A 57,671-nucleotide genomic window follows, 5' to 3' on the forward strand; every position below is an offset into this window, starting at 1 on the left:
TCCGGTGCTCGGTGAGTTTCTCACCGGCTGCGATCTCCCCGTTGACGATGCGGCGGCGCAGGGACTGGTACAGCGCGTCGGTGAGAGATGAAGGGGCGAGTGCGAAATTGGCCTGTCGGTTCACCTCATCCATGGTGCCACAGTCAAGTCTCTGACACATACATCTGTCTGACCAGTACACCCGTACTACAGCAGGTGGGAGGGTTTATCCCGGTTTTCCTGTGAGCACCGACACAGCCCCTGCCGCAGTGCCTGCCTCCGAAGGATCCGGGGGTTTCGCAAGCCCGGGGGCGTGGAGGTCCTGGCCGAGCACCAGGTGGAGAGCGGCCTACCCCGGACGCCCGCACGCGCTGGGGCGAAGAGTGTCGCGGGGTGCGGCGAACGTGGGCGCCACGAGGACGCTCCCTCCAGGACCCGCCGAGCGTGTACCGGCTGGCTCCAGCGATCGGGCGATGTCGGCGCCGACGCCCAGCGTCAGATCTCCGAAGGTCACGGTCGGCGGGGAGAGACGAGTCCGTTCGGTCTGATCGGCTGGAGCGGCGGCGACTTCGTTAGTGAAGGCGTCAACGACATCGGTGGGGGTGTCCAGCTGTTCGAGCAGGTCCCGGAGCGTCGAGTTCGACGGGATCGACGGTGGCACCGCACCGTGCTCGGCATCGATCACCACCCGCTGGCGCACCCCCGAACACGCAAAAGCCCCTGACCGTTGCGCGTTTCCGCTGGTCAGGGGCTTGAGCCTCTGGGGTGAGTGACGGGACTTGAATGCTGGTGGGGGAGCGGCCTGAACTGCGGTGATACGAGAAGTTGCAGGTAGTGGGGGAGGTGTTCCCTCGGTTGTGCTGCGTTGCCCCGCGTTGCGCTGGTGAGTGTGCACCCTCTGGGTGCACACCTTCGGTCTGACTCGTGCACCCTCACGGGTGTACGATCGGCCACGGTGTTCTTTTTATGGACCGTCCACAGGAGGTTCAGGGAAGGTCCCACCGGAGGATCGTTCTGTTCTCCCCCGAGGTCACAACACTCTCCCCGGTGGGCCCAAAGAGCAACGCCCCCGTTTCACCATCGGGCCCCGCCAGGGTGAGGACATGTGCGCCCGTCTGCACATTCCAGATGTGTACCTCGCTGCCCTCACCGTCGGAGGCCATCATGGTCCCATCCGAAGAGAAGGCGATGGATCCGACGGTTTCTCGGCCGATGAAATTCCTCCAGAGGGATTCCGGGTATGCGGTGAACTTGGAGAGAAGTTCCCCAGAGCCGGCGTCCCACAGATGGACAGTGCCGTCGGCGTCACCGGCTGCGATCGCGGAGCCGTCCGGGGAAAAGACCGGCGGCTCGAACCGCGTCGCGTCCCCGGAGGTCGTGGCGATCTCTTCGCCGGAATCGACATCCCAAATGAGCAGGCTTTCACTCCGCCGGACGACGAGGCGGGATCCGTCGGGGGAGAAGGGACCCACGAAAGCCAACCCGTCGTACTCGGGAAGGGTGGACAAGGGCTCGTCGGTCTCCATGCTCCACAGGTGGACACGGTCGTCGGAATCCTCTGTGGCATACACGGTCCTGTCCGCGCCGAAATTCACGGCCTCCAACCTGCCCTGTTCCTCGTCGAGTGTGAAGGTGATCTCTCCGGTCGAGATATTCCTCAGCCAGGTACTTTCACGATCCCTCTCAATGGCCAGCGGGGCTCCTTCGGGTGTGAAGACGACGCCGTTGAACAGGACGCTCTCCTCCGCCTTGCGCGTGGTGATGATCTTCCCGGTTCTGACGTCCAAGAGCCGGACGTACCTTGCATCGGTCATGGGGCGCAGGAAGCCAGGAGAGATGTAGAAATAGTCCTGTACGGCAAGGATGGTCCCGTCCGGGCTAAGCTCCATGGACACGATGCCCTGCTGTGCCTCCTCCTCGTCTTCGTGGGAGCTTGTGATTGTGTCCGCGACAAGGACGGGCTCAATCGTGGGAGGTGCTTCCTCCCGCCCGGAGAGGACGGGCCAGCAGGCCAAGCTTATGACGAGTACCGCGCAGGCTCCCAGGATGAGGAGACGGCGGGAGGTCTTTCTGCGGGATAAGTTGCTGATGGCGGCGGTGGTTTCCCTGCTACTCCTCCTCAGACTGGTCGTCTCCGGGGCATCAGGGGCTCCGGGGTGATCGTCCTTCCTTTCCTTCTTTGGTCCTCGCTCCTTGGCCCGGATGGTCCGGAGAAGGGTCGGGGCCAGAAAAGTACGGTCGGGCGGGTCTCCTGCTCCAACACGTACGGGATCCGACTCGCCTGCGGCAGGAAGCGGGCTGGGCGAGAAACGGCCGATGATGTCGCGCGGTCTGGGGCGCTTACTCGGATCGTGATCCCAACAGTCGAAGACGAGAGACCTCAGATCCACTGGGAGGGCAGACGGCGCCTGGGCGGGTGTGATGACCTTCAACACCACGGCCGCCAAGGTGTCGGCGGAGAAGGGGTTGTCTCCGGTCGCGGCGAAGGCGAGAACAGTGCCGAAGGAGAACACGTCACCGGCGGGTCCGACGGAAGAACCCCGTGCCTGCTCCGGGGACATGTAGGAGAGGGTGCCGATGACCGCGCCGGCCAGGGTCAAACCGGTATCGCCCAAGGGGCGGGCGATACCGAAGTCGATGATCCGTGGACCGTCGTCGGCCATGAGGATATTGGCCGGTTTGAGGTCACGATGCACGAGCCCACAGCCATGGATTGCCTCCAACCCTTCCGCGAGTCCGGTGGCCAGGCTTCTCATCTCGAAGGTGTCGAGGGGACCGTGCTCACGCACCCTGTGCTCGAGTGTTGGCGCGGGAATGTAGGCGGTGGCGATCCACGGACTGTCGGCATGAGGGTCGGCGTCCACGACCTGTGCCGTGTGGAATCCGCCCACGCGCCGGGCCGCTTCGACCTCACGGGCGAAGCGAGTACGGAATTCTGTGTCGTGAATGTGTTCGGGGAGAACGGTTTTGACCACCACGCGCCTACCACCGGGGGTGCGGGCCAGGTAGACCCGGCCCATGCCCCCGGTGCCCAAACGTGCTTCCAAGCGGTAAGAACCGATCGAAGAGGGGTCGTCGGGTTGTAAGGGTTTCAACCGCGGTTCTCTTCCTACAGGAGGGGTGGCGGTACACGTACTCCCAGGGCTTCGCCACAGCGTCTTCGTGGAGATCGAAGACCCTATCGGCGACACGGGGCAGGGCGGCAAGGACTGTCCCGTAAGTTACGCCCCGCTGGGTGCCCATTTCTGGCTGAGTGAGGCTATAGCTGATCTTCTCGTTCCATCGCCGCGGTAGCCCCCTTGATGCCGTCGACGACCGCATACTCGAGATCGTCGATGCCGATGCCGTCCTTCACCGCATCGAAGTGGATGCGGGCGGAGGCGATCTTGCCCTGTTCCGCAGGGCGAAGGAGGGCTTCCTCGCTGACGCCCTTGGTCTCGAACACGATGTAGCGGCTTCCGTCGGTACGTTCCACCGTCAACGCCCAGTCGGGGTTGTAGCGCCCCAGAGGAGTGGGAATCGTGAACGAGGCTGGAAGTTTGACGAACGCCTTGACCTCGGAGCGTTTGAGCAGCCCCAGCGCAAAGTCCTTCTCAACCTTCGAATCGACGACCAGGTATTGATAGACGGACTTCTTCCCGAAGGAGATGGCGTTACCGTCGGCATCGGAGACGATGTTGCCTCCAGCGCCGGTATAGCCAGCGATCTCGGCTTCGCTGAACAGAGCGAGCGAGTACCGGCGTTCGGAATCTGGCCGGGAGGCGTCCACCAGTTCATAACGCAGCCCCTCGACCAGGAAATTCTCCTTGGTGACATTGATGCGTCGGGTCACCTGATCGATGTAGGCCTGCGGATTGTAGCGGAACTGGGGAAGCGTACCGGACTCCGTGAGCACGTGGGCGAGAGTGGCCCGGGTCAGCTGAGTGCGATCTGAGAGAACGGACAGGATGTCGGGCAGGTTTTCACTGTCGGCGTAGGTGACGTCAGCGCGCCGTGTCTCGGAGGCCTCCGCGGCCAGCCCGCTCTGATCGATCCGTTCCACGCGGTGCGTGGTCCACTCACCCCGACGCTTGGGCACTGCGGGCATGCCGCGCAGCTCCTTGACCATCGAGGCACGTAGATCCGCTTCGTCGATTTCGACACGGTACTCCGTGCGGTGCCGAATGCGGTCCCACAGTTCCTGGAACTCGGGGCTCTCCAGCCGTTCCTTGACGAGAGGTACGGAGATGCGTTCCCCGGCCTTCTTGACGTCGACAGGACGGACCAGGCGTTTGATGAAACCGAGTACCGCCTTGACGGCGGCTGGGGAGTCCACAACACCACTCACGAGATTTTCGAGGTTGGAGTCTTCCGCCCGCACAGTGAGGCGCAGGCTCTCCTGAACCTTCCCCTTGCCATCGATATAGCCCTCATGCAGCAGCGCCTGGTACAGACCCTCTGCGGCGGCCGCGCCCACGGGCACGCTGCTCCCGTCCTCGGTTTTCACGGGCAGACGAGAGAGGCCCTCCATGCTGATGTACCCGAAACGGATACCCAGGTCTTCAGCCATCTCGTGCTGGAGGCGGTCGGCGAACTCCTCGTAGGACTCGTTCGCGATCACCGTGAGGCGGTTGACGTCGAAGCCCTGCACACGATTGCCGGAACCGTCCACGCACAGGCGTAGACCACGGCCGATGGACTGACGCCGCCATCGCTCGGTGCCCATGTTCCGCAGGACGCAGATCTGGAAGACGTTGGGGTTGTCCCACCCTTCCTGCAGCGCTGAGTGGCTGAAGATGAAACGAAGCGGGGTGCCCGGAGTGGTCAGACCGATTTTGTCTCGCATGATCTTCTCGTAAGCGCGCCCAGCCTGCTGGCGTCCCTTTTCCGAATTCTCCGAGTTCTCCTTGGTGTCCACCAGGACCTCGGCGCCACCCTTGCGGCGGTCCACGGAAAAATACCCTTCGTGCGATTTTCTCGCGATCGATTCGGCCGCGGATTCGCCCAGCAGAGTGTTGAACTCCGGTTCGGAGGCGATGCGCGTGTACTCCTCCTCGAAGATCCGCGCGTACTCGCCAGAAAGCGGCTCGTTATCGGGGCCGTATTCGCGATACTTGGCAACGGAGTCGACGAAGAAAAGGCTGAGGACCTTGATCTCGCGCCCGTGAAGAGCGAACTCCTGCTCCTTGCGCAAATGCTGCCGGATCGTCTGGGCGATCATCTGACGCGCGCGCTCTTCGACACTGACCTCGTCACCGAGGCTTTCGCCTGCCCTCAACGGATGAGAGACGGTGTCGAAGGAGATGCTCTGCTGCCCGGGGGCCGCGTTGATGGCGGTGACGGTCAGGTCCTTGTACAGGTCACGGCCGGTCACGTCCGCGAGATTGCTGCGTGTCCCGGTATCGACCGTGATGGTCTTGCGCTTGATCTCATTGCCCTGCTCGACGTCCGCTTGGACACGAGCCGTGAGGTTTCGCTTCACATCGAGCAGCTTGACGTAAGGGGTGGTTCCACTGGCGGAGGTCTCCAGGGAGTCGACCTCGATCTGTTTGACCAGCTGCTTCTCGTAGGCGGCGATGGCGTCCAGACGGTAGACGAGGTTGGCTTTGTCGTTCCGGGAGTGGGTCGCCGAGTAGCGCAATGTGGCCAGAGCGTTGAAACCCTCCAGCGCCTTCCGGCCCGCGCCACTCTTCTTTCCGCTTCCGCTATCGCCGTACACGCTCTGCGGCTCGTCCACGATGATGATCGGATTCGTGGCACGAATCAGATCAGCGGGAACCTCGAAGTCGAGATCCTCGGCCGGTTGGTGGATCTTGTTGCTCTGCTTGTTGATCGAGGCGATCGTGACGATCATGATCTCGATGCTCGGTGAGGTCGCGAACGAACGCACCCGGGACGGGTTGCCACCATCGAACTGGAAAGAGTTCATCGGGGGGTTGCCGTACAAGGTCGCGAAGTGATCTCGTAGCATCCGGATGGAGGTTTGGACACCCTCCTTGATGGCCACCGAGGGCACCACCACCATGAACTTGGTGAACCCGTAGAGCTGGTTGAGTTCGTAGATGGTGCGCAAATAGACGTACGTCTTACCGGTGCCGGTCTCCATCTCGATGGTGAAGTTCATCGAGTCCAGCGATGGTTCCGGTACGAGACCGGTACGGTTCTGCACGTCCCGCAAATTGGCCAGGATCGTCTCCGAGTCCAAGCGCAGCATGTTGCCGTGACCGTGCTCGGACATTCCCTCGATCCCCGTGCGAGCGGAGGGGTGGGCATGCACGGTGAACTGAGAGCTCAGGGACTCCTGGCCTTTGAACAGGCCGGTGACAGCGTCGATGGCCTGTCGCTGATAGTCGAGTTTGGCGTCGAAGGAAAACTTCATTCAGATGCTCCGCAGCGTGGTGAAACCGGCTTGCTCGAGAGCCGCGGCGAAGTTGAGCTTGGCGGCGGAGTCGACGAACCCCGTGTCACGCACGACGACCGTGGTGTCGAAGTCCGCAGGGTCCTCGTCACGCCAAGCGACCAAAGCCTGGGCGATTTCGTTGGCCCGGTCTACGTTCATCTCGGTGCCGAAGTAGGCGAACAAAACCCCTGAAAGGTTGTAGAGGGTGCTGCCCGCAACCTCACGGGTCTCCACCGGGGTGGTCAGATCGACACCTAGGCGCAGCATCATCTCGACAAGGAGGTCGTTGGTGGTGCGACCTTCGACAAGGTTGTCGACGGATGCAAGCAGGTTGAGCTGGTCTGGGGCGCCGTCCCAGGGCTTCACGTTGCTGGAGGCGAGGCGGTAGGAGCGGAAACCGGTGTCTACGTGCGCGGTGTCCAAGGTCAGCTTCGAAGCGATCTGAGCTCCGGCACGGCGCAGCCGTTCGCGGGTGATGTCCGCGATGGTGTCGTACCCGTCCTGGTCGACGGGTTCATCGAGCTGGACCAGGACGTAACGGCGGTTACCGCCATCGGTAGCGTTAAGGTCCATGACTGCGTGACCGGTTGAACCAGAACCTGCGAAAAAATCAAGAACCAGTGCATCCGATTTTGATTTTGTTACGAGGTTGATCCAGCGGCCGACCACCTCGGTGTCCTTCGGGAAGTCAAATGGGGAATCTCCTTCGAAGAGTTCCTTGATTCGACGTCCTGCATGTGTGCGCTGGCGTTCAAAGACAGAAAGTGCTACCTGTCCTTTAGTGTTCTCAAGTCTCTTTTTCAAAGCGATGGGCTTGGTGTGGTCCTCGCGAAAGATAACTTCGCCAGCTTCAATTGCTTCTTTCATGCGCTCTGGGGTTGAGTATCGCCACCCTGTTTCCGGGGTTGGGACGGGTTTTCCAGTTGTCGGGTGTGCCACATCATATTTCGGTCCCCCAGCACTCGGCCAAGAAATATCACTGTCGCGTGCTAGGTCGCCATTTGGAAGGAAGTATGTATAACGTCCCATTGCCTGAACTGGCGAATCTTTTGGCTGGGACTGGAACCATTTTTGCATGATCTTGCGTGCTGATCCTTCGTCATGCTTGGACTCTTCCCAGGCGCGAGCTCCCTCATCTAGTACTTCGTCGACAGCCTCTTTGGTTTCGCGCCAGCGAATATTATGTTCGCGGAGTGTTCCTTCGCTCTTTGCGTAGATCAGCATATAGTCATGGCCTACAGAAATATATCGAGAATCATTTTTTCGACCGCCTTGCCAAATAACGTTGGCAATGAAATTCTCAGCCCCGAAAACACGATCCATTAGTAGCTTGAGTCGCGCGTGCTCGGTGTCGTCGATGGCCGCGATGATGACACCTGTCTCCTTGAGGAGATGGTGGGCGACAAGCAGGCGCGGATACATCATCGACAACCACGCACTGTGCTTGGAGGCACCGGCCTTACGGTCCTCAGCGCGGTCGGATCCTACACCGGTCTGGAGGAGGCCCTCTTCGTCTCGCTGACCAGACATTGTCTCGTGCTCGACCTGGGTGGTGGTGCGCTTGTCGTCATAGACGAAGTCATTGCCCGTATTATAGGGCGGGTCGATGTAAATCACGTCGACCTTGTTCGTGTAGCCGCGGCGCAGCAGGCGCAGGACCTCGAGGTTGTCTCCCTCGATCACGATGTTTCGTGTGGTGTCCCAGTCCACAGACTCCGTGTCTTCTGGCTTCGGAAGAAGTGTTCCTGTAGCGGGGACCGTCGACAGGCGGCGGGCTTCGGACATCCCCGGCCAGCGCAGCCCGAATGCCTCGGTGCTGTGGGAAGAGGTGTCCTTGCCCAGCAAGTCTCGGAGTACGTCGAGGTCTACGGTGCCGTCGACCATCGCGTCAGGGAACAGGCGAGCCAAAAGGTCGAGGTTCGACTTGGCCTCTCCCGGGCCGGACAGATCACTGACCGGTTCGAATTCCAGAGTCACGAGGATGCCCTTCTTGTATTGATATGGGGTGAGGGAGGGTCCCTCAGGGGCGGCCATCGCTGTAGCCAGGACCGTAGAGGAGACCTCTGACACGATTGATCTTCGCTTGGATCTGCTTCGACTGAATTCTCAGATCGATGCGGTGTTGGGTGTTCTTCGCCTGACCTGCTTCACGCAGGAGCTTTACCAGCCCAGCCTCCAGCTCGGTCAGTTGTCTGCGTAATCCGATGGCCTCGTCGGCCTGCAAGGCCGCGCTCTCGGGGTGACCACCGGCTGCGGCCGTACGGGCGAGGTCACGGTACAGAGCCCACATGTTCGAACGGTCGAGCCGTTCCAGGTGGAGGGAGCCAGGGGCGATCTGATCGGTCGGCACGATGAGGTGTTCCTCGATGACAGAGGACGAACGAGTGGGATCGGTTCGGCTGACATGGCTGAGAGCGAGGGAGAGGATCTCTGTGCCGGCGGGTACGGAAACGAGTAACACCACGGGTCTAGCCATGCTGCGGTGGATCAGTTCGATCACACGGTTGCGTTTGCTGCCGGTGATCTTCTCGACCAGGGAGATGTCCAAGACCGGGATATCGGTGACAGCGCGCTCGTCATCTTCGTACGTCGACACTTGGATGGTCGTCGGGCGGAGCATGCCGGACACCCAGGCGGATTGAACAGCCTGGTTGATCAGACGTGCGTCAGCTGGGGAGTGCTCTTCGAACTGCGCAGCGAGCATCTTCTTGGTGACGCGCTGACGTTGACGTGCCGCATCCGGCAACCCTAGCAAGCTTGCAGCTCTGTGACCGGTGAAAACGTCACTCATGGGATCACCGCGACCCACGCGATCACGTCGACGGCCTCCAGTCCGGGTACAGCCTTCTCCGCCCCCAGTTGGGAGGGGCCCGCGGAGAAGAGAGAGGCGACCATGCTCTCTTCGGCTTTGCCGGAGGCTGCTCGGACTGCCGCGTCCAGCAGGTCGCGGTAGTGCTGCATGGATTTTCCGGACCTGGTGGCCTTGGTGAAGTCAGCGAGGACGGTGGTTTCAGGTTCGGTGCTGCCGTGACAGTGGCGGCGCAGTACGTCGAGGGCTACCTTCGGTTCTTCGATGGGGTGCGCGAGCTCGCCATCGTCAGTCACGTAGGCGAGCACATACGGTGCCAGCGGGTAGGCCCTGGAGAAGGTAAACGCGTTGTCGCGCACGTGCAGCAGAAATACCGCACCAGGGGAGAGACCGTCGTCTGTGAGGGTCTTGTCGAAGCGGGTGACGCCGAACAGCGCCTTGGGCCACTTCGCGATCTCCTGGACCTCCTTGCGTGGGCGTGCAGCCGCGTCCATCCGGAAGTCGGAGAGCGTGAGGTCGGTTATGCTCAGGCCTCCGGAGAGATCTTCCATGGTGGGGGCGGTGGTCTGCATCCGCTCGAGTTGCTTGCGCCGGTAGTCGAGGTCGTTCATATCGTCGGAGTTGACGTCCAGAAGGTTCTCTTCGCCGGTGGCGGAGACGTCGAGGAGTGTCATTCGACTGGATACGCGGGATTCGAGGTTGATGTAGGCGTCCAGATCGATGTTGGGCCAGAAGTTCACCAGCTGGACGCTGGTGTTCGTGGTGCCCAACCGGTCCACGCGCCCGAACCGCTGCACGATGCGGACAGGGTTCCAATGGATGTCGTAGTTGATCACCGTGTCGCAGTCCTGAAGGTTCTGGCCTTCGGAGATCGTGTCTGTGGCGATCACGATGTCGATCTGCGGGGAGTCCGGCTCACCGCCCTTGGAGCGAGGGGAGAACGCGGTAAGCAGGTCGATCATGTGCTTGCGCTTCATCGGGAGCGTGGTTCGGGAGGTCTGCCCGGTGATCAACCCCACGTGTACGCCCAGCTCGTCACGGGCCCAGCCGGCCACGTGCTGGTAGAGGTATTCGGCCGTGTCACTGAACGCGGTGAACACCAGGGCCTTGCGGTTGTCGCCGTTGGTGGGGTTCTCAACCTTGTCACGAAGGAACCGCTTGAGCTCGGCAAGCTTGGCATCGCGGGGAGACTCGACGGCCTGTACTTCGGTCAGCAGGGCTTCCACCGTCTTGCGGTCCTGTTCCAGCTCCTGCCGCCAGCGGATCCGGTCGATGTCGGCCAGGAACACCTTGACCTTGCCGCCTACGGTGTCCTCGAACTGGGGGTCATCGAGGTCGATCTGCTCCAAGTCGGCGAAACCGTCGATCGAGGTCCCCTCGACACCGGACGCCTCGAAGGTGTCAATGCCAGCGATCGCCCTGTCGATGGTGCCGAGGATCTTGCCGAGGGTCTCCCTCAGGGAGTTGACGGAGGATTCCAGGCGCTTGAGGAGTCCCACACGTAGCAGGTGCACCACGTTGTTCTCGCGGTCGGTCTGCTTCCATACACGCTGACCGCCCGTACGTACCCGCTGGTCGTATTTCTCCGCGTAACGCTGAACGTGTTTCGCGTTGACGTAGGAGATGGGCTTGTACGCTGCCAGGTTCAGGCGCAGGATCGACTGGTTGATCTCCTCCAGGGGGATCATCGCGTTGTGCGAATCGATCGACGGGCTGAGGTTGATCGGTGCCAGGCGCTCGGGGAACTTCCCCACGTCCTCGATCCCGTAGTACTTCTCGATGTGCTTGCGTGAACGAGCGATCGTGACCAGGTCCAGCAACCGGATGTAGTCCATGCCGAGTGTGTTGACCAGGGACTTCGTGCTCCGGGCTTGCGCGGGTGTGTTCTGCCATCCGTTGAAGTGCCGCTGGGCTTTGGACAGGGTCGAACCGATGCTTTTGATCCCATCAGCGGTCAACGCCTCGTCGTCGCCTTCCGTGACGAACAGGACCTGGTTCTTCAGGTCGGCCAGACGGGTGTTGACCGGTGTGGCGCTGAGCATCAGGACCTTGGTCTTGACACCAGCCTTGAAGACCTCGTCCATGAGGCGCGAATATCGCGTCTTGCGGTCTTTGACCTGCGGGTTATTGCGGAAGTTGTGGGACTCGTCGATCACGACGAGGTCGTAGTTGCCCCAGTTGATGTTGGCCAGGTCGATATCGCCTGACAGCCCGTGTACGCGGCTGAGGTCGGTGTGATTGAGCACGTCGTAGTGGAAACGATCCTTGCTCAAGGGGTTGCGCGAGTCGTTCGAGCGATAGATCGTCCAGTTCTCCCTGAGCCGCTTGGGCGCCAGAACGAGGACTCGGTTGTTCCGCAGCTCGTAGTACTTGATGACTGCGAGCGCCTCGAAGGTCTTCCCTAGTCCGACACTGTCGGCGATGATGCAGCCGTTGTGCCGTTCCAGTTTCTCGATCGCGCCGAGTACACCGTCACGCTGGAACTTGTAGAGCTTGTTCCAGACAGCGGAGTCATAGAAGCCCGTCTTGCCGCGTTCGATGGTCTCTTCACCGGACTCCTCGATGAAGTCCTTGAACAAGGCGATCAGGATGCGCAGGTAGACCGACTCTGGGGCTCGGTCCTCGAACAGGGCTCGGGCGGCGTCGAGGAACTCCTCCTGGACCGGCTGAGAGTTCGCGTCGTCGTGCCACATCCGATCGAAGTTGACGACGGTCTGCGCCACCTTGTCCTCGTCGGTGAAAGGGTGAAGGAAGTGCAGATCATCGGATGCCACGAGGCCGAGACTCTCAGCATCGAACCCGGCCTGTTCGACCGCGTAAGGGAACGGCCCCTCAATGCTGGTCCAAGCGTTGCGTGTCCGTCGGTTGAGCGTCCTGGCCTGGAGGTGTTCTTCGGCCCAGCCAACGAACGCTCGGGCAAGCCGGTGCTGATCGAGCCGAGCCCGCTTGAGGTTCTCCCTCTCAAAGCCGTTGAGGGTGAACCCCTCTTGGCTTTCTTGGTGCAGAAGCAGGCGCAGGTCGACCTGAGCCAGCTCGCTCTGTAGCGCTTCATACACGAAAAGGGAGAACGACTCTGACAGTGTGTCCAGGCGCGTGGCTCCGGTCAGGTGCTTGCGTAGCTGATCGATCGCGTTGCCAGCGCTGCTGGGGGCCATGGACGCTGAACCTCCGGGATATACCTGTGGGCGTGTGTTCTGAGGACTCGGGAGCACCACCGATGCTATCGATCCCGTGTGACCGCTGAAGGGTGACGATCAGTTCTTGAAGCTCTGTCACTCCAGTGGGCAGGTAGTCCGGGGCGCTGTTCAGACCTGTTACAGCCGCGGATCGCGCTAGGCTCTGTGGGGTGACTGACACCTCGATTCGCACCAGGTTCGCACCCTCCCCGACCGGCATGTTCCATGTGGGCAACGCCCGGTCGCTGCTGCTGAACTGGGTGGTCGCACGACAATCCGGCGGCGCCATGGTGCTGCGGATCGAGGACACCGACGCCGCCCGCTCCCGCCCCGAATGGACCGAGGGCATCCTGGCGGCGATGGCCTGGCTGGGTGTGGACTCCACCCAGTACGAGGGCCCCTACTCCCAGACCGACTACGCGGACAAGCACACCGAGGCCGCCCAACGCCTGCTGAAGGAAGGGCTGGCCTACTACTGCGACTGCAAGCGCGAGCAGGTCCAGGCCCGCCGGGACAATCCCAACCTGGGCTACGACGGGTTCTGCCGCGACCGTGGCCTGGAGGCCGGTCCGGGACGGGCTCTGCGCTTCCGCATTCCCGAAGACGGCCCGACCGTGGTCGAGGACAAGATCCGGGGCCGGGTGGAGTTTCCGCACGAGGCCCTGGAGGACTTCGTCATCGCCCGTGGTGACGGCACGGCCCTGTTCGTCCTGGCCAACGTGGTGGACGACGTCGAGATGGGTATCACGCACGTCATCCGGGGTGAGGAGCACCTGTCCAACACCCCCAAGCAGCAGTTGCTGTGGGAGGCGCTGGGGCACACGGCGCCGGTGTGGGCGCACGCCCCTGTACTGGTGAACGAGAAGCGCCAGAAGCTGTCCAAGCGGCGTGACAAGGTCGCGATGGAGTCCTACCAGGCCGAGGGCTTCCTGCCCGAGACCATGGTCAACTACCTGATGCTGCTGGGCTGGGCGCCGGGCGAGGACCGGGAGATCATGCCGATCGAGGAGATGATCCCGCTCTTCGACCTGGCCGACGTCAACTCCTCGCCGGCGTTCTTCGACGAGAAGAAACTGCGGGCCTTCAATGGCGACTACATCCGTGCTTTGGACGTGGATGAGTTCGTCAAGCGCTGCGCTCCCTACCTGGAGGGTGAGGAGTTGCCGTGGCGGACGGAAGATTTCGACGCGCACGTGTTCGCGCAGATCGCCCCGCTGGCGCAGAGCCGGGTGGCGGTGCTCAGTGAGATCGTGCCCAACGTCGACTTCCTGTTCCTGGACTCGCCTGTCTTCGACGAGAAGAGTTGGGCCAAGGCCATGAAGCCCGGGATCGGTGCGGAGATGCTCACCGCCGCGATCGCCACCTACTCGGACGAGTCCTTGACCTGGGAGGCCGAGGCCCTCAAGGGAGCCCTTGAGCAGGCAGGGGCCGCCCAAGGGCTCAAGCTCGGCAAGGCTCAGGCGCCGGTCCGTGTAGCGGTGACCGGCCGCACGGTCGGGCTGCCGCTCTTCGAATCGCTGGAACTGCTGGGCAGGGAGCGCACGCTGGAGCGCCTGCGCGCGGCGTTGGAGCGGCTCAACGCCTGACGAGCGCGGGCCAGGCGCGAAAGGCGGCGTGCAGCCGTCTAAGAGTCCGAGCGAGGGGCGTGTGCCCCAAGGCTCACGAGTACCTTTGTTGGACTGCTTCCTGCTCCCGCCATCCAGAAATTGTGATCGGTTGGAAGTAGATTCCAAAGCTCCCAGAGCGGGCCCTTTCCGGATCCACGACTTAGGAACTTCAGCGCATGCGTACCCTCGACGTAGTCAGCGCCGACGGCGTTTCCCTCGACACGGTTCTTCATCCCGCTAAAGCTGATCCGGTCGGAACCGTTGTTCAGGCGCACGGGATCACCGTTGACAAGGACGAGGGCGGCATGTTCGTCCGCCTGGCTGAAACCCTGTCCGACAGGGGCTTCAACGTCATCCGGTTCTCCTACCGCGGTCATGGCGAGAGTGGCGGGACGCCCCGGGGGGTGACCGTCACCGGCGAGATCATCGATCTCCAGTCGGTCGCCGAGCAGGCCCGGGACCAATGGCCTGGACCGCTCTCTGTCCTGGCAGCGAGCTTCGGGGCGGTTTCCTCCTCACTCCTGCTGCCGGTACTCGGAGACCGCATCGACTCCCTCGTCCTGTGGAACCCCGTGCTCGACCTGGGGCACACCTTTCTGAACCCGGAGCTGCCCTGGGGTGTGGAGAACTTCAGCCCCGAGCAGCAGCGGGAGTTGCACGCCAACGGTCGACTGTTGATCGATGGCGAGTTCCCCGTCAGCCCGGTCATGTGGCGCGAGTTCAGCTTGTACGACCCGCTCAGCGCCTACACCTCATCTCCGATTCCCTCGCTGGTGGTGCACGGGGACCAGGACACCTACGTCTCCTACGACATCGCCCGCGCTGCGGCCTTCTCCCGGAGTAACACGGACTTCCACACGGTCAAAGGATCTGATCACGGCTTCGACTCGACCGAACGGGAGGACGAAGCCATCCGGGTATCGGCGGATTGGCTCGAGGCGCGGATGAAGCGGATCTGATGGCACCGCAGAGCCTGCACGGGCCGGTCAAAGCGGCCGAGGACTGCCTCATCGGTGAGCAGTGCGCGATCGGTGTGCCCAAGGAGGATCGCCTGCGGGCCTTCCAGCGGGGAGAGGCAGTAGAGCCGGGATCAGCGGTCCAAGTCGGGAAACGCTGTCTGATCCTGAACCAGGTCGTGATCTACGAAGGCGTGTCCATCGCAGATGGTTGCATGCTCGAGGACCGCACCCGAGTCGGCTACGACACCCGTGTAGGCCCTGACAGCCGCCTCATCTACGGTGCCTACGTCTGCGACCGAGTGACGATCGGAGCACGCGGAAGGATCGCTGGCTTCGTGTGCGACGCCGTCGTCATCGGAGACGACTGCACGATGATGGGAGACCTCGTGCACGAGTACACCAGGCCACACGAAGGCTGGTGGGACGTGGACGAGCCGTCACCGCGCATCCACCAGGAGTCTGTGGTCGGGTACGGGGCGAAGGTCGTTGGGGGAGTGAGTGTCGGACCCAGGAGTTACGTCGCGGCCGGTGCGACAGTCACCCGAGACGTTCCGGCCGAGCACGTCGCCGTCGGCATGAACGACTTCACCCCGATCAGCGAATGGCCGGGGAAACGGCTGCGGAACCTCATCAGGCACTGGTCAAGTGTCCCTGGGCGCTGACCAGGTCGCGGCTTCCTCACCGAGGAAGGGCGACTCTTCCGTGTCGCTCCCGGCCTCGTCCTTCGGAAGCTGGGTCACCAGAGGCGGTTCGAAGGCGAGCGCGTTGAGACACCGGGGGAAGCGGGCCCGCACGTCGATACGCTCATGATCCGTGTAGAGCGCGGGAAGGAACTCGTCGACCGGGATCACGGCGTCACCCAATCGGGAAGCCAGCACGTGTTTGAGTCCGGAACGGCTCAGGACGTAACTGTAGGTGCAGTGGCTGTACCCGGGGACGACGAACCCGTCCACGCGGCTGGGGGTGTCCGGCCGTAGGGGGACCCGGCCCAGATAGAGAAGATCGAAGGGGAGTTCGGCGGCTTCCAGCCTTCGAAGCCCTTCCTGCAACCTGGCAAGGAAGTCCTCACCGAGTACGGCGTCGTCTTCGAGTACCAGCGTGTACGGTTCCGAGCCTGTCGCTTCGGCGTCCTCCCAGCACGCCAGGTGGGCGAGCGAACACCCCACCTCGCCGAGTTTCAAAGGCCGACTCCACCAAGGGTTCTCCGAGGCGATCTTCCAGGGGAAGACTCGGTGACCGAACCGGGCAATGTCTTGCGCCGTTAGGGAACAGCCGTCGAAGGGACCGTCCCAGTCAGAGCTGAAACGTGAGCGTAGCTGCTTCGGGAGGGTTTCTTCCATGCGTTTCCTCCGGTCGGTCCGTCGCCGAAGGTTCACCACATAGGTGAGCAGGAGGGGCTGGACTGTCACGTCATTCCTCATGAGCCCGCGATCACTCCCTCGTATCGCTGGCTGTTGTCGGCGAGTACGTCGAAGGGAGCGTTGTTGGCCCGTGTCATGAGCAGCAGCGGACCGGCGGTGGTGAGGTCGAGGGTGTCGGTGAGACCGCCGACCCGGCGGACCTCGGAGACGAGGACGAAGTCGTCCTGTCCGACCTCGCCAGCCATGTACTCGATGTTGCGTGCGCTCTGCGGGCCGTGCAGAAAGAGTTTGGCCGCTCCCAGAACTCCTAGCGTCAGACATCCTCCCAGCAGGTACACCACGGTGCCCTGGGCGAGAGTGAGCCGGGACATGACCGCGAGGTCCTCCAACAGGTCCCTCGCTGGGCTCCAAACCGGGCCCATGACCAACTGCCCCAGGTGGGGGATGACCAGGGGGTCATCCTCACCGAGGGCGTTCGGTTCGAAGTGGAAGGGCAACTGCGGGAGGAACTCCCGATACTTGGCGTTCCAGGGCGGGCCGCCAATGACGATGAGCGTGTCCGCGTTGGCGTCGTGGTACTCGGAAGGGGCGAAATCTCGAACGGTGGCGCCGGGTGAGACGCGAGCGAGGCCGGTCTTGACGTGGATCAGGGTGTCCAGGTCGGCGAACTTTGCGTATCGAAGGTAGTTCCGGTCCGAGGGCGAGGCGAAGTAGGGCCTCTCTTCCTCCGGGATCTCGGAACAGACGATGTCTATGCGGCTGCCCGGACGGGCGTTCCAGAACTTCTGGGCTCCACCTGCTGGATCGATCCGGTCCTTTGACACGTTCGAACGTCGGGAGTCCATAGTTCGCTCCGCAGCGAATGACGTTCCCGAAATGATCTGGACAGCGAGTGCCCGAAATGCTGACTCGGATTTCCTCCTGATCGTCTTCGCCGCGCACCCGAGATGCGCGGCCAGGGATTCCTGCCGATCGGTCAGTGTGGAGTGGCCATGCTCTGGGTCGAGATTCAGATCCACCTCCACGAACATCCTCAAACTGCCATCAAGTAGCTCGACAGAGGCGGAAATAGAGCGAACCAGAAGCATGATCTGATCCGCACTTGTCTCCTCTTCGAGAGGAACGGCTTCACCGAGAAGGTGGGATCGCAGGTCAAGTGAGATACCGGAGACGGCGGTCGGGTTTCCTAGTCCTGTGCCCCTTCGCAGGCTTTTCATTTCCTTCGCGACGGAATCCACGGTCAGGTTCGGGGGGTTGTCCAACACCTGTCCAGCCTATGTCCACCCGAGTGATCGGTGTCCAAGGATTGGACTGTGGATGGGATGGCTGGTTCTCCGCTGCTCAGAGAGCATTTCGAGGAACGCGACGGGGGTGAGTAGACACCTTCTTCGCAGTCCCGAACAGAGCAACGACCGATGCTGGAGAACTCGTGGACAAGATCGTCAGACAGAGCGCACGCGCGCTCCTGTTCGACAGTGAGAGACGATTGGTGTTCATCAAGCGCACCAAACCTGGACAGGAGCCTTACTGGGTCACCGTGGGTGGAGGGCTGGAACCCGAGGACACCGGCGCCGAGGCGGCACTGCACCGCGAGGTTTTCGAGGAACTCGGGGGAGAGGTCGACGGGGTGCGCCAGGTCTTCCTCATTACCGATGACCTCCGCGAAGGTGTCGGTCTGCAGCACGTATTCGTTGCTGGCCTGGTCTCTATGAACCCGAGCCGACGTACAGGGACCGAGCTCACCAGGCCCGGACGAGGCACCTACGAGGTGGTCACTGTTCCCGCCACCCGTGAAGGGCTCGCGAACATCCGACTCCTACCCCTCGAGCTCGCGGAGTTCGCGCGTGTGAACCTCAACGGTCTTCAGGCATTGGCGGAGATCACGAAAACGCGAGCTTCGCTGACCGGGGAGCCGCTGTGGAAACGATGAGAACTGAACCAGGCAGGCCTTCGACCTCGTTCGCTTCATTCTTGCCGACACACATCGAGACTGACACGACGTTGCGGGTCAAGATCCTCGACGCCTGCGGCATGACCTGCACCTTCTGCCACAACGAGGGAACACCCGTCGTGGTCGACAACCGTAACCGCGGGCTCATCCCCTTCCAGGCCAACGGAAGCTCCGGACGGACGTCGATCTACGCCGCCACCAACGGCTCCAACTTTCTACCGAGCACCATCCCTCCCGATGAGGGCTTCTCGCACGCCCTACGTCGCCTCGATGAGAACATGGGATTCACCGAACTCCACCTCACCGGTGGCGAGCCCACCCTCCACCCGCGTCTGCCCGAACTGGTGAGCCTCGCTACGGAACAGGGCTACCGGGTGTGTATGACCTCCAACGGTGAGAACGGGGCTCGTCAGATCCCCGCCTGCGCCGAAGCCGGACTCGACCGGGTCAACTTCTCCGTCTTCGGTACGACCCCCGAGGAACTCGCTCAAGTCCAGCACGAGCGCTTTCGCGACCGGGCCAAGGCCGCCGCCAAGATCGAAGCCCTGCGCGCGTCTATCCAAGCCTGCGTTGAGCACCGGGTCCGAGCCAGTGCCAACATCGTCGTGCTCGACCACACCCACATCGAACGTGTCCACCGGCTCCTGGACAGCTACGCACCGCAGCTTTCCGTGCGCCTGCTCAACTCCCTTGACCACGGCCAGGAGTCCGTCGACGCCATCAACGAGGTTCTGCGACAACGCGGTGCGGTAGCCGAGGCCAGACGATTGACGGCCGGAGCCTCTGGAGCACGGACCGCTTACCTCATCGACGGCGGAGCACGACGTATCCACGTCAAATGGATCCGGCCTGTGCGGCTGCCCACCTCATGCCAGGGGTGCCGGTTCAACAACGACACCGACTGCCAGGAGGGCTTCTACGGACTCCGCCTGTACCGGGACCGTGCAGGGCGGTATCTGGTCGGTGTGTGCCTGCAGCGCATGGACCTGTGCCGGCCGATCGACGATTTCCTCAGCGGACCTGTGAGCACCGAGATCCTCCGATTCCGCCAGGCGGATCGTGGCAGGCTGGAAGCTGACCACCGCGACTCCACGACTTCTCCACTGACCGCGCACAGCAAAGAAGGGAACCCAACGACGTGAGCGTGATCGAATACGAGGCCAAGGTCTTGGATATCGACTCCGAAAAGGTGGCCGGACTCATTCTCGACAAGGGTGGTGCTGACCTGGGTGAGGTGCTTCAGCGGCGCTACGTGTACGACATCGAGCCCGGGGACGTGTCGCGGTGGGTGCGTCTGCGCGACACCGGGAGCCGGGTCACGCTCACGGTGAAGGAGATCGACTCCGACGCCATCGGCGGCACCCGGGAGACCGAGACGGAGGTCGGTGACTTCGAGACCGCCAACGCGTTGTTGGGCAAACTCGGTTACACGCCCAAGGCCTACCAGGAGAACCGACGGCACAGCTTCACGCTGGACGGGGCCCAGTTGGAGATCGACTCCTGGCCGCGGATCCCCGCGTATCTGGAGATCGAAGCGGACAGCCGCGCCGAGGTGGTACGGGTGGCCGCGCTGCTCGGATTCGACGAGTCGTCTCTGACGGGTGAGAACACTACGAAGGTCTACGGCCGCTACGGCATCGACCTGTCCGGAATTTCGGATCTGCGCTTCGGCGCCTGAGGAGGGTTGATCGCCGCCCTCGGCTTTCGTTCCGACGTCTGTTGGGCCGGGGAGGTGGTTAGTGTCTGGGCATGGCCTCTGACTCCGTTGAATCCTTCGCCCGCCCCCGGGTGGCTGCCGGTGCCCTGTTCTTCGATGAACAGGGACGAGTGATGATGGTGGTCCCGACCTACAAGGACTACCTGGAGATCCCCGGCGGGTACATCGAGTGCGGGGAGACCCCGACTCAGGCCGTGGCGCGTGAGGTGAAAGAAGAGTTGGGGGATCACCCCGCCGATCGGGCGGTTGCTGGTCGTGGACTGGGCGCCCAACCCCTCTGAAGGAGACAAACAGCTGTTTGTCTTCGACGGGGGCGTGCTCGACCAGTACTGGCTGGACCGGATCGTCCTCGACCAGGGCGAGCTGGCCGGGTGCGGATTCCATGAGGTGGCCGGGATTGGGACGGTAACGATCCCCCGGCTGGCTCGAAGGATCGCTCAAGGGGACCGTGCACGTCGTGAGGGGGTCACGCTCTACCTGGAGAGCGGCGAGGTCGTCGCTTAAGGATTACCGCCGGCTGTGCAGGGTGGTCTCGACGAAGGATCGCCACTCCGTGCGGGTGAAGGACAGGTGGCCCAATTCTCTGTTCTGGGTGTCCCGCACGTCGGCTCCGCCTTGGTGCTCCCGGGCCTCGACGCACTCGTTCGAACCGCCGCTGTAGCTGCTCTTGTGCCAGTCACTCATCGTCGATCTTCCTCATCTCGTCGTGGATGGCCTCCAGGGTCTCCTGCGGGTCGCGGGCGGCCCCCTGGAGAGAGGTGAACAGCAACCGGCTTCGAAAGATACCAGCGGAGTCAGTGATGATTCGGCCCTCTTCAGCGGATTCCATGTAGACCACCTCGGGTTCGTCCGCCGTGGTGATGATGCGACGGGGGCCTGAGTTTCCCGCGTGGCGAGGGGAGTTCGTGGGGATCATCTGCACGGTGAGGCGTTCGCTGTTGACCAGGTCGGCAACGCGGGTGAGTTGGGCTCGTTGGATTGCCGGGGAACCGTAGCGCCGCGCCAGCACACTTTGGTCGATGATCAGCCACAGGGAGGGAGCCTCGGCCTGGGCCATGCGACCGGCACGTTCGCACCTCTCTTTGGCCAGCACCGCGACCTCCTTGCTGGACAGCCATGGTGAACCGTAACGAATCAGTGCGTGCGCGTACTGCTCTGTCTGCAGATACGACGGGAACACCAGGGGCTGGTACTCCAAGATGGCGTCAGCAGCATGGGTGCGTTTGATGACCTCGTGCAGCCACACCTGGCGACCGGACCCCGTGAGCTCCTCCCAGAGCTTGTCGAGCCTGCCGTCGCTCTCCAGGACCTCGTCCAGGAACTTCCTCAACCAGGGCCGCGCCATGGCTCGGCCGTTCTCGACGTCGGACAGGTGTGAATCGCTGATGGTCGTGCCGCGCTGGCTGATCCTTCGCGCCAGGGCCTGCTGAGTCAGCTCTGCTTCCACGCGCAACCTGCGTAGCTCCCGCCCGAATGCCTTCAGATCCCGTTCGTCCGTGTGCATGTAGCCATAGGAACACAGGGGGCGATGGCTCGTGGGGGATTCCAGAGAATTCCAAGCGTCTGTGGAAGATTCGTGAGCTCTCCGAGCAGCCTTCACACGCCATTGCCCCAGGCCACATCCTTGCTGTCGCGGGCCCGCAGCCATCAGCGCGACGACGAAAGGAACCGGTGGATTCCATGACTGCCACTCGGTCGCCCCTCGACCTGCCGCGGCGGATCCGCTGCACGGACCCGGACCAGGGGACTCTGGAGTGCGGGCACCAGCTCTGGCACCTCAAGGCCGCCCGCAGCTGGGCCACCCACGTGGCCCGCACCACTCCCGCTTGCGCGGACCCGCTGCTGGTCTCACTCTCCGAGCTGCACACCAACGCGTTGAAGCACAGCGCTTCGGGGTTGCCCCGTGGGCGGGTGCGTATCGAGATCGAGCGGCGACGGCGGCTGTTCCTGCTCCGTGTTACCGACGACGGACCCCGCCCCGGACAGGAGGTGACTGTGCCCGAGGCGCGCCCGGTGCTGGGGGAGTGCGGGGCTGAGGGGTTGCTCGTCGAGGGCGGATACGGCCTGGCCCTGGTGGACGCGATGGCCCTGTACTGGGACTTCACCCGCGAGCCCGACGGCGGGTTGACGGTCCGGGCCGCTTTCGACCGATCCGGGCGAACCCGGATGGCCGCCTGAAAACCCGCCACCGGGTTGTGGCCGACAGGGGTTGAAGCACCTCGCTCACCCAAGCGAACATCGACCACCCCTCGCGGGAACGGCGTTTCCAGCGGGGGATCCAGGGCCGTATGCCCTGTGCGGCGTGGACGGGAAGCGCAGCCCCGGGAAGTGTGTGGCCTCGGGGCCATAGACACCCGCCCATGCCGAGCAACGAAGAAGGACCCAGAAGTGGAGGCGCCCCGACGCGGTGCGGCGAACACCGGGCCGGGGCTGAAATCCCCACCTGAATGAGCAGGAGGAGATCCGTGGAGAAGCCTACTGGTAGGCACCGCAAACCCGTGCGGGGCTGGGGACAGCGCGTGCGGTGGCTGTTCGGCGCGGTCCTGGCCGCCGTGCTGTGCAGCCCGCTCGAAGTCCCACCGAGCCGCAACACCGACCGCCCCAGGCACCAAGGGCGGTTGGGGCTGGAGCGCCGCGCGACCCCCAAGGCCCTGACTGCCTCCTCTCCCGTGACGCGGAGCAGGACGGTGGCCGAACTCGCCACCCGGGAGGGCGAACCCAAACCTGAGCCGGGGCCGGTGCGAGTGCCGCGACCCCGACGGCCACACCCCTCGGAGCAGGGGTGGTGCGTGGACGACGACGGGGTGCGCGGGGTGCGCCCGTATCTGTTCCACGACGCGGAGCGGTCTCGACCCGGCAAGGAGCACTCCTCGGTGGTGCAAGCGTCGGGGGAGTTCAATGATCTGGCCGCCGCGGTGCGCACCTGGTTGAGCCTGGCTACCTGAGCGCACACTCTCGCCTCGGGGCGGTGCCGTGGTCGGCGCCGCCCCGTTTGCTTTGCATGGCGGGGGTTGTGAGGTCGGCCCACGCCGGGGGCGAGTCAGGCGTGAGCCACTTCTGAGCAGGGCCTGAAGGCGAGGCGAGCCGTTCACGGAGCCTTGTTCCTGCTCCGGGCCCGGGTGTGTTCGGTTCGGGGAATTCTCGCGTGGGGTGTCGAATCCGGGGGTGGGGGCGCGCTTCTTACTCAGTGAAGGGCAAAAACAGCCGTCACTTGGGAAGGTGCCCGTGAACGAGTACGAACAGACCCTGGTCCGCCTGCTTCCCCGGATCACCGGCCGGGACAAGCGCATCCTCTACGGGTTGTGGGAGCACCGGGTGCTGACCACGCACCACCTGCACCAGATCTTCTTCCCCGACGCGGGTGCGCGGCGGGCCCGCAGCCGGATGCTGAGCCTGTACCGGTATGGGGTAGTCAACCGCTTCCGCCGCCACGCCCACGACCGCAACGCTCCCGACCACTGGATCCTGTCTCCGACCGGTGCGGTCTTGGTCGCGTTGGATCAGGGCAAGGAGCTGGACGCGCTCAACTTCCGGGGCGACCGGGCTCTGGCGGTGGCCTTCTCCGCGAAGTTGGACCACATCCTGGGGCTGGCCCAGACACGGGTGGCGTTTCTCCAGGGTGCTCCGCAGGTGGGCGCCAAGGTGGGCGAATGGAAGGGCGAGCGCACCTGCGAACGGGACTACAGCAACTATTGCCGCCCCGATGGGCTGCTGTCGTGGAGCCAGAGCGGCAAGAAGCTGTGGGCGTTCGTGGAGTACGACACCGGCTCGGAGTCGCTGAGCCAGCTCCAAACGAAGATGTACGGGTACGCGCGTCTGGCCGAGACGAGCAGGCTGCCCTCGGTGGTGCTGTTCCTGGTGCACTCCGAAGAGCGTGAGGCCAACGCCGCCAAGAAGCTGGCCCAGCACTGTTCCAAGCAGGTGGGGGTGTACCTGAGCACCCACCATCGGATGGCGTCGTTGGGAGCCGGTCGTAAGGTGTGGCGTTCGGCCACCGATCCCCGTCCGCTGAGTCTGCTCGATATCTGCTTCATCCACCCGTGGCGCAAGGCGGAGGAGGAAGACTGATGGGCGCGGATCGGGCAGTGAACCAGTGGGCCAATGGGAGGTCCGCTCCGTTGTCCCGCCGTTGCTCCGACCGGTGGGCCGGGTGGGGGACCCGCCTTGGGTGGACCACCCCTGAGTCTGGACTCACGGCAGGTCAGACGGGCTTTGGGGTGGTCCAGCGGCCGCCCCGGCTATCTACCCCAGTAGGCGGTTTCCATCACGTAGGGCGGGCGGCGGCCCGGGTGTGCGGGGGCGCGAACGCCCCCGCACACCCTCACCCGGCAGGCCTCTCAGCCTGCCGGAAACCCTCCCCGCCAACCCAGCCGTCATCAGATCAGCCTTGCTCTACTTCTGCTCTGACGACCATGACTGCGCCGATGGCCAGGCCGGCCGGGCTGCGCGAAGCGAGGTCAGCGATACCCGAGCCCGGCCGCGCGAAAGGCGGTGTCCATGGATGACGAATCCACACACGGGGCGGACGGGCCCCGCGCGCCGCGCTCGGGCGGTCCGGGCCCGGTGCGCGACGTGGCGGCCCGGGAATCGGCGCCGCGCCCACCGGGCGCGGGCGGGCCGTCAGGGGCCCACCGGCGCGCTGGCGGCCCCACGGAGCCCGATGGCGGGGCGGCCGGGGGCTGGTGGGGGTATGCGGCCTGTCGGGGCCGGGATCCGGATCTGTGGTTCCCGGCCCAGGGCGGTTCGGTGCGTGCGGCCAAACGGGTGTGCCGAGTGTGCCTGGTGCAGCTCAACTGTCTGGCCGAGGCGATGCGCCTGGACGAGCAGTACGGGGTGTGGGGTGGTGCTTCGGAGGAGGAGCGCCGCCGCTACCGGGTCGCGGTGCGGGGAGAGCGCGAAGGGGGAGCGCGTGGGCGAAACCGGGCAGCGTGATGAGGAAACCAAAGATGCCCAGCCGGAGCGGTTGCTGACGATCCCCGAGGCAGCGCGGGTGTTGGCGGTGCCCGAGTCCTGGCTGCGGGAGCGGGTGCGGTTGCGCAGGGTCGCGCACCGCAGGCTCGGCAAGCACGTGCGCTTCAGCGCGAGCGACCTGGAGGCGATCGTGGACGGGGCGGCCCAGCACGCCCTCACCTCCAGGCGAATGGCCCACCAGTGGAGGCGACAGGGGTAGGGAGGGAGCCGACAACGGGGCCGGTGGTGCGGGTGCTGACCCGCGCCACCGGCCCCGCGCGTTCCTGCCCCTGGGCTTTAGGAGATCAGGCGCAGGCGCTGCTCACCGCCGGGGTCGGTGCGCGGGGCCGGGGGAGTGGGCGGGCCGTCGATGGCCTCGATCATGGTGTCGTCGATGTCGGTGACCAGGTGCCCGTAGCGGTCCATGGTGGTGGTGATCGAGGTGTGCCCCAGGCGGCGCTGGATCTTGAACACGTGCACGTCCTTCTCGATCAGCCACGCCACGTGGGTGTGGCGCAGGTCGTGGATGCGCGGCTTCTTGCCCAGCCCGCGCCGTTGGGCCTCCTTGACGCCGGGTGCCCAGCGGCGGCCGTAGAAGGAGGAGTGCCGCCACCAGGACCCCTGGTCGGTGGTGAAGACGAACTCCTCGGGCTTCTTGCCCTCCAACCTGGGGCGTAGCAGGTCGATGGTGCGGGGTGAGAGCGGCAGGCGCCGCCGGGAGCTGCGGGTCTTGGGTGCTCCCAGATGGAAGGTGTTGCTCGGTCCGCGCTTCCAGGCCCGGCGTACGTCCAGGTGCCCGCGCACCTGCTGCTGTCCGTCGTGGTCGATGGTCGGGGTGAAGCTGACGTCGCGGACTTGCAGGGCGATGAGTTCGCTGTAGCGCATGCCGGTGCGTACGAACACCTCGACCATGTCGCGTACGTCGGGGTGCATCGAGTCCCGGAGCAGGGTGAACTCCTCGCGGGTCAAAAAACACATCTCGGTGTCGGCCTCGTGGTCGGCGCGGGGCAGCCGGGTGCGGGCGGCGGGGTTGGAGGGCCGGATGGGCGGGTCCTCGCGCACGGCGGCCTCGCAGATGGAGAAGAGCAGCCCGTGCAGGTTGTGGATGAACTTGGCCGCCAGGGGTTTGCGCAACCACCCGGGTTCCTTCCTGCGGCCCCGGCTGGGGTTGGGAGTGCGGTAGGTGGCCTTGGGGTCGGGGGTTCCGGTGCGTAGCTGGTTGACCCAGGCGCGCACGTCCTTGGGTTTGAGCTGTGTGACGTCGCGCAGGTTGACCTGTCCGAAGTGCGGGATCAGGTGGAGTTCGAGTTCGCGATGGTAGTCGGCGCGGGTGCGTTCCTCGATGCCGGTCATGGAGTCGATGAGCTCGCGGGCGAAGTCGGCGAAGATGACGGGTTCGGCCTCGGGCTCGTCGTCTTGCGAGGTGTTGATCCAGCCGTGGCCGGGGACCCATCCCTCGGCCCAGCCCTGGCGGGGGATCCAGTTCTCGGGCCAGTGGTGTCCGGCCGCTTCGACGTGGAGTTTGAAGGTGTGGGCGTCGGCGCGGGTGTCGAAGGGTTCGGACTGGGGCGCTCCGCCACGGGTGCCGCCGAGCCGCCATTTGACCCAGTAGCGGGTGCGTCCGTCGGCCAGGGTGCGCTGGTTGATGGTTGCCATGGGTGGACCATCGCTTGGGTGCGGGCCGAAGCGAAGGGAATCCGCGAAGGTCCTCGAAGATCTTTGCGCAGGCCAGGACGGGTGCCCGACTGATCTACCGATGCCCGTATGCGTCGGGTCTGTGCGGTTTCGGGGCGGGTCCCGTTCGGGGGTGCACGGGCGTGCACCCCCGCCACATCGGTGAGTGACGGGATGGGCGGTGCGCACTCACCGGCCCGGGTTGTGGGTCCCGTGCACCCTCTGGTGCACCCCCGGCAACGCAAAAGCCCCTGACCTTGCGACGTTGTCGCTGGTCAGGGGCTTGAGCCTCTGGGGTGAGTGACGGGACTTGAACCCGCGACTTCTTGGACCACAACCAAGTGCTCTACCGGCTGAGCTACACCCACCACGTGCGCCTGGCCTCTCGGCCCTGCGTACGTATGAAAGCTTAGCGGACTCCGGGGAGTGCTTCGATCAGTTTTCGGGCTTGGGGTCCCGGAGAGCCGCGTCACGTGCCTTCAGGCCGGTGCCGTCGGCGACGACCTCGGCGGCGATGGCGCGGGCCGTGGCCGAGTTCGGGCCGGGCTCCGGGACGAAGGCCGCCGCGCGGAAGTACCGCAGCTCGCGGATGCTCTCGGTGATGTCGGCGAGGGCGCGGTGGCCGCCGTTCTTCTCCGGGCTCGCGTAGTACACGCGGGGGTACCAGCGGCGCAGGAGCTCCTTGATGGAGGAGACGTCCACCATCCGGTAGTGCAGGAAGTCGTCGATCCGGCGCATGTCCCGGGCGATGAACGTGCGGTCGGTGGCGATCGAGTTGCCGCACAGGGGAGCCTTGCGGGGCTCGGTGACGTACTGGCGGATGTGCTCCAGCACGCGGTCCTCCGCCTCCTGGAGCGTCACACCCTTGTCCAGCTCGTCGAGGAGCCCCGACGTGGTGTGCATGTTCCGGACGAAGTCGCCCATCCGGTCCAGGGCCTCCTGCGGGGGCTTGATCACGACGTCCACACCCTCGTCGAGGATGTTCAGCTCACCGTCGGTGATCAGACAGGCCACCTCGATCAGCGCGTCGTTCTCGAAGTCGAGGCCGGTCATCTCGCAGTCGATCCACACCAAACTGTCATTCATACCGGTCAGCTTAGGGGTTGTGGACGCCGATGGGGGCGGTGGGCCACTGGCCCACCGCCCCCATCGGACGTCAGTCCCAGACGAACGGGTCGGATCCGCCCTGGGGCAGACCCACGTCGAAGATGTCGTACATCCAGTCCCACACGCCCCAGAACTGGAGGTAGAGCATGAACAGCACGATCAGGGTGATGAGGATGAAGAAGAAGCAGCCGCAGCCGCAGCCGCCCTTCTTCCTGGGGGGCTTGGGCGGCGGAGGCGGCGGGCCGTACGCGTTGGGCGGGCCGCCGTAGGGGTTGCCACCGCGCGGACCACCTGGGGGCTGGCCCCACGGGGCACCACCGTGAGGCGGGCCGCCAGGGCCGGGAGGGCCTGCCATGGGGCCACGCGGACCGCCGGGCGGCGGACCGAACTGCTGGGGCGGCGGGCCCGGCGCAGGCATGGGGGGCCGGTTCTGCGGCGGGTACCCGCCGGGCGGACCGAACTGCTGCTGGGGCGGGGGGAAGCCCTGCTGCGGGCCGGACGCCGGGTAGCCCTGCTGCGGCCCGGACGGGGGGAACCCCTGCTGGGCACCGGACGGCGGCTGGTGCGGCCCCGGCTGTTGGGGGCCGGTCGGCGGCCGTTGTCCGGCGAAGGCGCCGGGTTGCGGGCCGGAGGGAGGCTGGGCGCCGAAGCCCGGCTGGGGGCCCGACTGGGGCTGCGGCTGGCCCGGGTTCTGCGGGGTCCAGCCGACCGGCGGTACAGCGGCGGACTGGGGGTCGGCGGGGGGAGCGGCGGGCGCGTTCCTGGCGGCCTCCTCGGCTCGCTTGCGTTCCTCCTCAGCCTGTTTCTCGGCCTCGGCCTCGCGCAGGACCCGCTCCTCCTCGCGTTTCTTGGCGGCCTCCTCCTCGGCGCTGCGTCGCTGCTCCTTGCGCTCCTCGGAGAGGTCGGCCCATCCCTCCTTGAGGTTGCCGAGGAACCCCTTGAACTTGCCGCCCTTGGGGTCGTCGTCCCCGGCGGTGCCGGAGAACATCGGGTCGTTCGGGTCGAAGACGGCGGTCCCGCCGGGGGAGCCGTCGCCGCCGGGTGTGAACACGGCGGTGCGGGGGGCGTCTCCGCCGGAGCCGGGGTCGAAGACCGCTGTGCGGGGCGTGTCACTGTTGCCCGTGAGGTCGGCCGTGGGGATCTCGTCGTTGGTGAGGTCCGCGGTGGGCAGCTCGTCCTCGGAACCGGGCAGGTCGGAGGGGTTCACCCGCATGGTGGCGCCGCCCATGTCGGCGGTCGCCTCGTCGTCGATCGAGGGCGCCGCGGGGGACTGGTGCGCCCAGGAGGGGTCGATGCGCATGGTGCTGGGCTCGTCGCCGACCGGGGTGGGGGAGGGCGGCGACGGCTGCTGCTGGGGGGAGGCCCCCTGTTGCCAGGAGGGGGTGATCCGTACGGTGCTGGGGTCCTCGGCGGCCGGGGGCTGGGGCGCGGGTTCGGGGGTGTGCTGCTGGGCCCACGAGGGGTCGATCCGCATGGTGCTCGGATCGTCGTCGATCGGCGTCGGGGCGCTCGTCCCCAGCCGGACCGTTCCCTCGTCGTCGTCGGACAGGGACGAACCCCCGTCCTGGCCCAGGTTGGTGGTGGCTTCCTCGTCGGAGCCGTCGGCGGCGCCCTGGAGTTCGCTGAGTGAACGGGTATGCCGCGTCCACTCGTCACCGTTCCACCATCTGAGCGTCTGCGCGTCGCCCTGCGGGTCGGCGTACCAACCCGGCTCGATAGATCCACCCATGGGCGACAGACTAAGGGGTTTTGGAGCTGTACTTGACCAGTGGTATCCGATTCTCCGGAGTGGTGGGGTTTTGGTGTTTTCGGGACTCCGTTTGTGTGCCTATGTGGTCACGGACGGTTGCGATTCGAGGGTGGGGTGGGCGCCCGGGGTCAGCACGTGCTCGGGGTTCACCCGGCCCGGCGCGGTGGACAGCGAGCCCGGGACCTGGTCGTGGCCGAAGTGCCCTCCCCTCGACCACACCCGGGTCCGATCCTCGGGGCTGCTCCACAGGCCGGGCGGACCGGCGGGCCAGGTCCTGGGCACACCCCACGACTCCAGCCACTCCAGGATCGGCTCCAGGCCGAGCAGCGGTCCGTCGGTGAACGGCTCCCGTTCCAGGGACACCACGGCGACCACGATGCAGACCCGCCCCTCGTCGCCGTGGTCCAGGAACCGGTCGAAGCGCGCGGTCCGGCCCAGGGGGAGCGGACTCCGCCGGGTGGCGGCCAGGGCCTGGGCCACCCCTCCGTCACGCGGGTTCCACACCAGGTGGGCGGCCCTGTCCTCGCGGACGAGTCGGAGCGCCTCCTCGCGCGCCGACCACACGTCGGGGTCCGTTCCGGTCACCGTCCAGACGGCACGGGGAGCACCGATCCCCGCGGCCGTCCGTGCTGCCGCGCCGTCGATCCTCTCGGCACTGGCCATCCACGCCTTCGCCATGGCACTCCCCCATCCGACCGCGGTGGGTCCTCGACCCGTCGATTCGGGTGCAGGATCGGCGGGTCCCCGAATCCGGGCCCTTCCCGTGGTACGCCACCGGAAGTGAGAAGTCCATAGCCCGCCGTTGGTGGACAGGTTCATGTCACCTTCCGTTCCGGACCCCTACTCCTCCTCGGTCACGATGCGCAGGGAGAAGGCCTGGAGGAAGATGTCCCCGATCTCGGTCGGGTCCTCGGTCATGTACGCGGCGCCCCCGGTGGCGGCGGCGATCCGCTGGAGCGGCTCCAGGTTCTGCACGTCCGGGCCGAAGGCGATCGTGATGATCGGGATGGGGCGCGAGGGGCTGGACATGGACTCGAGCTGGGACATCAGCTCGTCGAGCTCCATGCCCCCGGGGTTGTCGTTGTCCCCGTCGGTGAGCATGAGGATCACGTTGGTGCGGTCGGGGCGGTAGGTGCGCGACATCTCCTGGTACGCGGCCAGGTAGGTCTCGTACAGAGCGGTGTCGCCCTCGGGGAGCGGCTGCATGGCCTGGAGGGCGGCGCCCAGCACGTCCCGGTGCTCGTTCCCGGAGTCGTCGGTGGCCTGGAGCTCCCGGATCGGGGCGACCTCCTGGTAGTGGAGGTTGTTGTTGACGTTGGTGGAGAACTCCCACAGGCCCAGCTCGGAGGTCTCGGAGAACATCTGGAGGCCCTCGGCGGAGGCGGCCCCGGCCACCTGCATGCGGGTCAGTCCGGTGCCGGGCACCTCGGCCAGCATCGATCCGGAGACGTCGACGATGGTCAGCACGCGGGAGTCCATCTTCAGCTGGTTCCAGAAGCGGGTCAGCTCGGTGATGGAGCCCTCGGAGGGAGCGGGCAGTTCGGTGGGCTGCTCCGCGCGGAACCCGGCGTCCTCGGTCAGGACCCCGCCGTCGAGCTCCCCCTCGGGTCCGCGGAACCCCTCGTCGAGGAGGCGCTCGGCCGCCGCCTCGGAGCGCACCGAGGCGCGGAACACCTCGGCGGCGCGGGTGATCTCGCTGTCCTCGCTGCGTACGATGTAGGGGTAGTCGAGGAAGTAGGTGCCGTCCTCCAGGTAGCTGGGCTGTGCGGCGGCGTCGGTGTGGGCCGTGTTGTAGCGCCACACGGCCTGTTCGGACATCACCATCACGGGCGGGGCCTCGGCGTTGCCTCCGCTCAGGGCCAGGAAGGCGGAGTCCTCGTCCGCGGAGGTGCCTCGATGCAGGGCCTGGAGCGCGGCGGTCATCTGCGCGTTGAAGGTGTCGGCGTCGGGACTGGCCTCCTCCAGGGCGCCGTTCAGCAGGTAGAGGGTGGCCAGACCACTGGAGCTGCGGGTCGGGTCGACCACGCGGACGACCCGGTCGGCCTCCTCACCGGGGGCGCCGGTGGGGACCACGTCCGTCCAGGTGGTCCCCTCCTGGTCGTCGGCGTACTCGGCGAGTTCGGCCACGACCAGGGGACTGCGGGCGACGGAGGTGCCGGTCTCGGTGATGACGGCGTCCCCGGCCTGGCTCTGCACCAGGCGCGGCCACACGGAGGAGTCCGGGATCCACACGTGGGAGTCGGTGTCGCCGGTGGTGGCGCCGGAGCCGGTGATCTGGAAGGCGACGTCGGCCGAGTCGGCCTCGCGCACGCTGGCCCGCACACAGTGGTTGTCGACGGTGTGCTCTTCATCGTTGAAGTCGCCGGCGAGGTCGGCCAGAGCGGGCGCCAGCTCCGGGCTGACCGCCACGTTCAGTTCGATGTCGGAGCTGCCGCAGCCGTCGCCCTGCCCGAACATGTACACGCCCGCCACGGCGAGACCGACCACGATCACCATCGCGGCGGCGAGGGCGGCGACGGCGCCGCCGCGCCCCCGGTGCCGTCTGCTCCGGTCGGAGGGTTCTTCTGCGTACTTTCCGCGGTGACGTCCCACAGCTTTCCTCACGAGGTGGTGTACGGACGAGGTGTTCGTACAGGGGGGCTGAGTCGTACAGGGGTGTCGGGCGCCCGTCGTTCGCGAAGCGGGCGAATCATTGTGTACCGGCCGGATTCCTGCGTCGGGCGACCTTCCGTGTGTTACCTGTGGGAACGTTACTCAACGCCCCGAACCACGCGGACGGGGCCCGGGGCGGGGCTCAGTTGTCGCAGTTGGGGACGCACAGGCGCCGGGAGATCGAGCTGAGGAAGATGTCGCCGATCTCGTCCGGGTCCTCGGTCACGAAGGACGATCCGCTGGTCGCGCGCGCGATCTGCGCCAGCTCCGGGCCGTCCGCCTGCTCGCCGAAGGCGATGACGAACATCGTGACCGGCCGCTGGGGGTCGAACCGGTCCTGGAGGGCGGCGACCAACTCCTGGTGGGAGAGGTCGCTGGACCCCTCGTCCTGGCCGGCGGTCAGCAGGATCACGCTGTTGATCTTGTCCTCGTGATAGTTGTCCTGCACCTCGTCGTAGGCGGCCAGGATGTTGTCGTACAGCCGGGACCCGCCGCCCTCCACCTCCAGCTCCTCGGCGACCTTCACCATCTCCTGGCGGCGGGTGACGCCGCTGTCGTCGCCAGCGCCCAGCGGGTGCATGTCCGCGGCCCGGTCGCGGCCGTCGCCACCGAACTCCTCGGACATCAGCCACAGGCCCATGTCCGTCTCGTCGGGGAACAGGCCCAGCCCCATCAGCGCCGCCTGCTTGGCGACCTCGATCCGCTGCGGCCCGCCGTTGAGGTCGTCCGCCATGTTCTGGGAGGCGTCGGCCAGAACCAGCGTCCGGGACGGCATGGAGAGCCTGTTCCAGTCGGTGACCGAGGCCAGCAGGGCGTCGCCGGTCAGGTCGTCTCCGGCGGGCGGCTGCTCCGCGATGATCCCGGACCGCTCGGCCAGCGCGGGTGCGGCCTCCCCGCCCGGGTCGCGGAAGCCCAGCTCGCGCAGGCGCTCCCGGTACTCGCTGCCCCGGACCACCTCGTACAGGTCCGCGGCGGCCGCCTGGAGCTCCGCGTCCTCGGTGGTGGTCACGTACGGGTAGTCCAGGTTGACCGTGCCGTCGCTGACATAGTGCGCCTGGAGCGAGGGGGCCGAGTCCGATCGGCGGTCGTTGTAGGCCACCACGGCCTGTTCGGGAACGGCGATCACCGGGTCCACCCTGTCGTTGGAGGCGGCGGAACCGGTGAAGACGTTGGTCAGGTCGATCTCGCCGAAGGCACTGTCCAGCTGGACGTCGCGCACGAAGTCGGTCATGGCGGTGTCGGCGGCGTCCCCGGAGCCCAGGTGCTCGCGGACCGCACGCATCACCGTCATGCCGTCGGCACCCCGGTTGGGGTCGACCATCACCACGGGGCGGTCCGGGTCGCGTTCGTCGGGCAGCAGCATGGTCCAGCTGGCGTCGTCCTGTTCCGGCATGCCCTCGGTGCCCGGGGGAGCGGCGAGCACGACGGGCGAGCTGGCCAGCGAGGGCGGGTCGGTCTCGATGCCGTGGGCGCCGCCGTCGGAGACCCTGGCCAGCTCGACCCAGGCGGAGGACTCGGGGACCCACACGTGCGGGGCGATGGTGGAGTCACCGGCCTGGCCGCCGGTCAGCGCCGCCATGATCCGGTGCGGCGCGATCTCGTCGACCTGCGCGAACACGCACTCGCCCCCGTAGCTGGGCCGGTCCGCGTTGAACTCCGTCGCCGCCGCGCGCATCACCGGGGCGACGCTCTGGGTGGTCGAGACGCGCAGGTAGCGGGTCTCGCCGCAGCCCAGGGCGTTCATGGTGACCGGCACGGCGATCGCCGCGAGGGCGATGAGGGCGACGACGATCGCGGTGACCCCCAACGGCGACCGCACGACCCTGCGGGTGTTGGCGGCGGTCGGGGAGGGGTGACGATGGCGTCCACTGGACACGGGCACTCCGGGGGTGTGGCTGTCTCCGGTCCCGGGTCGGGAGCCTCCCGGGGCCGGTCTTCAGGGGGGTGGTCGCGGGGTCGGCGCCAGCACCCGCGGTGGGATCTGTGAGAACCAACGCGGGGCGGAGGGCGTCACACAGTGTGGATGTGATCGACCGACCGGTGGCACACGAACGATTCCTCCCAGGACCTTACTCGTTGGTAATGCGCGAGTGGAAGGGGAGGGGTGGTCCGGCTCACAGCGGGCCCCGTACGCAGCTCCCCCGTGCGCGTGGTGACCGCTTTGTTACGGGCGCCGGTCGGGTTCCAGTGCTCACTCCCGGCTACCATTGCCCGGTATTCGCTTGACCGATACTTGGCGTCCGTTTGGCCGACGTCCCCGGAAACGGGGCTTCGCGCGTGGCGGTCGTCCCCCGTGACCAACCGACCCCCGAGGGTTATGGCATGTCCCATTCGCACAGTGACCGTCGGAACCGAGGCAGCCTCGGCACCGTGCTGCTCGCCGGAGCGTGCTGCGCCGGAGCGGTGGCCTACGCAGTGCTGGTCGCCCCCTCGATGCTGCCGCCGCAGGACGTGGAGACCACGAACGTCGCCACCCCGGAGGTGCTCGGGAGCGTCATCGAACCCGAGGAGGAGTCGACCGACCTCGACGGTCCCGTCGGCCACCTGCGTATCAACGTCAGCGACCGGGGCCTGGCCTGGGTGCAGACCCTGAACTGCACCGGCGACCTGGCCGTCGACCCCGAGCCCTGCGCCGTGATGGCCGAGGCCTCCGCCGAGTTCGCCGGGGACCCGGCGGCCGGCGGGTCCGAGTCCGAGACGGATGAGGAGGGGGCCGACGAGGGGGCCACCGGGGAGCAGCTGTTCACCGAGGTCCGCTCGGGCACCGTCTGCACCGACAAGGTGTACGGCCCACAGGAAGCGGCGATCGAGGGCACCTGGGAGGGCGAGGAGATCGACACCACACTCTCCCGCAAGGGCTCCTGTGAGGAGGCCCGCTGGCAGCGCCTGCGCGCCGTCACCGAGCAGATCGGCTGACCCACCCGGAGCCGCACGGGATAATCGCTGACCATGGATGTCATCAGGGTCAGTGACCCCGCCGACCCGCGTCTGGCCGACTACACACGGTTGCGCGACGTCAACCTGCGCCGCCACCTGGAGACCGAGCACGGCCTGTTCATGGCCGAGGGCGACAAGGTGATCCGCCGCGCCGCCACCGCCGGGTTCGTCCCCCGCAGCTTCCTGCTCACCGAGCGGCGGGCCGCCGCCCTGGACGACGTGGTCTGCGGCTCCGGCGCTCCCCTGTACGTGGTGAGTGAGGAGACCGCCGAGCGGCTGGTCGGCTTCGACCTGCACCGGGGTGCCCTGGCCGCCTACCACCGCGCGCCCCTGCCCGCGCTCGACGAGGTCCTGGCCGGGGCCCGCAGCATCGTGGTGCTGGAGGACCTGGTGGACCACACCAACGTCGGCGCGATCTTCCGCAGCGCCGCCGGTCTGGGTGTGGACGCCGTGGTGCTGGCTCCCCGCTGCGCGGACCCGCTCTACCGCAGGTCCGTGAAGGTGTCGATGGGTGCCGTCTTCACCCTGCCCTACACCCGCCTCGACGACTGGTACGGCGGTCTGGACACCCTGCGCGAGGCCGGTTTCGACCTGATGGCCCTCACCCCCGGAGAGGGCTCCCTGCCGCTCTGTGAGGCCATGGACGCCCTGGCGCCCGACGCCAGGGTGGGGCTGCTGCTCGGCACCGAGGGCGACGGTCTGTCCGCCCGTTGGCTGGAGCGGGCCACCTCGCGCGTGCACATCCCGATGGCCGACCGCGACGTCGACTCCCTCAACGTCACCGCCGCGGCCGCGGTCGCCTGCTACGAGCTCTCCCGCTTCGGTTCCGTGGCCGCACGGGACCACCGGGCCTGACCGGGGCCGGACCGGGGACCCACCCTCGTTCCATCGCAGGGGCGAGCCCCTAGGGTGTCGGGTGACACGGACCGAGCCGAAGGAGGGCGCGACATGGGCGGCCGAGCACTGGTGCAGTGGGAGCAGAACCGGGACAACGCACCCCGATCGCTCCACGTCGACCTCTACACCGGGGGTCCGGCCCCCGACGAGGGACTGGAGGACGTCACCTTCTACCAGGTGCCGTACGCGCCCTCCACGCAGGGCGTGGACGAACGGCTGGACATGATCGGGCGGATGCCCGAACTCAGGGTGGTGCAGCTGGTGTCGGCGGGGTACGAGCAGGTCCTCGACCTCCTGCCCGACCACGTCACCCTGTGCAACGGGCGGGGACTGCACGACGCCAGCACCGCCGAGCACACGCTCGCGCTCATCCTCGCCTCACAGCGCGACCTTCCCCGATGGGCGATCGACCAGCGCGAGCACCGCTGGGGTTCGGTCCCGCAGCGTTCCCTGGCCGACTCCCGGGTGGTGATCGTCGGGTACGGCAGCATCGGCCAGGCGATCGAGCAGCGGCTGCTGCCCTTCGAGACCGAGGTGGTGCGGGTGGCCAGCCGGGCCCGTCCCGACGAGGACGTGCACGGGGTGGACGAGCTGCCCGCCCTGCTGCCCGAGGCGGACGTGGTCGTCATCGTCACCCCGCTCACCGAGCGGACGAGGGGCCTGTTCGGCGCGGACGAGTTCGCGCTGCTGCGTGACGACGCCCTGGTGGTCAACGTGGGTCGGGGCGCCGTGATGGACACGGACGCCCTGCTCGCCCAGAACGGCCGGGTCCGCGCGGCCCTGGACGTCACCGACCCCGAACCGCTCCCGGTCGACCACCCGCTGTGGGACGCCCCCGGTGTGTACCTGACCCCGCACGTGGCGGGTGGTTCCGCGGCCTTCTACCCGCGCGCCCGCGCCTTCATGGACGCGCAGCTGGCCCGTTGGTCTGCCGGGGAACCCCTGGACAACGTGGTGCGCCCCGGCAGCTAGCGGCCGCGCCCCCGGTGCCCCGTGCGGCGGCCCGCCGATTGTCGGTCTCCGGGGGGACACTGGGCACATGCGGATCGCGGTGGTCGCCGACGGCGAGGGCGGTGGGTGGCTGCGGGAGCTCGGGGAGGGCGCGGCCGCTCCGCCGCGCCGCGTGCACGACCTCGCTGCCGCCGTGCGCTCGGTCGAGGAGAGCCGTTCCGCGGGGGACCGTGCCGAGGAGGGTCGCACCGAGCGGGACGGCACGGAGCGCGACGGTGCCTGGGAGACCGGTTCCGGGGAGGGCGGGGGAGACCGCGCCGGGGCCGAACCCGTCCGGTGGGTCTGGGCGGACACCGGTGACGTCTACCCCGACCTGGTCCGTGCCGGGGTGCGCGTGGCCCGGTGCCACGACGTCGGGCTGACCGAGGCCCTCCTGCTCGGCCACGAGGCCCGCCACTCCGAACCCCACTCCCTTGGCGCCGCCTGGGCCCGCCTGCACGACCTGGCGGTCCCCGACGACCCGGTACGGCCGCTGGGAGAGGGAACCGCCGCGCAGCCCGCGCTGTTCGAGGCCGACCGCTCCACGCTCCCGCCCGGGACCGACCGGCTCGCCGCTCTCGCGGAGGTCCACGACGACCAGCGCAGACGCGTCGCGGCGCTGCCCGAACCGGGGCGGATGGCGCTGCTGGTCGCGGTGGAGTCCGCGGGTGCCCTGGCGGCGGTGGAGATGAGCCACGACGGCCTGCCCTGGCGCCCGGACCTCCACGACCGGGTGCTGACCGAGACACTCGGTCCCCGTCCGCGCACGGGTGAGCGTCCGGCGGTCCTCGCGGACCTGGTCACCCGGATCGGGGAGGTCGTCGGCCACGAGGTCAACCCGGACTCGCCCGCCCAGGTCCTCAAGGCGATGGCGTGGGTCGGACACCCCGTGGAGTCCACCCGCTCCTGGGTCCTGGAGGGGGTGGACCACCCGCTCGTGCCACTGCTGCTGCGCTACAAGGAACTCGCCCGTCTGTACTCCGCCAACGGCTGGTCGTGGCTGGAGACCTGGGTGCGCGAACTGCCCCGCGAGGGCGGGGACGGCCCCCGGCTGGGCCGCTTCCAGCCCGACTACGTGGTGGGCGGTGTGGTCTCCGGGCGGTGGGCCTCCCGGGGCGGTGGCGCCCTCCAGATCCCCAAGTCGGTCCGCCGGGCCGTGCGGGCCGACCCCGGCTGGGTCCTGGTCCGCGCCGACGCCGGACAGCTCGAACCCCGCGTGCTCGCCGCCGTGTCCGGGGACACCGCCCTCGCGGCCGCCGCGGCCGAGGAGGACCTGTACGCCCGGCTGGCCGTCCACGTGGGCGACGACCGCGAACGCGCGAAGATCGGCCTGCTCGCCGCCATGTACGGCCAGACGTCCGGCGACGCGGCGCCGCTCCTGGCCACCATGCGACGCCTCTACCCGCGCGCCCTGGAGTACGTGGACGCCGCGGCCCGCACGGGGGAGGGCGGCGGGATCGTCCGTTCGTGGCTGGGCCGCACGTCGCCCGCCCCGCACGACTGGTCGGCCACCCTGGCCGCCACGGACGGTGACCGAAGACGCCGCGCCCACGGCCGGTTCACCCGCAACTTCGTCGTCCAGGCCACCGCCGCCGAGTGGGCGCTGGTCCTGCTCGCCGCGCTCCGCCAGGAACTGCCAGCGGCTCCCGACGGTGGCGGGATCGTCTTCTTCGTCCATGACGAGGTCGTCCTGCACGTCCCCGAGGGCCTCGCGGGCGAGACGGTCCGCGCGATCGACCGCGCCCAGGTCCGGACCCGCGAGATCCTCTTCGGAGACACCCCGGTCCGCTTCCCCCTCACCGTGTCGGTTACGGACTGTTATGCGGACCTGTGACGACCCGCCGTAAGACGCGATATCCCCAGGGATCGGACAAGCGGCTGATAGGTGGACGTCCGGTATCGGACGGCGTGGGCGTCTTGCAAACGCGACCAGGTACACCCATTCTTGGACCGGACCATGTCATCTAAGGCCGTGCGCCGCAGCGCTTCCCCCGCCCGCCGCGGTCACAGAAAGGGTGATCGACCCCCGTGCGGAACCGTCTCAGAACATGTGCGGGTACCACGGCCGCCTTCGCGGTCGCCTTCACGGCCTTCGGGGCCAGCCCCGCGATGGCCGACCCCGTCGTCCAGGACCGGCCTCCCCTCGCCGAACAGCTCTCCCCCGAGAACGCCGTCCCCAGCGGCTCCGCGCCCCGCGCGGCCGATCCCCAGACCGAAACCCATCCCCGTCCCGACGTCGCGGACGTCGCCGAACTCAGGCGCGACACCTACGTGGCGCCCTTCCGCGAGGCGCGTTCCGTCGAGTACTTCGCGGTCGCCCCCGAGAAGCTCCCCCGCGAGGTCGTCGACGCGGTCCGCGACATCGACGGTGTGAAGAACGTCCTGACCGTCGACGCCGCGCGGGTGGAGGTCGACGGCCAACCCACCTCCGTGCTGGGAGTCAACCCCTCCAGCTTCCGCAACCACGCCCCCCGGCCCTCCGCCGAGTCCGACGAGATCTGGCAGGGGGTCGCCGAGGGCCACGTCGCACTGTCCAAGGACGTGGGCACCGAACGCGAACTCGACGTCGGCGGTGAGATCACCCTCGCGGGCGGCAACGGCGAGGTCCCCCTGGAGGTGTGGACCCACGCCACCTCCGGCATCGCCGGGATCGACGCCCTCGTCTCCCGGGAGCTCGCCCGCGAACTGGGCATGCCCGAGGGCAACGCCCTCGTCGTCTCCGCCCCCGACGCCGACCTGTGGGAGCTGCACGAGGAGCTGGAGGAGATCCTCGGTGAGGACGCCTCCCTCCAGTTGGTCGCCGACGCCCCCGAACCCCTGGTCGACGGCGACGCCGTACCCTCCTCGGTGATCGAGCAGGTCATCGCGAACGCCGAGACCCAGCTGGGCGTCCCCTACGTGTGGGGCGGCACCACCCCCGACGTCGGCTTCGACTGCTCCGGCCTGCTCCAGTGGGCGTTCCGGGAGGAGGGTGTGTCCATCCCGCGCGTCACCCACGACCAGTGGAACGCGGGAGAGCGCGTGGAGTGGGACGACCTCGAACGCGGCGACCTGCTGTTCTGGCGCTCGGACCCCACCGCGCCCGACTACATCTCGCATGTGGCGATCTACCTCGGCGACGGCCAGATGCTGGAAGCTCCTCGTACCGGTCTGGACGTGCGTGTCACACCGGTACGGACCGCCAACTACGCGGGCGCGGTGCGTGTGAGCACCTGACCGCCTCCAGCCCGGTCCCGGATACGGGAAAGGGCCGTGGCGCCACCGGGGCGGTGGCACCACGGCCCTTCCTTCTCCATGTCCGAAAAACCGCCGGGAGGGGAAGGCAGGCCTCGGTTAGGAGGGGGGACAGGGCCGCCGCTGAGGGAGGGGGAGACAGCGGTGGTCGGCCCTTGGGGTGGTATGGAGTTGTGGCGGGAGTCCACGGTCTCGCAGGCCGGGTGTCCCGCCGCACAGGTCTACATAAGCAGTGACCGACCGATTTGGCAAGAGCCGGTCAAGCCATGCCACTACCCCCAGCCCGCGACAAAGCCCCCTCCTGTTCAGCAGGAGGGGGCTTCCGTGCGTTTTCGTCTGTCCCGGGTCAGCGCCCCGCGGCGTACCCCTGCGCGCCCCGGGGGTCGGCGGCGGCGCGTAGTTCGCCGCTCTCCGGGTCGCGGGCGACCGCCGCCAGACGGCCCAGGGACCACTCCTGGGCCACCTGGACCCGGTGCCCGCGACGCCGCAGCTCGTCGACGACCCCGTCGCCCACCCCCGGCTCCACGACGAGGTCGCCGGGCACGGTCTCACGGGGGTGGAAGGAGCTGGGGAACGCGTTGGTGTGGAACATGGGGGTGTCCAGGGCCTCTTGGAGGTCGTCCACGCCGTTGAGCACCCGCAGCAGCGCGGTGGTGGTCCACTGGTCCTGCTGGTCACCGCCGGGGGTGCCGATGGCCAGCACCGCCTCACCGTCCTCGCGGGTCACCAGGGTGGGGGAGAGGGTGGTGCGGGGGCGGCGGCGCGGTGAGAGCGCGTTGGGCGAGGCCGGGTCGAGCCAGAACATCTGCGCCCGGGTGCCGAGCGGGAACCCGAGTTCCGGGATGAGCGGCGAACTGCTGAACCAGCCGCCGCTGGGCGTCGCGGAGACCATGTTGCCGTCGGCGTCCACCACGTCCACGTGGCAGGTGTCGCCGCGCAGGTCGGCGGGGGTCTGTCCGGCGGCGTCGCGCACGGTGGGCTCCCCGGTGGTGCGGTCGCCCGGGGTCTGCCCGGGCAGGTACACCGGCGCCTCGAAGGGGGTGCGGCCACCGGGGCCTCCGGGGCGCGGCTCCAGGTTGGCGTGCTCCCCGTCGACCCCCCGCACGCGTTCGGCGGCGTAGCCGGAGCTGAGGAGCTCCTTGAGGGGGACGTCGGTGAAGTCCGGGTCGCCGTACCAGCCCTCACGGTCGGCGAAGGCGAGTTTGGCGATCTCGGTGCTCCGGTGCACGAAGTCCGCGCTCACGCCCTGGCGCGCGTCGGTGCCGACCCCTCCGGCCTCGGCCATGCGCAGCTGCTGGAGCATGACGGGCCCCTGCCCCCAGGGCCCGGTCTTGTGCACGGTGTGGGCGCCGTAGGAGGTGCTGACGGTGTCCTCGTAGGCGGCGCTCCAGTCGGCCATGTCCTGTGAGGTCAGCAGGGCCCGCTCGGGCTCGCCGTGACTGTTGGGGACCGGTCTGGCGAGGAAGGCGCCGATCGCCTCCGCGACGAAGCCCTGGTACCAGGAGCGGCGCGCCGCCTCGATCTGGGTCTCGCGGTCGCCGCCCGTGGCCTCGGCCTCGGCGACCACGCGCCGGTAGGTGGCGGCGAGCGCCGGGTTGCGCAGCCGTGTTCCGGCGGCCGGGGCGGTGCCGTGCGGCAGGTAGACGGAGGCCGAGCCCGCCCAGTGCCGGGAGAACACCGGGGTGAGCGCTTCGAGGGCGGCGGAGATCCGGCCCAGGACGGGGTAGCCGCGCTCGGCCAGGCCGATGGCGTGGTCCAGGACCTCGCGGACGGACATGGTGCCGTGGTCGCGCAGCAGTTGCATCCAGGCGTCGAAGGCGCCGGGGACGGTGGCGGCGAGGACGCCGCTGCCGGGGACGCGGTCCATGCCCAGGCCCTCGAAGGCCCCGATGGTGGCGGCGGCGGGGGAGACGCCCTGGCCGCACAGCACGCGCGGGGACCCGCCGCGGGCCTGGAAGATGACGGGAACCTCGCCGCCGGGGCCGTTCAGGTGGGGTTCGACGACCTGGAGGGTGAAGCCCGCCGCGACCGCCGCGTCGAAGGCGTTGCCACCGCGCTCCAGGACGGACATGCCGGTGGCACTGGCCAGCCAGTGGGTGGAGGCGACCATGCCGAAGTCGCCGCGGAGCTGGGGTCGGGTGGTGAATCCGGACATGTGCGCGGTCCTCCTGCGGACGGGGGAGGGCGGGTTCGCCGCCCGTCTGGGGGTGTCGCTCCGGGGTGGAGGACGGGGTGCCGGCCGGTTCTCGGTGGAACCGGCCGAACGTGGGTGACGGTACAGCATGGGTTGAACCGGGATGTCGGGTGATCAGGGGTTCGGGACCTTGGTTGTCGGTCGCCGCCGGGAGGGTGTGGGAAACCCGGGTCCGGGCATGGGGGAAGCCCGGCCGCGATCACGTTCGGTGTCGCGACCGAGCTTCGGTCATCGCAGTTCAGGCAGTGAGGTTCAGGAATTCTCCACCGGAATGGACCACGGCAGGGAGTCCCACAGCTCGGCCCATTCCTCGGCGCCCACCGGGTCCGTCACCGGCTGGGCCCCGGCGGCCTCACCGCTGGTCCTGCGGACCTCGTCCATCGAGCTGACCACGCTCTCGTCGGCCTCCCGGACGAGCTCGGCGATGATCCCGGAGACCTCCGTGACGACGTCCTCGACCTCGCTGCGCTCCAGCCCGTACCGGCTGGCGCAGTCGTTGGTGGCGGCCACCTTGTCGTCCTCGTGGCCGTAATACCAGACCGTGGCCAGCAGACGGTCGCGCTCGGCGTCGCCGAGTTCGGCGCCGGACAGCGCCCGTTCGACGAACTCGCTGCTGGTCCGGGTCATCCTCGCCGGGTCGATCTCGGACTCGCCGGAGGCGAAGTCGACGAAGTGCCCGGTCAGGCAGGTCTTGACCTCACGCGAGGAGGCGTTCTCGGGGAGGGTCTGGTCCGGGGACGCGTCCTCCTGGGTCGGGGCGGCCCCGTCGACGACCTCGTTCTCCGTGGCGGGAGCCTGCTCGGTGGGGGCCTCCTCCTGAACCGGAGCCTCTTCTGCCTGCGCGGGGGCTTCCTCAACGGGGGTGAGCTCGTCGAGTCCGGACCCGTCGACCACCTCCTCGTCCACGGGAGCCTCCTCGGCCGGGGCCTCCTCAACCGGTACCTGGTCGGCCGGGACCTCCGCGACGGCCTCCTCCACCGGAGCCTCCTCGGCCGGGGCCTCTTCAGTCGGGGCCTCCTCAGCGGGGGCCTCCTCGACCGGCTCGGCGGGCGCTGCCCCGGCCGTCTCGTCGGCGGCGCCCTCCGCGGGGGTGCTCTCCTCGACCGCGACCACGCTGGTGTCCTCGGCCGTCGGCTCCTCGGTCCCGCCCTCCTGGGGCGCCGTCTCCTCGATGACGGCCTCAGCCAGCTTCACCAGCTCCGCGCGCTCCCAGCGTTCCGGCTGGAGGTGGGTGGCGACCGCCACGCCCGGCCTCTCCACCCAGAACAGGTCACCGGTCTCCTCGGACAGGTACGCGCCGTGCTCGAAGGCCTCGCCGGGCGCCACCTCCTCCAGGGAGCCCTGGGAAAGGTGGCTGTAACGGCTCTCGCGCAGGTCCTCGAGGTCCTGGAGGCGGTCGGAGCGCAGTACCGCGACCCGGCCGTACAGCTGGTCCGGGCCCTGCACCCACGAGATCTGGGACTGACGGTTGCCCACGCGGTCCGTCGTGGACGTGGCGTTGATGCCGTACCGCTCCAGACCGGCGGGCAGGTAGGTGATCTCGAACCCGTCGATGCTGTACGTGGACACCCCCTGTCTCACCACCGGCCAGCTGAGCGCGGGCGCGTCCGCGTCGTTCGCGGCCGCGGGTCCGGAGAGGCCGACGAGCCCCGTCGTCGAGATCGCGGCGGCACTGAAGAGCGCGACCCACCTCGTGTGGTGCTTGCGCATGAAGGTTCCTTCCCATCGACTACTACTCGTGATGTTCTCAGGACTCTGGGTGATTGCCGAGGGGGCTTACAGTCAAAAATCGGACATGAAGCGATCAATTGCCTACATAGGGTGAGATTGATGAGTGGGGTTCCGCGTTGCCCGAGGGGCGCGCCGCCACCAGAAGATGGGCGTCGGATCACCGGCTGCTCTGCGTATGGTCACCGTCCGGTCACCAAGCGCACTCACCCTGAGGTAGCAGTCGGCCAGTCCACGCGTACTTGGGAGGCCCGGTGCACCAGCGCATCGGATTCGTAGTCGGAGCCGTATCACTCATGTTGGCCATGGGATCGAGCCCAGCGCTCGCCGTCCCCGTGGTCGCGACCGCCGAGGCGGTCACGGTCACCAAGGCCGCGACGGCGCAGAGGGTGAGCCCCGGCGCCAGTGTTCTTCCGTCCCAGCCGTCACAGTCCCGCCCCCTCATCGCCGTTGCCCACCGGGGCGCTTCCGGACACGCGCCCGAGAACACCATCGCTGCGATCGACGCGGCCCACCGTCTCGGTGCGGAGACCGTGGAGGTGGACGTCCAGCTCACGTCCGACGATCAGCTGGTCCTCATGCACGACACCCGCCTCGACCGCACCACCAACGTGGCCGAGGTCTTCCCTAACCGTGCGCCCTACGACGTCGGCGACTTCACGCTCGCGGAGATCCGGCGCCTCGACGCCGGCTCGTCCTTCGGCGACTCGTTCGCCGGAGAGCGGGTTCCGCTCCTCAGCCAGGCCCTGAACCGCCTGGAGAGGCACGGCATGAACCTGCTCCTGGAGGTCAAGGAGCCAGCCCTGTACCCGGGCATCGAGAACCGGATCTCCGACGAACTCGCACGCCACCCGCACTGGCTGCTGCCCAACGCGCCCGACCAGCCGTCCCGGATCGTGGTGCAGAGCTTCGACTGGGAGTTCACGGAGCGCTCGAAGAAGCTCCTGCCCTCGCTGCCGCACGCGCTGCTCGGCAAGGTCCCGGAGTCGCGGATCGCCGAGTTCGACTGGGCGCACATGATCAACCCGAACCACACCACCATCGACGCGGCCTACGTCCGGCGCGTGCACGACGCGGGCCTGGAGATCATGCCCTACACGATCAACGACCCCAAGGTGATGGGGCGGGTCCTGGCGATGGGCGTGGACGGCTTCATCACGGACTACCCGGACCGGGGCCAGAAGGCCATCGAGGACTTCCTCAACGAGTCCGGCGGGGCCAGGGAGGAAGAGCCGGAGCCCGTCGGGGCGCCGGTGACCGACTGACGTCCGACCCCGACCACCGACGGACCCGCCCGGCACGCGCCGGGCGGGTCCCGTCGTCTCCGCACACGCCAATCCCGGCCCGGAGGGGTGTGCCCCGGCAATCACGATGGGATGATCGGTCGCGAAACCACCGAAGCAGGAAGCGGAGGCCACGTGAGCGACCGGCTGTGCATCCCCCAGGAACACGTCGACTGGCGCACCAAGGGCCTGTGGTGGCCGGGCGACCCCGTCACCCTGGCCGAGTTCGCCGCACGCGGTGACCACCTGTTCACCGGCCCCTTCACCTGGCCGCTCATGGTGCTCCGCGCCTCCGCTCTGGACCGCAACATCGCCGCGCTGGCCGAGTTCACGCGCGGCCACGGACTCCTGTTCGCCCCCCACGGCAAGACCGCGATGTCCCCCGTGCTCACCCAGCGCCAGCTCGACGCGGGCGCCTGGGGTATCACCGCCGCCACCGCCAACCAGGTCCTGGACTTTCGCCGGTTCGGGGTGGACCGCGTCCTGATGGCCAACGAGCTGCTGGACCCCCGGGTCCTGCGCTGGGCGGCGGCCGAGCAGGACGCCGACCCGGACTTCGAGTTCCTCTTCTACGTCGACTCATCGGAGGGGGTCGAACTGGCCGCCCAGGCGGTGGGGCGCGACGGTGGCCGCCCCTTGCGGGTGATGGTGGAGCGCGGCACGCCGGGCGGCCGGACCGGGTGCCGCACGCGCGACGCGGTGCTCGGGATCGCGCAGCAGGTCGTGCGGGCCCCGGGCCTGGAACTGGCCGGAGTGGCCGGATACGAGGGTTCGCTCAGCGACGCGGAGGGAGTACGGGGTTTCCTGCGTGACCTCCTCGGTGACGCCTCCGCCCTGGCGGCCGAACACGGGCTGGAGCGCCCGGTGCTGTCGGTGGGCGGCAGTGCGTGGTTCGACGTGGTCGCCGAGGAGATCGGTGGCCGCGAGGACGTCACACCGATCCTGCGCAGCGGGGCCTACGTCGCCCACGACGACGGCTTGTACCGCCGGACCACGCCGTACAACCGGCTGCCCGAGGGCGGCGACGCCCTGTCCGGAGCCTTGGAGCTGTGGGCGCAGGTCACCTCCACCCCGGAGGAGGGCCGGGCGATCGCCGGGATGGGCCGCCGTGAGGCCAACTTCGACCAGGGCTTCCCCGTCCCGCGCGTCCTGCGCCGGGGTGACGGTTCGGTCGTCCGGGCCGCGGGGGTCGAGGTCACCAACCTCAACGACCACCACGCCTACCTGGACGTGCCCCAGGAGCTGGGGGTGCGCCCCGGCGACCTGGTGTCCTTCGGCATCTCCCACCCGTGCACGGCCTTCGACCGCTGGCAGGTGATCCCGGTGGTCGACGACGACCACCGCGTGGTCGACGCCATCGCCACGTACTTCTGACGCGGGGCCGTCGGGGCCGGTCCCGCGAGGAACCGGCCCCGACGGTGGGGTGGCTCAGGCTCCGGCGTGACCCTGCTCCGGGGCCTCCTGTCCGGGCTGGTAGCCCCAGCCGTACAGGCCCGGGCGGGTGTGCCAGGGACGCGGGCCGTCGAGGGGCCGGTACTCGACACCCGCCGCGTCGAGCCTGCGCAGGTGGTGCCGCAGGCGCGGCTCGAACTCGGCGAAGTCCCGGTCGCCCTCGGTCCACACCTTCTCCGCGAAGGCGGTCAGACGCGGGAAGACCATGTAGTCGAGCCTGCGGGCGTTGTCGATGTGCTCGCTCCAGAGGTTGACCTGGCCGCCGAGGACGTGCCGGGCCTCCTCCTCGGTGAGGTCCTCGGGGACCGGGTCGCCCGCGTACACGTCCTCCACACGCAGGAGCGTGCCCACCGGAACCGGCTCGTCCGGCCGCTCGGACTGCTTGTAGTCCAGGTAGGAGGTGGCGGTGGGAGCCATGATCACGTCATGGCCCGCGCGGGCCGCGGCGATGCCGCCCTCCTCGCCGCGCCACGACATCACCGTGGCGCCCGGCGCGAGTCCGCCTTCCAGGATTTCGTCCCAGCCCAGCAGGCGGCGGCCGCGCTGGGTGAGGTGGTCGTCGAGCTGGCGGATGAACCAGCTCTGGAGCTCGTCCTCGTCGGCCAGGCCCTCGTCCCTGATCCGCTGTTGGGCGGAGGCGCTGTTCTTCCACTGGGTCTTGGGGACCTCGTCCCCGCCCACGTGGACGTAGGTGCTGGGGAACAGTTCGATGAGCTCGTCGAAGACGTTCTTGTAGAACTCCAGGACGTTGTCGGTGACCGCGAGGATCTCCTCGAAGACGCCCCACTGGGTGCCCACGGGGATCTCGCCGACCTCGCCGAGCTCGGGGTAGGCGTGGATGGCCGCCTGCGAGTGGCCCGGGACGTCGATCTCCGGGACCACCGCGACGTGCCGGGCGTCCGCGTAGGCGACGATCTCGCGGAGGTCGTCCTGGGTGAGGAACCCGCCGTGCGGGCGGTTGTCGAACGTCGCGGGCTTGGTGGCGCCCAACTGGCTCTCGGCGCGCCAGGAGGCCACCTCGGTCAGCTTCGGGTAGCGGCGGATCTCGACCCGCCAGCCCTGGTCGTCGGTCAGGTGCAGGTGCAGCACGTTGAGCTTGTGCAGCGCGAGCAGGTCGATGAAGCGCAGGATCTCGCGCTTGGGCTGGAAGTGGCGGGCGATGTCGAGCATCGCTCCACGCCACTGGAAGCGCGGGGCGTCGGTGATGCTGACCGCGGGCAGTCGCCACTCGGCGCCGCCCAGGGCGGTGGTGCGGTAGGCGTCGGTGGGCAGCAGCTGGCGCAGGGTCTGCACACCGTAGAACACCCCGGCGGGCTCGTTGCCCACCACGATCGCGCCCTCGGAGTCGATGATCAGGCGGTAGCCCTCCCGGCCGAGTCCCGCGCCCGGGTCGACGCTCAGCCGGATCTGGGCGTCCTCCTCGTCGCCGGTGGCCAGGGGCAGACCGGTGGCCGCGCCGAGTTCGCGCTGGAGCCAGGAGAGCGTGCCCTGGGCGGCGTGGTCCGCGGAGACCCGGGTGGCGGAGGTCAGGGTGAGGCCACCGGAACCGTCGGTGGTCAGCTCCCGGGGACGGGGCAGCAGGGAAAGGGGATCGGGGTGGGGATTCTCAGGCACGCGGCACTGCTCCTGTCCGGTCTAGACCAATACCCGGACATAGTGTCACGTCCCGCAACGGCGGCACAGGGGCCGGGGGCAATCGGTCCGCGCGGCCTCGGCTATTCGGGACCACCCAATACCCACTCTTGACCCGCGAGGACTCTTAACCCCCCGGCTTTTGCGGGACGGGTACAAGAGGAGAACCGGTACCGGACAGTGCCGAAACGGGGGAGCGACACACGCGCGTGACGGGTGCGTGCCCGTCCCCGGGAGGTGGGGACGACACTACGAGAAAGACGGGGGGTGGCGTTATCGCCGGAGCACGCCGTCCCTCCGTACTGTTTTGCCCGTGCCCGGATTCCAGGCGGTCGCGGGTGAGTACCGAGTGACGGGGGACGCGGAGATGCGCGCAACACCGGAGACGGGTTCGGCCTCTACGGGGTGGTGCGCCTGATGCAGTGGCACGTACTCATGGCCGTGGCGGGGGCCTTCACCCTGGCGCTCGGCTCGGCCCTCCAGGAGCGCGACGCCGTGCGCGCCCCCGGACAGAGGGTCGCTCGGGCGGGCTTCCTCCTGCACCTGCTGCGCCAACCCCGCTGGCTCCTCGGAAGCGGGGCCGTCGTCCTGGGGGCCTGCCTCCACTTGCTCGCCCTCAGCGGGGCGCCGCTCACCATCATCCAGCCGATCGGCGTCACCGGGCTGCTGTTCGCGATCGTGCTCTCCGCCGTGTTCAACCGCCAGCGGGTCCGCGCCGCGCAGATCCTGGCCGGGATCGCCGTGATGATCGGCCTGGTGGGCGTCCTGACGACCTTCCCGCACGGCTCCGAACAGCCGGTCATGTCCACCGAGACCGCCCTCTGGCTGTCCGGCGGCATGATCGCCGCCGGGGGACTGGTGTTCCTGACCGCGCACTGGATGCCCAGCGGTGTGCGCGCCCTTCTGCTCGCGGTGGCGGGCGGCGCGGCGCTCGGCACCACCTCGGGACTGGCCCGGGTGATCACCTCCAACGCGGTGGCGGACCCGGTCAACCTCTTCAGCTGGCTCACCGTCATGGCCGTCGCCACCGCGGTCTTCGGCGCCCTCCTGCTCCAGAACGCCTACCGGACCGGACACTTCGCCGCCGCCTACGCGACCCTGCTGATCGCCGACCCGGTGGTCGGTGTGGGTATCGGCGCGCTCCTGCTCGGCGAGGGCGTCCCGGACACCCCGATCGAACAGGTCGGTGCGGTGCTCTTCGCCCTGCTGGCCTTCGCGGGGACGGTCACCCTGGCCCGGTCCCGCCACCGCAACCCCGAGGCGGACGAGGATGCGCCGGGCGACACCGGGACCTCCACCACCTCCAGTAGCCGCACTCGTTGAAACAGGGAGTTCCCAGATGGTCCAGTCGAACCGTCCGCTGCGCGTCCTGATCGCCTCGGACACCTATCCGCCCGACGTCAACGGCGCCGGCTACTTCACGTACCGTCTGGCTGAGGGGCTGGCAGACCGCGGGCACCGGGTGCACGTGGTGTGCCCCTCCGAGCACGGCGACCCCCACGTCACCGTCAACGGGAAGGTCACCGAGCACCGCCTGCGCTCGGCCCCGATCCCCTTCCAGCCCTCCATGCGGGCGGCGGTCCCCCTGGGCATGGGAGGGCACCTATCGCGCCTCCTGTGGCGGATGGACCCCGACGTCGTCCACGCGCAGAGCCACTTCACCCTCAGCCGCTCCGCCCTGCGCCGGGGGCGGGCGGCGGGCGTCCCCGTCGTGCTGACCAACCACTTCATGCCGGACAACCTGTACGCGCACGCCCACGTGCCGCGGCGGATGCAGCGCGCGGCCGGTTCGCTGGCCTGGCGGGACATGGTCCGGGTGGCGGCGGAGGCCGACCACGTGACCACCCCGACACCCCGCGCCGCCGAACTCCTGCGGGAACGGGGGTTCGCCCGTGAGATCGAGGCGATCTCCTGCGGGATCGACCTCGACCGCTTCCATCCCCGGGCCCGGGACCGTGCGGCGGCCAGGGACAGGTACGGCCTGCCCGACCGGGACACCGTGGTCTTCGTGGGGCGGCTGGACGAGGAGAAGCGGATCGACGACACGATCCGTGCGCTGGCGCTGACCGTGCCCGAGCGGGACGCACAGCTGGTGCTGGCCGGGACGGGCCAGTGTGAGGGGGAGCTGCGCGCGCTGGCCGCCCAGTTGGGGGTGGCTGACCGGGTGTACTTCCTGGGGTTCGTCCCGGACGAGGAGCTGCCGCTGGTCTACGCGGCCGCGGACGTGTTCGCGATCGCGAGCGTGGCGGAGCTCCAGAGCATCGCCACCCTGGAGGCGATGTCCACGGGGTTGCCCGTGGTGGCCGCGGACGCGATGGCGCTGCCGCACCTGGTGGAGGAGGGGCGCAACGGCTTCCTGTTCCCTCCGGGGAACCACGTGCACCTGGCCGAACGCCTGCTGTCGGTGCTCGGCTCGAAGCGGCGGCGTCAGGAGATGGGGCGGGCCAGCAGGGAGATCGCCCAGGAGCACGACCACCACCGGTCGTTGGAGCGGTTCGAGACGGTCTACCGGGGGCTCCAGGGGAGGGGCCTGGGCGACCCGAAGTCCGAGCGGGTCATGGTGGCCTAGCCCGGAGGGTCGTGTCCAGGGGAGCCGACCCCAAAAGTCCACTTTGGACACTTTCTGCATTCTTTGCGTAGCGATCGGTGATCTTGGGCCGCCACAGGAAAGACCAGAACTGTGTGGTTCGAAGGCATCAGCGGACAGGCCGGCCCCAGCCGGATCGCCAGGGGTGGAAACGTCACCGAGGGTCTCACCGATCGGCTGTTCAGCGCCGAGCGCGAGGCGGGTTTCCACGAGCGCGACATGTCGTCGTTCGAGAGAGAACGCATCGACCTGGAGCACCGGGTGAACCGGATGGAGGCCGAGCTGGACTCCCTGCGCAAAAGAAGACTGGAAGCCTACGCGCGCTGGTGGAACGCCCGCGACGACCGTGACCGAGCTCGTCACGTCTGTCGCAAGCTCCGCCGCAGGATCGACAAGGCGCGCAGACGGAGCAGCGATCCGTGACCGGTGCCCGCGCGGGCCACTGGAAGCGGCAGAGAGAACACCGAACACGGCCCGTCCCCTGAGGGGCGGGCCGTGTGTGCGCCCGCGCGACCGCCGTCACCGCGGGCCCTGGACACGCGGGGAGACCGGACTGAGCTCCCGTTCCACGCTGCGCGCGGCGTCCCGCAGCGCCGAAAGGGTCACCTGGACGGCCGGGCGCCTCAGCGAGGCCGGACGCAGCACCGCGTACACGTGCCGCTCCGGTGACGAGGGGAACCGCCGGTACACCAGGCCCGCCGGCGCGCCCACCATGGCCAGCGCCGGGACCGCCGCGATCCCGATCCCCCGTGAGACCAGGCTGAGGATCGTGCCCAGCCCCTCGAACTCCCACGTCGCCGCTGGCAACCCGCCCACCTCGGCGAACAGCTTCTCCGTGCCGTGGCGCGAACGCTCACCCTCCGGAGCCACGATCCACGACTCACTCAGCATCTGGTCCAGCACCAGCGGGACCTCCGGGTCGGCCAGTCGGTGGCCCTCCGGGACCGCCAGCACCATCGGGTCCCGCAACAGGTGCACGTGGCGCAGGCCGCTGTCCGGCCCACGGCCCGGGTGCTGTCCCGACCAGTCGTCGACCAGGGCGATGTCCACCTCGCGGGAGCGCACCTTCTGGGTGCCGGTGGCCAGCAGGGTCTGCCGCAGCACCAGCTGCATGCCCTCGTAGCCGCGCAGCGGCGGGGCCAGCAGAGGCGCGAAGGCCACAGCGGCGGTCGGAAAGGCCGTCACCGTCACCACTCCCAGGGCGATGTTCGACTGTTCGGCCAGTACCGACTCGGCCGCCTCGACCAGGGCCAGGATCTCCTCGGCCTGGTTGACCAGCAGCTGCCCGGCGTCGGTCAGTTCGGCGCCGCGCGGGGACCGGTCCAGGAGCGCCACCCCCGTCTCGCGTTCGAGTGTGGCGAGCTGCTGGGACACGGCCGAAGGCGTGTATCCCAGGGCGTGCGCGGTCGCGGCGATGGTGCCGCGCGTGCTGAACTCGCGGAGGAGTTGGAGTCGTCTCAGGTCAAGCATTAGGTCATCTTATGCTCAGCATCGAAAAGACTCGCTTGTACTGATGGCGTGAGCTGGGCAGGCTGTTGTGTGAGAGGCCACCAGCTGGACGAGAGCCCAGCTCAACCGGTGGTCAGCGCCTAACGAAAAGCCGGAGATGAGTCATCCATGACCGTCACTGTGTCCGCCACCCTCGCCGTGAACGAAGCCCTCAACGACAAACGCCGCCAGGGGGTGCGCGTGCTTCCGCTCGGGTTCGGTGAGGCCGGTCTGCCGGTGCACCCGGTCATGCGGGACCAGCTCACGGCGAGCAACTCGGCCAACTCCTACGGGCCCGTCGCCGGTTCCAGCGAACTGCGCGAGGCCGCCGCCGGTTACTGGAACCGCCGGGGCCTGCCCACCGACCCCGACCTGGTGATCGCGGGCCCGGGCAGCAAGCCGCTGCTCTACAGCCTGCTCCTGGAGATCGGCGGGGACACCGCCATCGCCGCGCCGAGCTGGGTCAGCTACGCCGCGCAGAGCCGGCTCGTGGGTCAGCGCCCCGTGATGGTGCCGACCGCCACCGGCCAGGGCGGGGTACCCCAGCCGGACCTGCTGCACGCGGCCGTCACCGACGCCCGCGAGCAGGGACGCACCGTCAACGCGGTGATCGTCACCATCCCGGACAACCCGACGGGCACCGTCGCCGAGGCCGACACCGTCCGCCGCCTGGCCGAGGTCGCCCGCGAACTCGACCTCGTGATCATCTCCGACGAGATCTACCGCGACCTCGTCCACGTGGACGAACGGGGCCAGGACCGCGCCGACGTCCACAGCCCCGCCGAGTACGCCCCCGAGCGCACCGTCATCTCCACCGGGCTCAGCAAGAACCTGGCCCTCGGTGGCTGGCGGATCGGCGTCCTACGGCTGCCCGACTCCGAGATCGGCCACCGTCTGCGGGGCGGCCTCCTCGGTGTGGCCAGCGAGATCTGGTCCAGCCCGGCCGCCCCCGTCCAGCAGGCGGCCGCGCACGCCTTCGCCGAGCCCGCCGAGCTGCGTGACCACGTGGACCGCAGCCGCCGTCTGCACGGCATCGTGGCCCGCGCCGTCGCCGACGTCTTCACCGGGGCCGGGGCCCTCGTCTCGCCGCCCAAGGCCGCCTTCTACCTCTACCCGGACTTCGAGCCGGTCCGCGAGCGGTTGTCCGCCCTGCACGGAGTGACCACCGGTCCGGAGCTGACCGGGCTCCTCCTGGAGCAGCACGGCATGGGCGTGCTGCCCGCCGTCGAGTTCGGTGAGAGCCCCGCCGCCCTGCGGATGCGGGTGGCCACCAGCCTCCTGTACGGGGACACCGAGGACAAGCGCTACGCGGCGCTGTCCGCGGACGACCCGCTGGCCCTGCCGTGGATCCGGTCCCACCTGGACCGGCTCACCGAGGTCCTCGGGTCGGTGCTGTCCGAGCCGGGCACCGGCGCCCAGACGTCCAGCACGGTGATCCCGGTGTCGATGGCGGTCGCCCAGCCGGTCCACTGACCGGGCGTCCGCACCCAGATCGTGCCCGCCTCTCTTATACGGGGTGAGGCGGTCACCACCGACGGGACCCTCCCTATCTCTCCCAGGGAGGGTCCCGTTTCGTCTTCTCCGGCACGGGGGTCAGCCGCCCCCCGCCGTCACCCTGTCGCGGCGGGCCGCGAGCTCGTGGCTCGGAGCGATCACCGCGCGGTAGTGCCCGACCAGTTCCTCGTTGACCGACCGCCACGTGCGGTGCACGACGGAAGGCCGGGCACCGGCCGCCATCCGGGCCCGCACCTCGCGGTTGTGCGCCAACCTGCCCACGGCCACGCGCAGCTCACGGACCGAGTCCGGCTCGTACAGCAGCCCGTTGTGCCCGTCGGCCACCAGGTCCACGGGCCCGCCCGCGGCCGGGGCGACCACCGGTACGCCCGAGGCCAGCGCCTCCTGCACGGCCTGGCAGAAGGTCTCGTCCGCGCCGGTGTGCACGAACACGTCCAGCGACGCGTACAGCCGCGACAGGTCCGCTCCGGTCCTCTGCCCGGTGAACACGGCGTCCGGCAGCAGTCGGCGCAGCCGTGCGCGGTCCGGGCCGTCCCCGACCACCACCAGCCGCACACCCCGCAGTCTCGCCAGGTGGCCCAACAGGTGCACCCGCTTGTCCCGGGACAGACGGCCCACGTACCCCACGATCGCCTCTCCGCCGGGGGCCAGCTCCCGGCGCAGCTCCTCGGACCGGTGGTCGGGGGAGAAGCGCGCCGTGTCCACGCCCCGCCGCCACAGGTCGAGCCGGGGGAACCCCCGGCCGGAGAGCGCCTCCATGGTGGCGGAGGAGGGCACCAGAGTGCGGTCCACTGCCGAGTGGACCCGGTGGAGCAGGGGCCACAGCGCCCGGGACCCGGGCAGGCCGTAACGTCCGGCGAACCCGGGCAGGTCGGTCTGGAACACCGCCACGGTCGGCAGCGCCCACCTGCGGGCCACGTCCACCGCCGTCGCCCCGAAGAGCGCGGGCGAGGCCAGGTGCAGCACGTCGGGCGCGAACGCGCGGATCGCCGCGGTCATGGTCCGCCGGACGGGCAGGCCCATGGGGAAGTCGCGGTACACGGGCAGGGGCAGCGCGGGCGTGCGCACCACCGGGAAGCCCGCGTACGAGGCCGGGCCGTGCCCGGGGGCCAGCACGAGCGCCTGGTGGCCCTCGGCGGCCAGGTGCTCGCTGATCCGGCACACGGAGTTGGTGACCCCGTTGACCTGCGGGAGGAAGGACTCGGTCACGATGGCCACCCGCAGGGGAGGGCGGGGGACGGTGGGCGGGGGTGTGGGGGACATACGGGGCTCCCAACGCCGATGTGTCACGCCGAGTGGTGGCTGCCTCCGACGCTAGGGTCGGGGAGTGAACCCGGGCCGCCGGGCGGGAGAACCCCGCCCGAAGGGCCGACACGGGTTGGCCGATCAGGTGATGACGCCGTCCGCACGGTCGACTGACCGACGGGTGACCCCGCCATGGCCGTGATCGCCGAACCCGACCGAACCGACACCCCAAGGAGCCGTGTGGTGACACTCGTGGAATGGGCCGAGCTGGTCCGCGCAGAACTGGACCTGGCGGGAACCGATCCCCTGCAGAAGGCCGACGTCGACCGGATCCTCGACCTCGCGCGCGACGCCGCGCACTCCGTGGCCCGACCGGCGGCCCCGCTCACGACCTACCTGCTCGGCGTGGCCGTGGGACAGGGGGCGGACCCCGACGCCGCGGCCGCGGTGCTCAGCCGGCTCGCCCTGGCTCAGGCCGAGGGCGAGGACGGGGGAGGGGGCCAGGGGTAGCGGCTGTCCCCTGTGACTGACGCGGCCGGAGGGTCGAGTGGGCGTTCATGAGTCGTAACGCGCATTCTGACCTCACGTGATTTGTTTGTTACGCGTCAGTGCCATTCTTTCCCGATACCGAGCAGTGCCCACCGGTTCCAACGTGTTTCCGAGGGCCCTGGTTCCCCCATCACCGCTGGTTCCCCCCTACCCCATGTAATCACCGAAAGAGAGGTCCTCAGTGGACCACCTCCTAGAGATGGCCGGCGTCCTGTCGGAGATCATCTGGGGACCGTACGTCCTCATTCCCCTGCTGCTCCTGACCGGTGTCTTCCTGACCATCAGGTTGAGACTGCTCCAGTTCACCAAGCTCGGCCACGCGCTCTGGCTCGCCTTGGTCCGGCGGAAGGAGGACCACGACCACGCCGAGGGCGACATCTCGCACTACCAGGCGCTCAGCACGGCCCTGGCGGCCACCGTCGGCGTCGGCAACATCGCCGGTGTCGGTCTGGCCATCGGGATCGGCGGCCCGGGCGCCCTGTTCTGGATGTGGGTCACCGGCCTCGTGGGCATGGCCACCAAGTACAGCGAGGCCCTCCTGGGGGTCAAGTACCGGACCAGGGACGAGAAGGGCGAGCAGGCCGGCGGCCCGATGTACTACCTCCGCCACGGTCTGCCCGGCGGCCTCGGCGTCTTCCTCGGCGGGGCCTTCGCGGTCTTCGGCGCCATCGCCGCCTTCGGCATCGGCAACGGCACCCAGGCCGAGGCCGTCTCCAGCTCCATCAACAACATCACCGGCATCGACCCCCGCATCATCGGTGTCGTCCTGATGGTCCTCGTCGCCATCGTCATCCTCGGCGGCATCAAGAGCATCGGCCGGTTCGCCTCCGCGATCGTGCCGTTCATGATCATCGGGTTCATCTTCATGAACCTGCTGGTCCTGATGATCAACTGGGACCAGCTGCTCCCGGCCTTCCAGCTCGTCTTCACCGACGCCTTCACCGGGACCTCCGCCGCGGGCGGATTCGCGGGTGCCGCGCTCATGCTGGTCATCCGCACCGGTGTCGCCCGGGGGATCTTCTCCAACGAGTCCGGTCTGGGCACCGGCGCCATCGCCGCCGCCTCGGCCAAGACCACCCAGCCGGTCCGGCAGGCCATGGTGTCGATGACGCAGACCTTCATCGACACGATCATCATGGTCACCCTGACCGCCCTGATGATCATCACCTCCGGCCTGTGGAACGCCCCCGAGAGCGCCGGGTACGACCCCGACAACAAGGGTGTCCTGCTCACCTCCGGTTCGATGGAGCAGGGCCTGGGCCAGCTCAGCCCGGCTCTGGGTTCCTTCGGTGTGGTCTTCATCGCCTGCGCGGTGGCGATCTTCGCGTACACGACCATCCTCGGCTGGTCGTACTACGGTGAACGCTGCATGGTCTACCTGGCCAAGGGCAAGCGCTTCCTGGTCCTGCCCTACCGTCTGGTCTTCATCGCGGTCGTCTACGTCGGCGCGACCGCCAGCATCGAGTCGGTCTGGCTGTTCAGCGACATCGCCAACGGCCTGATGGCGCTGCCCAACCTGGTGGGTCTGATCCTGCTCTCCCCGGTGGTGGTCGCGGAGACACGGAAGTTCTTCGGCCACCCCGAGTGGCGGAACCCGGACGTGATCATGGACGACGTCAGCAAGTAGTCCGCGCTCGGCCGGGGGACGGGTCCCCTGGCCGACGACAGGGGGGGGACCGGCAGCCACGGCCGGTCCCCCCTTCGCGTTCCGCCGGTCCGCTACCACCAGGCGTGGAAGTGGTGCACCGGCCCCTGGCCGCCGCCAGCGTCGATCTCGTCGGCGCGGCGCAGGGCCTCGGTGAGGTAGACCTTGGCGTCGGCGACGGCGGCCACCGCGTCCGGACGCTGGGGGAGCAGGGCGGCGATCGA

47 protein-coding genes and 1 tRNA gene (1 of these 48 running past the window's edge) are annotated in these 57,671 nt (G+C 68.1%); 26 read left to right on the plus strand and 22 right to left on the minus strand.

All coding sequences use genetic code 11. The annotated features are described in order from the left end of the window. Positions 1–965: 965 nt before the first annotated feature. From D452_RS0108930 to D452_RS0108950, 5 genes are all read right to left on the minus strand, one after another. Positions 966–3,074, minus strand: coding sequence for a WD40 repeat domain-containing serine/threonine protein kinase (locus D452_RS0108930; protein ID WP_026129113.1), 2,109 nt, complete (start codon positions 3,072–3,074; stop codon positions 966–968). A 164-nt stretch (positions 3,075–3,238) separates the two neighbouring features. After that, positions 3,239–6,337, minus strand: coding sequence for a restriction endonuclease (locus tag D452_RS0108935; protein ID WP_017543811.1), 3,099 nt, complete (start codon positions 6,335–6,337; stop codon positions 3,239–3,241). Continuing rightward, complete coding sequence (locus D452_RS29505; protein WP_160167873.1) at positions 6,338–8,335, minus strand: site-specific DNA-methyltransferase; 1,998 nt, start codon at positions 8,333–8,335, stop codon at positions 6,338–6,340. It lies immediately after the preceding gene. Positions 8,336–8,378: 43 nt separating this feature from the next. Further along, entirely contained in the window at positions 8,379–9,149 is a 771-nt protein-coding gene (locus D452_RS0108945) for a DUF4391 domain-containing protein (protein WP_083927474.1), read from the minus strand. Further along, positions 9,146–12,322, minus strand: coding sequence for a helicase-related protein (locus tag D452_RS0108950; protein ID WP_026129114.1), 3,177 nt, complete (start codon positions 12,320–12,322; stop codon positions 9,146–9,148). The genes D452_RS0108945 and D452_RS0108950 overlap by 4 nt, the downstream gene beginning before the upstream one ends. Before the next feature lie 191 nt (positions 12,323–12,513). On the opposite strand from D452_RS0108950, the gene gltX reads away from it, so the two are divergent. The 3 genes from gltX to D452_RS0108965 all read left to right on the plus strand — a co-directional run bounded on the left by gltX (position 12,514) and on the right by D452_RS0108965 (position 15,571). Beyond that, positions 12,514–13,929, plus strand: a complete 1,416-nt coding sequence (gltX, locus tag D452_RS0108955) for a glutamate--tRNA ligase (protein ID WP_017543816.1) — start codon at positions 12,514–12,516, stop codon at positions 13,927–13,929. A gap of 197 nt (positions 13,930–14,126) precedes the next feature. Then, positions 14,127–14,909, plus strand: coding sequence for an alpha/beta hydrolase (locus D452_RS0108960; protein ID WP_017543817.1), 783 nt, complete (start codon positions 14,127–14,129; stop codon positions 14,907–14,909). Then, entirely contained in the window at positions 14,909–15,571 is a 663-nt protein-coding gene (locus D452_RS0108965; protein WP_017543818.1) for a DapH/DapD/GlmU-related protein, read from the plus strand. Before D452_RS0108960 ends, D452_RS0108965 begins: the two co-directional genes overlap by 1 nt. Here the strand turns inward: D452_RS0108965 and D452_RS0108970 are convergent. Both D452_RS0108970 and D452_RS0108975 read right to left on the minus strand, forming a co-directional pair. Further along, complete coding sequence (locus D452_RS0108970) at positions 15,551–16,318, minus strand: glycosyltransferase family 25 protein (RefSeq protein ID WP_239646354.1); 768 nt, start codon at positions 16,316–16,318, stop codon at positions 15,551–15,553. The two genes, D452_RS0108965 and D452_RS0108970, sit on opposite strands and share 21 nt — an antisense overlap. Positions 16,319–16,326: 8 nt before the next feature. Next, on the minus strand, positions 16,327–17,535 hold the full coding sequence (locus D452_RS0108975; RefSeq protein WP_239646355.1) for a hypothetical protein: 1,209 nt from the start codon (positions 17,533–17,535) through the stop codon (positions 16,327–16,329). Positions 17,536–17,699: 164 nt separating this feature from the next. Here D452_RS0108975 and D452_RS27990 point away from each other — a divergent pair, with 164 nt between their 5' ends. The 5 genes from D452_RS27990 to D452_RS31840 all read left to right on the plus strand — a co-directional run bounded on the left by D452_RS27990 (position 17,700) and on the right by D452_RS31840 (position 20,442). Then, the gene (locus D452_RS27990) at positions 17,700–18,200 is read left to right on the plus strand and encodes an NUDIX domain-containing protein (RefSeq protein ID WP_017543821.1); all 501 of its coding nucleotides are present in this window, start codon (positions 17,700–17,702) and stop codon (positions 18,198–18,200) included. Continuing rightward, complete coding sequence (locus tag D452_RS27995; RefSeq protein WP_051061276.1) at positions 18,197–19,363, plus strand: radical SAM protein; 1,167 nt, start codon at positions 18,197–18,199, stop codon at positions 19,361–19,363. Before D452_RS27990 ends, D452_RS27995 begins: the two co-directional genes overlap by 4 nt. Further along, positions 19,360–19,899, plus strand: coding sequence for a class IV adenylate cyclase (locus D452_RS0108990; protein ID WP_017543823.1), 540 nt, complete (start codon positions 19,360–19,362; stop codon positions 19,897–19,899). Before D452_RS27995 ends, D452_RS0108990 begins: the two co-directional genes overlap by 4 nt. A gap of 71 nt (positions 19,900–19,970) precedes the next feature. Continuing rightward, entirely contained in the window at positions 19,971–20,219 is a 249-nt protein-coding gene (locus D452_RS31835; RefSeq protein WP_338042022.1) for an NUDIX hydrolase, read from the plus strand. Between the two features lie 34 nt (positions 20,220–20,253). Next, complete coding sequence (locus D452_RS31840; protein WP_338042023.1) at positions 20,254–20,442, plus strand: hypothetical protein; 189 nt, start codon at positions 20,254–20,256, stop codon at positions 20,440–20,442. Positions 20,443–20,445: 3 nt separating this feature from the next. Here D452_RS31840 and D452_RS29510 read toward each other — a convergent pair whose 3' ends face one another. Both D452_RS29510 and D452_RS0109005 read right to left on the minus strand, forming a co-directional pair. Beyond that, entirely contained in the window at positions 20,446–20,622 is a 177-nt protein-coding gene (locus tag D452_RS29510) for a DUF397 domain-containing protein (RefSeq protein ID WP_017543824.1), read from the minus strand. Beyond that, on the minus strand, positions 20,615–21,442 hold the full coding sequence (locus D452_RS0109005) for a helix-turn-helix domain-containing protein (RefSeq protein WP_017543825.1): 828 nt from the start codon (positions 21,440–21,442) through the stop codon (positions 20,615–20,617). The genes D452_RS29510 and D452_RS0109005 overlap by 8 nt, the downstream gene beginning before the upstream one ends. Before the next feature lie 167 nt (positions 21,443–21,609). Between D452_RS0109005 and D452_RS0109010 the strand changes: the two genes are divergently transcribed. The 5 genes from D452_RS0109010 (at position 21,610) to D452_RS0109030 (ending at position 25,108) form a co-directional block, all read left to right on the plus strand. Further along, positions 21,610–22,116, plus strand: coding sequence for an ATP-binding protein (locus D452_RS0109010; RefSeq protein WP_017543826.1), 507 nt, complete (start codon positions 21,610–21,612; stop codon positions 22,114–22,116). Between the two features lie 287 nt (positions 22,117–22,403). Next, on the plus strand, positions 22,404–22,883 hold the full coding sequence (locus D452_RS30285; RefSeq protein WP_152498546.1) for a hypothetical protein: 480 nt from the start codon (positions 22,404–22,406) through the stop codon (positions 22,881–22,883). 280 nt (positions 22,884–23,163) lie between these two features. Next, positions 23,164–24,006, plus strand: coding sequence for a replication-relaxation family protein (locus tag D452_RS0109020; protein WP_017543828.1), 843 nt, complete (start codon positions 23,164–23,166; stop codon positions 24,004–24,006). Positions 24,007–24,435: 429 nt separating this feature from the next. After that, on the plus strand, positions 24,436–24,870 hold the full coding sequence (locus tag D452_RS29515) for a WhiB family transcriptional regulator (RefSeq protein ID WP_040693439.1): 435 nt from the start codon (positions 24,436–24,438) through the stop codon (positions 24,868–24,870). Further along, positions 24,848–25,108 (plus strand): helix-turn-helix domain-containing protein, encoded by a 261-nt coding sequence (locus tag D452_RS0109030; protein ID WP_017543830.1) that lies wholly within the window; start codon positions 24,848–24,850, stop codon positions 25,106–25,108. Before D452_RS29515 ends, D452_RS0109030 begins: the two co-directional genes overlap by 23 nt. Before the next feature lie 77 nt (positions 25,109–25,185). Here D452_RS0109030 and D452_RS0109035 read toward each other — a convergent pair whose 3' ends face one another. The 7 genes from D452_RS0109035 to D452_RS0109070 all read right to left on the minus strand — a co-directional run bounded on the left by D452_RS0109035 (position 25,186) and on the right by D452_RS0109070 (position 33,947). Then, positions 25,186–26,544: a tyrosine-type recombinase/integrase gene (locus D452_RS0109035; RefSeq protein ID WP_017543831.1), complete on the minus strand. Its 1,359-nt coding sequence runs from the start codon at positions 26,542–26,544 to the stop codon at positions 25,186–25,188. Positions 26,545–26,854: 310 nt separating this feature from the next. After that, positions 26,855–26,930: transfer RNA gene (locus D452_RS0109040), tRNA-His, on the minus strand. A gap of 67 nt (positions 26,931–26,997) precedes the next feature. Next, complete coding sequence (gene orn / locus D452_RS0109045; RefSeq protein ID WP_026129118.1) at positions 26,998–27,648, minus strand: oligoribonuclease; 651 nt, start codon at positions 27,646–27,648, stop codon at positions 26,998–27,000. Positions 27,649–27,718: 70 nt separating this feature from the next. Then, positions 27,719–29,398, minus strand: coding sequence for a DUF2510 domain-containing protein (locus D452_RS31690; protein WP_083927475.1), 1,680 nt, complete (start codon positions 29,396–29,398; stop codon positions 27,719–27,721). Between the two features lie 99 nt (positions 29,399–29,497). Continuing rightward, positions 29,498–30,097, minus strand: coding sequence for a hypothetical protein (locus D452_RS0109060; RefSeq protein WP_017543833.1), 600 nt, complete (start codon positions 30,095–30,097; stop codon positions 29,498–29,500). A gap of 162 nt (positions 30,098–30,259) precedes the next feature. Next, positions 30,260–32,011 carry a substrate-binding and VWA domain-containing protein gene (locus D452_RS0109065; protein ID WP_017543834.1) on the minus strand — a complete coding sequence of 584 codons (1,752 nt, stop codon included), beginning with the start codon at positions 32,009–32,011 and terminating at the stop codon, positions 30,260–30,262. A 202-nt stretch (positions 32,012–32,213) separates the two neighbouring features. After that, on the minus strand, positions 32,214–33,947 hold the full coding sequence (locus tag D452_RS0109070; protein ID WP_017543835.1) for a substrate-binding domain-containing protein: 1,734 nt from the start codon (positions 33,945–33,947) through the stop codon (positions 32,214–32,216). 446 nt (positions 33,948–34,393) lie between these two features. Here D452_RS0109070 and D452_RS0109075 point away from each other — a divergent pair, with 446 nt between their 5' ends. From D452_RS0109075 to D452_RS0109095, 5 genes are all read left to right on the plus strand, one after another. Further along, complete coding sequence (locus D452_RS0109075; protein ID WP_017543836.1) at positions 34,394–34,987, plus strand: hypothetical protein; 594 nt, start codon at positions 34,394–34,396, stop codon at positions 34,985–34,987. A 33-nt stretch (positions 34,988–35,020) separates the two neighbouring features. Next, positions 35,021–35,863, plus strand: a complete 843-nt coding sequence (locus D452_RS0109080) for a TrmH family RNA methyltransferase (RefSeq protein ID WP_017543837.1) — start codon at positions 35,021–35,023, stop codon at positions 35,861–35,863. A 93-nt stretch (positions 35,864–35,956) separates the two neighbouring features. Next, a complete protein-coding gene (locus tag D452_RS0109085) occupies positions 35,957–36,877 on the plus strand; it encodes a 2-hydroxyacid dehydrogenase (RefSeq protein ID WP_017543838.1) in 921 nt (306 codons plus the stop codon). Positions 36,878–36,944: 67 nt separating this feature from the next. After that, positions 36,945–38,729, plus strand: a complete 1,785-nt coding sequence (locus D452_RS0109090) for a bifunctional 3'-5' exonuclease/DNA polymerase (RefSeq protein WP_017543839.1) — start codon at positions 36,945–36,947, stop codon at positions 38,727–38,729. Between the two features lie 194 nt (positions 38,730–38,923). After that, complete coding sequence (locus D452_RS0109095; RefSeq protein WP_017543840.1) at positions 38,924–40,111, plus strand: C40 family peptidase; 1,188 nt, start codon at positions 38,924–38,926, stop codon at positions 40,109–40,111. 364 nt (positions 40,112–40,475) lie between these two features. Here the strand turns inward: D452_RS0109095 and D452_RS0109100 are convergent, their stop codons facing one another. After that, a complete protein-coding gene (locus D452_RS0109100) occupies positions 40,476–42,284 on the minus strand; it encodes a gamma-glutamyltransferase family protein (RefSeq protein ID WP_017543841.1) in 1,809 nt (602 codons plus the stop codon). Positions 42,285–42,575: 291 nt separating this feature from the next. Next, positions 42,576–44,033: a hypothetical protein gene (locus tag D452_RS0109110; protein ID WP_026129119.1), complete on the minus strand. Its 1,458-nt coding sequence runs from the start codon at positions 44,031–44,033 to the stop codon at positions 42,576–42,578. Between the two features lie 314 nt (positions 44,034–44,347). On the opposite strand from D452_RS0109110, the gene D452_RS0109115 reads away from it, so the two are divergent. After that, complete coding sequence (locus tag D452_RS0109115; protein ID WP_017543843.1) at positions 44,348–45,316, plus strand: glycerophosphodiester phosphodiesterase; 969 nt, start codon at positions 44,348–44,350, stop codon at positions 45,314–45,316. Between the two features lie 153 nt (positions 45,317–45,469). After that, positions 45,470–46,708, plus strand: a complete 1,239-nt coding sequence (locus tag D452_RS0109120; RefSeq protein WP_017543844.1) for an alanine racemase — start codon at positions 45,470–45,472, stop codon at positions 46,706–46,708. Positions 46,709–46,762: 54 nt separating this feature from the next. Here the strand turns inward: D452_RS0109120 and D452_RS0109125 are convergent, their stop codons facing one another. Next, positions 46,763–48,400: a beta-N-acetylhexosaminidase gene (locus tag D452_RS0109125; RefSeq protein ID WP_017543845.1), complete on the minus strand. Its 1,638-nt coding sequence runs from the start codon at positions 48,398–48,400 to the stop codon at positions 46,763–46,765. A gap of 435 nt (positions 48,401–48,835) precedes the next feature. Here D452_RS0109125 and D452_RS0109130 point away from each other — a divergent pair, with 435 nt between their 5' ends. The 3 genes from D452_RS0109130 (at position 48,836) to D452_RS0109140 (ending at position 51,428) form a co-directional block, all read left to right on the plus strand. After that, positions 48,836–49,741 (plus strand): DMT family transporter, encoded by a 906-nt coding sequence (locus tag D452_RS0109130; protein ID WP_040693443.1) that lies wholly within the window; start codon positions 48,836–48,838, stop codon positions 49,739–49,741. A gap of 16 nt (positions 49,742–49,757) precedes the next feature. After that, positions 49,758–50,987, plus strand: a complete 1,230-nt coding sequence (locus D452_RS0109135) for a glycosyltransferase (RefSeq protein ID WP_017543847.1) — start codon at positions 49,758–49,760, stop codon at positions 50,985–50,987. 111 nt (positions 50,988–51,098) lie between these two features. Beyond that, positions 51,099–51,428: a hypothetical protein gene (locus tag D452_RS0109140; RefSeq protein ID WP_017543848.1), complete on the plus strand. Its 330-nt coding sequence runs from the start codon at positions 51,099–51,101 to the stop codon at positions 51,426–51,428. A gap of 96 nt (positions 51,429–51,524) precedes the next feature. Here D452_RS0109140 and D452_RS0109145 read toward each other — a convergent pair whose 3' ends face one another. After that, positions 51,525–52,475, minus strand: coding sequence for a LysR family transcriptional regulator (locus D452_RS0109145; RefSeq protein WP_017543849.1), 951 nt, complete (start codon positions 52,473–52,475; stop codon positions 51,525–51,527). 147 nt (positions 52,476–52,622) lie between these two features. Here D452_RS0109145 and D452_RS0109150 point away from each other — a divergent pair, with 147 nt between their 5' ends. Beyond that, entirely contained in the window at positions 52,623–53,966 is a 1,344-nt protein-coding gene (locus D452_RS0109150) for a pyridoxal phosphate-dependent aminotransferase (RefSeq protein ID WP_017543850.1), read from the plus strand. A 120-nt stretch (positions 53,967–54,086) separates the two neighbouring features. On the opposite strand, the gene D452_RS0109155 is transcribed toward D452_RS0109150, so the two are convergent. Further along, positions 54,087–55,271 carry a glycosyltransferase family 4 protein gene (locus tag D452_RS0109155; RefSeq protein ID WP_017543851.1) on the minus strand — a complete coding sequence of 395 codons (1,185 nt, stop codon included), beginning with the start codon at positions 55,269–55,271 and terminating at the stop codon, positions 54,087–54,089. Between the two features lie 225 nt (positions 55,272–55,496). On the opposite strand from D452_RS0109155, the gene D452_RS0109160 reads away from it, so the two are divergent. Then, complete coding sequence (locus D452_RS0109160) at positions 55,497–55,763, plus strand: DUF6457 domain-containing protein (RefSeq protein ID WP_026129122.1); 267 nt, start codon at positions 55,497–55,499, stop codon at positions 55,761–55,763. 220 nt (positions 55,764–55,983) lie between these two features. Next, a complete protein-coding gene (locus D452_RS0109165; protein ID WP_026129123.1) occupies positions 55,984–57,429 on the plus strand; it encodes an alanine/glycine:cation symporter family protein in 1,446 nt (481 codons plus the stop codon). A gap of 92 nt (positions 57,430–57,521) precedes the next feature. On the opposite strand, the gene thiD is transcribed toward D452_RS0109165, so the two are convergent. Beyond that, positions 57,522–57,671 carry the 3' end of a bifunctional hydroxymethylpyrimidine kinase/phosphomethylpyrimidine kinase gene (gene thiD, locus D452_RS0109170; protein ID WP_017543854.1) on the minus strand. The gene runs 654 nt beyond the window's last position, so 150 of the gene's 804 nt are visible here — the last part of the coding sequence; its start codon lies beyond the right edge, outside the window — the gene reads right to left on this strand; it ends in the stop codon at positions 57,522–57,524.

The sequence above is a fragment of the Nocardiopsis prasina DSM 43845 genome (genome assembly GCF_000341265.1).
GTDB classification, from domain to species: Bacteria; Actinomycetota; Actinomycetes; order Streptosporangiales; family Streptosporangiaceae; genus Nocardiopsis; species Nocardiopsis prasina.

Excerpts from the sequence above, each read along its gene's own strand:
- D452_RS0109130 (WP_040693443.1), top strand. The coding sequence starts at position 48,836 with ATGCAGTGGCACGTACTCATGGCCGTGGCGGGGGCCTTCACCCTGGCG.
- D452_RS0109090 (WP_017543839.1), top strand. The coding sequence starts at position 36,945 with ATGCGGATCGCGGTGGTCGCCGACGGCGAGGGCGGTGGGTGGCTGCGG.
- D452_RS0109135 (WP_017543847.1), top strand. The coding sequence starts at position 49,758 with ATGGTCCAGTCGAACCGTCCGCTGCGCGTCCTGATCGCCTCGGACACC.
- D452_RS31835 (WP_338042022.1), top strand. The coding sequence starts at position 19,971 with ATGGCCTCTGACTCCGTTGAATCCTTCGCCCGCCCCCGGGTGGCTGCC.
- D452_RS0109085 (WP_017543838.1), top strand. The coding sequence starts at position 35,957 with ATGGGCGGCCGAGCACTGGTGCAGTGGGAGCAGAACCGGGACAACGCA.
- D452_RS0109150 (WP_017543850.1), top strand. The coding sequence starts at position 52,623 with ATGACCGTCACTGTGTCCGCCACCCTCGCCGTGAACGAAGCCCTCAAC.
- D452_RS0109005 (WP_017543825.1), bottom strand. The coding sequence starts at position 21,442 with ATGCACACGGACGAACGGGATCTGAAGGCATTCGGGCGGGAGCTACGC.
- D452_RS0109155 (WP_017543851.1), bottom strand. The coding sequence starts at position 55,271 with ATGTCCCCCACACCCCCGCCCACCGTCCCCCGCCCTCCCCTGCGGGTG.
- orn (WP_026129118.1), bottom strand. The coding sequence starts at position 27,648 with ATGAATGACAGTTTGGTGTGGATCGACTGCGAGATGACCGGCCTCGAC.
- D452_RS0108945 (WP_083927474.1), bottom strand. The coding sequence starts at position 9,149 with ATGAGTGACGTTTTCACCGGTCACAGAGCTGCAAGCTTGCTAGGGTTG.
- D452_RS0109060 (WP_017543833.1), bottom strand. The coding sequence starts at position 30,097 with ATGGCGAAGGCGTGGATGGCCAGTGCCGAGAGGATCGACGGCGCGGCA.
- D452_RS29515 (WP_040693439.1), top strand. The coding sequence starts at position 24,436 with ATGGATGACGAATCCACACACGGGGCGGACGGGCCCCGCGCGCCGCGC.
- D452_RS31690 (WP_083927475.1), bottom strand. The coding sequence starts at position 29,398 with ATGGGTGGATCTATCGAGCCGGGTTGGTACGCCGACCCGCAGGGCGAC.
- D452_RS0108965 (WP_017543818.1), top strand. The coding sequence starts at position 14,909 with ATGGCACCGCAGAGCCTGCACGGGCCGGTCAAAGCGGCCGAGGACTGC.
- D452_RS0109080 (WP_017543837.1), top strand. The coding sequence starts at position 35,021 with ATGGATGTCATCAGGGTCAGTGACCCCGCCGACCCGCGTCTGGCCGAC.
- D452_RS0109115 (WP_017543843.1), top strand. The coding sequence starts at position 44,348 with ATGTTGGCCATGGGATCGAGCCCAGCGCTCGCCGTCCCCGTGGTCGCG.
- D452_RS29510 (WP_017543824.1), bottom strand. The coding sequence starts at position 20,622 with ATGAGTGACTGGCACAAGAGCAGCTACAGCGGCGGTTCGAACGAGTGC.
- D452_RS0109035 (WP_017543831.1), bottom strand. The coding sequence starts at position 26,544 with ATGGCAACCATCAACCAGCGCACCCTGGCCGACGGACGCACCCGCTAC.
- D452_RS0108950 (WP_026129114.1), bottom strand. The coding sequence starts at position 12,322 with ATGGCCCCCAGCAGCGCTGGCAACGCGATCGATCAGCTACGCAAGCAC.
- D452_RS0108960 (WP_017543817.1), top strand. The coding sequence starts at position 14,127 with ATGCGTACCCTCGACGTAGTCAGCGCCGACGGCGTTTCCCTCGACACG.
- D452_RS0109075 (WP_017543836.1), top strand. The coding sequence starts at position 34,394 with ATGTCCCATTCGCACAGTGACCGTCGGAACCGAGGCAGCCTCGGCACC.
- D452_RS0108935 (WP_017543811.1), bottom strand. The coding sequence starts at position 6,337 with ATGAAGTTTTCCTTCGACGCCAAACTCGACTATCAGCGACAGGCCATC.
- D452_RS0109110 (WP_026129119.1), bottom strand. The coding sequence starts at position 44,033 with ATGCGCAAGCACCACACGAGGTGGGTCGCGCTCTTCAGTGCCGCCGCG.
- D452_RS0109145 (WP_017543849.1), bottom strand. The coding sequence starts at position 52,475 with ATGCTTGACCTGAGACGACTCCAACTCCTCCGCGAGTTCAGCACGCGC.
- D452_RS0109100 (WP_017543841.1), bottom strand. The coding sequence starts at position 42,284 with ATGTCCGGATTCACCACCCGACCCCAGCTCCGCGGCGACTTCGGCATG.
- D452_RS27995 (WP_051061276.1), top strand. The coding sequence starts at position 18,197 with ATGAGAACTGAACCAGGCAGGCCTTCGACCTCGTTCGCTTCATTCTTG.